Genomic DNA, 56,240 nt, shown 5'->3' with positions numbered 1-56,240 from the left:
CCGACGCCGATCGTGAACGCGTCGCCACCACCGTCCAGACCGCCGGTGCCGAAGGCCGGCTCACCCTCGACGAGGTCGAAGAACGCCTCAGCCGCGTCTACTCCGCGCGGTTCACCGACGAACTCGCCGCGCTCACCACCGACCTGCCGCGGCCCGCGCCGCCGTCGCCCGGCTTCCCGCTGACCCGGGAGGCGCTGCGGCGCCATCCCGCGCTGCGCGTCCACCTCGCCGTCGTGGTCGCGATCGCCGTGCTGGTGGTCGTCCGGTGGGCGGTGCTGGGCGCCGGGTTCTTCTGGCCGGCGTTCCCGGTGTTCTGGCTCGGGATGAGCCTCTTGGTCCACGCCCGGGTGCGCTCGGTCCGGCAGCGGCCCCGTGCCGCTGTGCCATACTGACCGCATGCGGCACCACGCGAAGCGATTTTTCTACGGGACCCGGACTCCGGCTCCCGTGATCGCGTAGTGCCCGAACCGCCATCACGCCAGCCCCGGAGTCCACGGACCCGGGGCTGTCGCCGTCCCTGGGGCCGAATCCGGGCTTCAAGGAAGAGGTCCCGATGAACGCACACGCGACGAACGCCGACGGCCAGCCCGCCGAGCACACTCCCGCGGGCGACGACATCGCGTCGCTCCGGGAGGAGATCGACTGGCTGGACAAGGAGATCCTGCGGCTGGTCAAACGCCGGGTCGAGGTGTCCAAGACGATCGGGGCCGCGCGGATGGCCGCCGGCGGCACGCGCATCGTCTACAACCGCGAGATGGACGTGCTCGCGCGCTACCGCGAACTCGGCCCCGACGGCCGGCAGCTGGCCATGGCGCTGCTGAACCTGGGCCGCGGGCGGCTCGGCCGGTAACGGTTACCCGAATTCGGGGACTTCCCCGAGGCACCGGGGGCCCCGGTGCGGGCAGACTGGGGTCATGGACTGGCTCGTTAACCTCATCGCCGTCATCGTCGCGCTCGCGAGCGTGCTGGCCGCGCTGGGCCATGTGGGGTATCTGGCGTTGCTCAACAACGCGGCGGGTAAGCGGGCCGGGGGCGCTCCGGTGGCGCAGTACGTCAAGAGCAGGTGGGCCGTTGCCGGCGGTACCACCGCGGCTTCGCTCTTCGCCTGGTTGCTCACGGCCGGGGGACCGACGCTGGACATCTTCGCGATCATCGTCGCCGCGGGTAGCGGCGTGGTGGCGACGAAGGCGCTGCAATCCACGCGCGACCGTTACCGCACGGGAGGCTGAAACTCCTGATCAGGGCCGATGGCGCTGGGTGAAACTTCACAGCGTCACCATCGCCCGTTCGGTCGCGCCCGACCGAGTGAAACCTCTGCAACTTGCAGGTTTGGGGGCGACTTTCTCCGCCGGATGCTCCTAGGGTTGACGGCGTGAGGACCCTTGCGTCTGGGTCGGGCGATGCCCGCGGGACGCGCGGGGGCACTGGCCCCGCGCGCCTCCAGTCGCGTGCGCGTGCATTTGCGCAGGATTCCGAACAGGATTCCGCGCGTGAGGGTGCTCCGATCGGGTCGTCTCGCCGCCGGATGGCGTCAGGACCGCACCGCCGGGTGGTCGAGCCCACATGAGCCAAGGCACGGAGTTCCACGGGCACGCCGCGGCGGCCGCGCATCCCGGGCGGCACCGGCGCGGCGGCGCGGAGAGCTGGACGCCCCCGCTGCCCCAGCACCGCCCGGTGCGCCACCACGCGGCCGGAGCGGCGCCCGAGCCGGGCTCGCTTCCGTTGCGGCGACAGGGGTCTGGTGAGGCGCCGGAGGGTGGCTCGTATTCCTTGCGGTACCGCGGGGTGGCCGACGCGGCGGACGGTGGCTCGCCTCCCGTGCGGTACCGGGGGGCGGCCGAGGCGCCGGGAGACTCCTGTTTCTGGCCGCACTACACGCCGGCCGAGCCGCCCGAAGGTGGCTCCCACCCCCGGTGGCACCGCGGAGCGGCCGAACCGCCGGAAGACTCCGGTTTCTGGCCGCATTACGCGCCCGCCGAGCCGCCCGGAGGTGGCTTCCTTCCCTTGCCGCACTACCCCTCGGCCGGATCGCCGGAGGGCGGCAGCCGCCCTTTCCCGCGCCGCGCCACCGAACCCGCGCCGGCCGATCCGCCGGTGTCCGGGTCTCTGCCGCTTCCGCAGCCGTCGCTGCCGCAACCGCGGGACCGGCGGCCCTCGTCGCCGCTCTTTCCGGCCGCGCACGGCAGTCTCCCGCTCGACGCCTTCGAAGACGACGACCTCGATCCCGGCCCGGACGAGGCGCCGGCCGCCGAAAGCCGTGCCGACCTGGCCGCCCGGCGCACCCGCGTCTCGCTGGTCGCGCCCGAGCCGCGGGGTGCGGACTTCGACGATGACGACGTCCGCATCTACTCCGCCCCTCCCCTCGACGGCCTGGGCGGCTTCACGATCGGGTCCGTTCCCGCGTCGGTGACGCCGCCGAAGACGTGGCGGAAGGCCGCCTGGTTCGCCACCGGTGCGTCCGGTGCCGTGGTCGTCGGCCTGCTCTGCGCCGGCTCCTTCCTGGTCGGGAAGCCGCCGATGGACCAGGCCGTGCAGGGCGCGTGGCCCGGCTACCAGGGCGTGCCGACGATCGCCGACCCCACCGGCGAGCACCGGCCGCCGACGCAGGGCGGCTCCGCGCCGGAGCCGGAATCCGCGTCGCGGCCGGAAACCACCTCCGGGAAGGCCCAGAGCGGCGGTGGCGCCGGGCCGGTCGACGGCGTGGCTCCCCCGCCCGCCCGCGGCACCGCCACCCCCGCCTCCCCGGCGAAGCCCGGCCCGGCCGAGCCGGGCGCGACCCCGCGGAAGCCGCCGGTCACGCCCGCCCAGCGCGAAACCCCGGTCAAGCCGCCGTGGTGGTACTCCTTCCCGCCGGACGCCCAGACCATGGGGGACAACTCGGAGAAGTTCTTCAACACCGTCACCACCGACCCGTCCGCGGCGTCGTCGGTGACCACCGGCCACCTGCACGACCAGGGGCCGCAGGCGCTCGCCGACCGGTACGCCGGGATCGCCTACTTCGAGGTCAAGAAGGTCAGCATCGACCAGCAGCGCGGCGTCACGGTCAACACCGTCGAAGTCACCCACACCGACGGGACCAAGACCGTCGAGGAGCGCACCTTGACCTTCGGCGACGGCGACAAGATCACGGCTGACGGTCAGTAGCGGATCCTGCACGTGCGGTTCGCCCGTTCTGATGCACGTGCGGTGCGCCGAGCGGTTATGCCTGGTCCGGGTGGGTGACATAAGCTGCCGCTCGTCGTGTGGCGACGGCATTCCGGCGACAGAGCCTGGTGGTCGCCGTCCGCACAGGGTTACCTGACGACAGCGAATCCGGAAACCGGCCACGAGTCGGCCGACCGGACCAACGGAAACCCGGCCGAACGGCCGAGTGACCGTCCCCGGAACCCAGAGCGAGGACTTTCGTGCTTGATCGGCAGCGCACACGGCGTGAGTCACCTCACGCCGTCCGCGTCGAGGACGTCATCCCGGCCGAGATCCTGGACGGCGTCGCCGACGCCCGCAGCGCGAGCCGCAAGATCCAGGCCGTCAAGGACTTCTACGCCAAGATCGCCCGTGACTCGGCGGGCGCGCTGGCGCTCCTGAGCCCGGCACTGGTCGAGGGGACGGCCGGCGAGCTGGTCCGCACCTGGAGCGCGATGGACGCCATCGACGTCCAGGAGGCCGACACGCAGATCAAGCCGGACGGCTCGATCCTCGCTGTCGCGACGCTGCACCGGCCGGACGGTGCCCTGGTGCGCGTGACCCAGCTGTTCCGGGTCGCCGACAGCGGCGGGCTGATCACCGAAGCCGAGCTCGTCTCGGCCCAGTACATGTAGCCCACGGCGACCACCCCTTCACCCCTGGTTCAAGTGCCCGTGCCGAATTCGTGTGCGCAGAGTGAGCGCCTAGCCTTGTCACGGACCGGTCTCGGAAAAGCCGGTTCAGAGCCCACGACATGTGCATACGCTCCAACGAAGCGGCGTGCTCGTGGCCGCGTCACCAGGCACCGATCCGCCCGTCCTGGTGAAGCCGGAGCCCAAAGGGAGGTCGCGTGAGCGACGAGGGTCGTCTGGTCGCCGATCGATACCGCATCGTCGGCCGGATCGGCACGGGCGCGATGGGGGCCGTCTGGCAGGCGCACGACGAGGTCCTGGGCCGCACCGTGGCCATCAAGCAGCTCCTGCTCCAGCCGCACCTGGACGAGCACGACGCCGAGGACGCCCGCCAGCGGACGATGCGCGAGGGCCGGATCGCGGCCCGGCTGCACCACCCCAACGCGATCTCCGTCTTCGACGTCGTCACCGACGACAACGGCCAGCCGTGCCTGATCATGGAGTACCTCAACTCCACCAGCCTGGCCGCCGTGCTGCAGGAGCGCCGCACGCTGCCGCCGACCGAGGTCGCGCGCATCGGCGCCCAGGTCGCCGCGGCACTGCGCGAGGCGCACGCGGTCGGGATCGTGCACCGCGACATCAAGCCGGGCAACATCCTCCTCGGCGCCAACGGCACCGTGAAGATCACCGACTTCGGCATCTCGCGGGCCAAGGACGACGTCACGGTCACCAAGACCGGGATGATCGCCGGCACTCCCGCCTACCTGGCCCCCGAGGTCGCCATCGGCGGCGAGCCGGGGCCGGAGTCCGACGTCTTCTCGCTCGGCTCCACGCTCTACGCGGCGTGCGAGGGCCAGCCGCCGTTCGGGCTGTCCGAGAACACGCTGAGCCTGCTGCACGCGGTCGCCGCCGGGCAGATCAACCCGCCGCGCCAGTCCGGGCCACTGGCCAGCGTGCTGGCCGTGCTGCTGCACCCGGAAATCGAGCACCGGCCGACCGCCGAGGAGTGCGAGGAACTGCTCGCCGCCGTCGCCCGTGGCGAGACGCCGCTCGGCGGCCCGGCCGACGAGACCATGATGGCGCCGTCCGCCGGCGTCCTCGGCGCGGCCGCCGTCGCCGACCCGAACGCGACGCAGATGTTCGACGAGATCCCCGCGGGTCACTCGGGCACGCTGCTCGCCGGCGGCGGGGCGCCGACGCAGGCCGTGCCGTACTACGACGATGACGACTACCCGGAGGGCACCGGCTACCCGGAGGACGACTACGACGGGTACGGCCACTACCCCGAGGACGACCACCACGCGGCCGGGGGCGTGCCGCCCGGGCTGGCCGCGACCCGCGCCGTGCCGGTGCCGCCGCACGAGCAGGGGTACGAGGACGACTACGACGATTACGACGACGATCCCGAGCCGCCCCCGGCCCGGTCCCGGCCCCAGCTGAGCCCGGTCGACGACGACGAGGGCAAGCCGGGCGCGTGGAAGCGCCCGGCGATCATCGGCGGCATCGTGGTCGTGGGCCTGGTCGCGCTCGTCGTCTGGCTGCTGAGCCCGAACAACCCGGAGGCCCCGGCCGCGCCGGTGCCCAGCAGCAAGCCGTCGCCCGTCGCGACGTCGCAGTCGGAGCCGTCCACGACCCAGGACTCGTTCACCCCGGTGGAGGTGCCCCCTCCCGCGTCGGAGACGACCTCGTCGACGAAGCGCGCGACGACCTCGCGGGCGACCGAAACGCCGGTGACCACGACGCCGAAGACGACTCCGAAGACGACCACACCTACGGAGTCGACTCCGGAAACGACGCCTACCACGCCGGTGACGTCCACACCACCCCCCACGTCGTGACCCGAGGTAAGTCTTGAGTTCTGAAGGCACCATCGTCGGCGGCCGGTTCCGGCTGGACCAGCCGATCGGCCGCGGCCGCGCGGGCATCGTGTGGCTCGCGTTCGACACGCGGCTGTTCCGCACCGTCGCGATGAAGCGGATGTACCTGCCGGTCGGCGCGGGTGAGCGCGCCGAGCAAGCGCGGGCCGCCGCCATGCAGGAAGGCAAGGACGCGGCCCGGATCGAGCACCCGTGCGCGATCAAGGTGTTCGACGTGCTGCCGGACGGCCAGGACGTCTGGCTGGTGATGGAGTACATCCCGTCGCGCAGCATGGCGACGTTCCTCGCCGAGCACGGCCGGCTCACCCCCGACCAGGCGGCACTGCTGGGCATCCAGCTCGGGAACGCGCTGGCGGCCATCCACGGGGCCGGCTTCGTGCACCGCACCCTCGAGCCGGGCACGGTGCTGCTGGCCGACGACGGCGGCGTCAAGCTCACCGACATCGGCATCAGCGGCGGCGGGCCGAGCCCGGCGTACGTGGCGCCCGAGGTCGCCCGCGGGCTGCCGGGCACGCCGGCGTCGGACGTCTTCTCCCTCGGCGCGACGCTCTACACGTCCGTGGAGGGCGTGCCGCCGTTCGGGGACGACGGCCAGTCGTCCGAACGCCCGCCGCAGAACTCGGGCGTCCTGACCGAGGCGCTGCGCAAGATGCTGCGCGCGGACCCGACCACCCGGCCGACGATGGCGGACACCGTCCACTCGCTGAAGGCGATCACCGAAGGCCGCGAGACGGCGTTCATCCCGCCGACCGCGCCGGCGATGCCGACCATGCCCGTCGGCTGGCCGGCAACGCAGGGCGCCCCGCAGATGCCGCCCCAGGGGCCGCCGATGGCGCCGTCGGGCCCGCAGTTCCAGCCGCAGTACCCGATGACGCCGCCGCCCGGCTACGCGCAGGGAGCGACGCAGCAGATCCCGCCGGTCCCGCCGGCTTCGCAGATGACGCAGTACGCGCCGCCGCCCGCTGCCGCGGCGCAGCAGGCCGAGGCCTGGAACCTGCCGGTGTCGAAGAAGACGCTGGTCACCGTGGCCGCGATCCTCGCCGCGGTGCTGGTCGGCATCCTCGTCACGGAGCTGTTCTTCGTCTAGGCCACCTTGGCGGTCGCCGCGCGCATGGCTTCCAGCAGCGTGCGGACGGCCGGGTGGCCCCAGGCGCGCGACGCGACGGCGGCGTGGATGGCGCGGAAGGGTTCCGGGTTGCGGATCCGGCGGACGACGACGCCGGGGTGCTGCGCACCGAGCCCCAGCTCCGGGATCAGGCCGACGCCGATGCCGGCCGCCACGAACCCCTGCGCCGTCTGGTAGTCCTCGGATTCGACGACGACGTTCGGGGTGAACCCGGCGGACGCGCACGCGCTGTCCAGGATGTCTCGGCAGATGCCGGGCAGGCCGTCGACGCCGACCCAGGCTTCCTCGGCGAAGTCCGTCAGGTCGAGCACGCGCTTGCGGGCCAGCGGGTGGGTCTTCGGCAGCACGGCCCGGTACGGGTCGTCCAGCAGGTGCACCAGCTCGACCCCCTTGGCGGGCGGCGTCCGGCGCGGGAAGACGGTGATGGCGACGTCGGCGTGGCCCGCCTCGACGTCGACCATCGGGTCGTCCGGCTCGACGAGCTTGAGGTCGAGGCGCACGCCGGGGTGCTCGCGGCGGACCGCGGCGATGGCGGGCGGGACCAGCGACGCACCGGCCGTGGCGAAGTAGCGGATGGTGACGCGGCCGGTGCGGCCCTCCTTGAGCTCGGTCAGCGCCGCCTCGGCCTTGGCGAGCTCGGTGCTGAGCGTCTCGGCGTGTTCGCACAGCAGCGCACCCGCCGCCGTCGGCCGGACGCCCCGCCCGACGCGTTCGAGCAGTTCGGTGCCGGCCTCGCGCTCCAGCGTGGACAGCTGCTGGCTGATCGCGGACGGCGTGTAGCCCAGGTTGCGGGCCGCGGCGGTGATCGACCCGCTGGTGATGACGGCACGGAGGACCTGCATGCGGCGGACGTCCAGCATGCCCTCGATCGTACAGATCAGCTTAAGTGTTCATGCAGTTAATTTCGCTTGTCCTTACGTCTGGTCCGGGTGAAGCTGACCTCGGCTGTCGAAGGAGGACTGGGGTGGGCGAGACGAAGACCCTGCTCAGGATCGGTGCGCTGGCGCTGATGTGGGGTTCGAGCTTCTTTTGGATCAAGCTGGGGCTGGGGATGTTCTCGCCGGTTCAGCTGGTATTGGCGCGGCTGCTGCTCGGCGCCGCCATGCTGCTGGTGCTGTGCCGCCTGCAGCGGGCCCGGCTCCCGCGCGACCGCCGGACGTGGGGGCACCTGGCGGTGGCGGCGTTCTTCCACAACGCGCTGCCGTTCCTGCTGTTCGCGATCGGCGAGACGACGGTCGACTCGGGCATCACCGGCGTCCTCAACTCGACGACGCCGCTGTGGGTGCTGCTCGCCGCGCCGCTGATGGGGACGTCGTCCCGGATGACGGGGGTGCGGCTGGCCGGCCTGGTCGCGGGCCTCGGCGGGATCCTGCTGATCTTCGCGCCGTGGCAGGCGTCGGGCCTGCTGAGCTGGGGTGCGCTGGGCTGCCTCGCGGCGGCGGCGAGCTACGGCTTCGCGTTCGTCTACGAGGGCAAGTACCTGTCGGACCCGTCGGTGTCGCCGTACGCGACTTCGGCCGGCCAGATGGTGCTGGCCAGCGGAATGCTGGTCCTGGCGCTGCCGGCGGGTGGGTTCGCGCCGGTGCACGTTTCCGCAGGACCGCTGCTGGCGGTGCTGGTGCTGGGCATCGGGTCGACGGGGATCGCCTTCGCCCTGAACTACCAGCTGCTGGCCAGCGAGGGCGCGGTGGCGGCGTCAGTGGTCGGGTACCTGCTGCCGGTGGTTTCGGTACTGCTCGGCGCGGTGTTCCTCGGCGAGCAGCTGCACCTGCGGGTGATCGCGGGCATGGTGATCGTGCTCGGCGGGGTGGCGCTGACGCGGCTCCCGAAGCGCGCGCCGACGGCGGCACCGGTCATGGAACGGGTCTAGACGAGCCGGCGGTCGGAGGCCCAGCGGGAGAGCTCGTAGCGGTTCGAAAGCTGGGTCTTCCGCAGGACGCTCGACACGTGCGTCTCCACCGTCTTCACCGAGATGAACAGCTCCGACGCGATCTCCTTGTACGCGTACCCGCGCGCCAGCAGCCGCAGGACGTCCCGCTCGCGAGGCGTCAGCAGGTCCAGCTCGGGGTCGTTGATCGGCGCCGAACCCGGGCGGTCGGCGAACGCGTCGAGGACGAAGCCGGCCAGCCGCGGCGAGAACACCGCGTCGCCGTCGGACACGCGGACCACCGCGCGGACCAGTTCCTTCGACGAGATCGTCTTCGTCACGTAGCCGCGGGCGCCCGCGCGGATGACCGCGATGACGTCCTCCGCCGCGTCCGAGACCGACAGCGCCAGGAACACCACGTCCGGCAGCTCCGGGCGGACGCGGCGCAGCACTTCGGCGCCGCCGCCGTCGGGCATGTGGACGTCGAGCAGCACGACCTGGGGCTTCGTGCGGGCGATACCGGCCACCGCTTCGGCGACCGACCCGGCCTCGCCGACCACGCGGACCTCGTCGGTGATCGAGTCGAGCTCGGTACGCACCCCGGCGCGGAACAGCGCGTGGTCATCGACGAGGAACACCTTGACCGGTTCACGCTGGTTGTCCGTCACGTCGTCGAGCATAGCCGCCTCACGCCGCTCCCTTTCCCGCTTTCACCGGCATGGCGAGCTGCACTTCGGTGCCCTCGCCCGGCGCCGTCCGGACCTTGCACGTGCCGCCGTGCCTGCTCATCCGGCCACGGATCGAGTCGGCGAGGCCGTGGCGGTCGTCCGGGACGAGGTCGGGGTCGAAGCCCTTGCCGCGGTCGCGGACGAACACCGTCACCGACGTCGGCTCGACCTCGGCGTACACGCTGACCTCGTCGACGCCGGCGTGCTTGGCCGCGTTGACGATGGCTTCCCGCGCGGCCTGGACGAGCGCCACCAGCGATTCGTCCAGTTCGGCGTCGCCGACGACGACCTGGCCGACCGAGATCGCGAAGGTGTCCTCGACCTCGCCGCACGCCGTCGCGAGCGCTTCGGACAGCTGGCCGGTCGCCGCTTCCTCGACGTTCTCGGCGGGCTTGCCGTAGCCGTTGGGGCCGTAGAGCCAGCCGCGCAGCTCGCGCTCCTGGCTGCGGGCCAGCCGCGCGACCTCGCGGGGCTGTTCACTCTGCTTCTGGATCAGCGCGAGGGTCTGCAGCACCGAGTCGTGCAGGTGGGCGGCGATCTCGGCGCGTTCGTCGGTGCGGATGCGGGCCTTGCGCTCGTCGGAGAGGTCCCGGACCAGCCGCAGCCAGAACGGCACAGTCAGCACCGCGACCCCGATCAGGGTGGCGATGACGGCGATGAGCGCGAACTGGACCTGGTCGAGGCTGCCGCTGCGGAGCACGACGACGCCGATGCCGGTGATCACCAGCGCGACGCCGGCGACGATCCGGATGGCGGCCGACCAGCCGCCCCCGCCGAGGAACGCCCCGGCGAAGCCGTCCTTCGCGCCGACCTTCCAGCGGCGACGCTGCGACTCGTCGGCCTCGCGCCAGACGACCGCGGCACCGATCATGGCGACGGCCAGTGGCACCGCGACCCAGCCGCTGATGAACCCGGTGAGCGTCCCGCTGGCGACGGCGAGGCCGACGCCCAGCGCGATCAGCCCGAACGCCTGCTGGCGTTCCTTCGGGGTCGGCGCGTCCGCGGCTTCTTCGGACTGCTGCTGGACGAACACCCAGAGGAGGCCGTAGGCGAGCAGCCCGGCGCCGTTGAGCGCGGCGAGCAGCGCGAAGGCCGTCCGCACCCAGACGACCGGCACGCCGAGGTGATCGGCGAGCCCCCCGGCGACGCCGGCGATGGCCCGCCCCGACCGGCGCCGGAACATCTTGGGCGCGGCCGGTTCCGTGGTGGCGATCGCCTGCTCGGCGGTGACGTGGTCGAGGGACTCCTGCACGCCGTCCATGGTCACACGCTCCGGAGTGCGGTTCCATCGGGGAAACCCCTGATCCGGTGGAAGACTGCCGATCATGCCTGCATCGCTGGACGGCCGCGTCGCGCTGGTCACCGGAGTCAGCCGCCGAGCGGGGATCGGCCACGCGATCGCCGGAGGGCCGGGCGAGCTCGGCGCCACCGTCTTCCGCCACCACTACGCACCGCACGACCGGGAACAGCCGTGGGGCGCGGATCCCGCCCGGCCCGCGGGGCTGGAGCTGGAGCTGGCGGCGCGGTGAACGCGGTCAACCCCGGCCCGGTCGACACCGGCTACGCGCCCCCGGACGTGCACGAGGCGATGCGGCGCCGGTTCCCGCGAGGCCGGTGGGGCACGCCGGAAGAAGCGGCGAAGCTGGTGGGCTTCCTGGCGACGGACGACGCGGACTGGATCACCGGCCAGACGATCAGCTCCGAAGGCGGCTTCCGCCGCTGAGCGCGACCCCCGTCTCCCCTCGGGGAAACCTCAGGGACCATCCCGGATGTCCCGCCGCCGCCGGTGTCGCATGCTTCTCGGTATGAGTGGTGCGAGCGAAACCCGGTCGCCGAAGCCGGGTGCCCTGAACGGCTTCGAGGAGACCGTCAAGGACTTCTGGGTCAGCCGGCCCCGGCGGCCGCACTCCGGGCGGAAGCTGGCCGGGGTGGCCGCCGCCATCGGGCGGCGGTACGGGGTCGATCCCGTCGTCGTGCGGATCGCCTTGGTGGTCACGACGATCTTCGGCGGCTTCGGCGTTCCCTTCTACCTGCTGGGCTGGTTGTTCCTGCCCGGCGAGAGCGACGAGGTCTCCGGCTTCGAAAGCCTCATCGGGCGCGGCCGGTCGTCGGTGTCGCCCGCGTTCGCCGTCGTGCTCATGGTCCTCACCGTCGTCAGCGCCGGGGGCTTCCTCAGCGGCTCGTGGTTCGACGGCGGCGGGCTGATCAGCTTCGCCCTCATCGCCACCGCGCTCTACCTGCTGCACCGCAGCCGCGGCCACGAGAACCGCCCCGCGCCGGTCGCCGCACGGACGTCGTACCCGGCCTTCACCGAAAACGGAGCCTTCACCATGACCGACACCGCCGAGGCGCCGTCGCCGGCGCGGGGCTGGGATCCCCTGGCCGCCGACCCGGCCGGCTGGGACCTGCCCGACGCCCCGCCCGCCCCGGAGCCGCCGCCCGTCACGCCACCGCAGCCGTCGTACCGGGCGCCGCGGCGGCGGCACCGGTCGAAGGCCGGCTCGGTGACGTTCGCGCTCGCCGTGCTGACCGCCGGGGCCGGGGTGCTGGCCGGCCTCGACGGCGCCGGCTGGTTCTCCGCGCAGCACATCATCGGCCTGGTGCTCGGCGTGGTCGGGATCGGCCTGGTCACCGGCGCCTTCACCGGTGGCGGGCGCGGCCTGATCGGCCTGGCGATCCCGCTGTCGATCGCCGGGATGGTGCTGACCACGGCGCCGTTCCACGACCTCAACGTCCGTGGCGGCGTCGGCGACTCCGGCGAGACACCGCAGTCGGTGGCCGCCGTGAAGCCGCTCTACCAGCACGCCGCGGGCGAGTACGAAATCAACCTGGCCGGGGTGCCGGCCGGCGCGCCGTACACGACGACCGTGTCCAACGGCGCGGGCGACACCACGGTCATCGTGCCGGAGACCGCCGACGTCACCTTCGACTGCCGCACCGGGGCCGGCGAGGTCTCGTGCTTCGATCACCGGAGCGAGGGCGTCAGCCAGGACGCCGTGACCGGGACGGACACCGGCAGCGACGGCGTCGGCGGCCAGCAGATCACCCTGAAGGTGTCGAACAGCTTGGGCAATGTGGAGGTGCGACGTGGCTGAGCAGAACCCTTACGCCTACGACGAGACGACCGGCACCGAGCCCGCTCCGCGCGGGGGCCTCAACGTCTTCACCCTGATCGTCGGCGTCGCGACGCTGCTGGTGTCGGCGTACGTCCTCTCCGACGGCGCCAGCTGGCTGCCGCCGTTCGACTTCCGCTGGGTGATCGCCGGCGGCGCGGTGTTCGTGGGGCTGCTGCTGCTCGGCGCGTCGTTCGGCGGCAAGCGGCGGCGCTGACCCACCGAAATCCCTCGAGGCCCCGGATCCCACGCCGGGGCCTCGAGCCCTGTTCAGGGCGAGGTCATTCCCACTCGATGGTGCCCGGCGGCTTGGACGTCACGTCCAGTACCACCCGGTTGACCTCCGCGACCTCGTTGGTGATGCGCGTGGAAATCCGCTCGAGGACGTCGTAGGGCAGGCGCGTCCAGTCCGCGGTCATCGCATCCTCCGACGACACCGGCCGCAGCACCACCGGGTGCCCGTAGGTCCGGCCGTCGCCCTGGACGCCGACGCTGCGGACGTCGGCGAGCAGCACCACCGGGCACTGCCAGATGGTGCGGTCCAGCCCGGCCGCCGTCAGCTCCTCACGCGCGATCAGGTCCGCCGCACGCAAGGTGTCGAGGCGCTCCTGGTCGACCGCGCCGATGATCCGGATGCCCAGACCGGGGCCGGGGAACGGCTGGCGCTGCACGATCGTCTCCGGCAGCCCCAGCTCCAGGCCGACCCGGCGGACCTCGTCCTTGAACAGCAGCCGCAGCGGCTCGACCAGCTCGAACTGCAGGTCGTCCGGCAGGCCGCCGACGTTGTGGTGGCTCTTGATGTTGGCCGTGCCCTCGCCGCCACCGGACTCGACGACGTCCGGGTACAGCGTGCCCTGGACCAGGAACTTGTAGTCGCCCTGGGCCTTCAGGTCGCGCTCGGCCTGCTCGAACACGCGGATGAACTCGCGGCCGATGATCTTGCGCTTCTGCTCCGGGTCGGTGACGCCGGCCAGCGCGTCGAGGAAGCGCTGCCGGGCGTCGATGGTGACCAGGTTGACCCCGGTGGCGGAGACGAAGTCCTGCTCGACCTGGGTGCGCTCGCCCGCCCGCAGCAGGCCGTGGTCGACGAACACGCACGTCAGCCGGTCGCCGATGGCGCGCTGGACCAGCGCGGCCGCGACGGCGGAGTCGACCCCGCCGGACAGGCCGCAGATCGCGCGGCCGTCGCCGATCTGGTCGCTGATCCGCTGGACCTGCTCCTCGACGATCGACGACGTCGTCCACTGCGGCTCGATGCCGGCGATGTCGCGCAGGAACCGGCGCAGCACCTCCTGGCCGTGCGGCGAGTGCGCGACCTCCGGGTGGTACTGGACGCCGGCGAAGCGACGCTCGACGTCCTCGAAGCCGGCGACCTCGGCGCCGTCCGAAGACGCCGTGACGACCGAGCCCTCCGGGGCCTTGGTGACGCTGTCGTTGTGGCTCATCCAGGCGGGCTGGTGCGCGGGCAGGCCGGAGTGCAGGACCCCGCCGTCCCCGGTCACGCGGACCTCGGTGCGGCCGAACTCGCGGACACCGGTCGGCTCGACGACCCCGCCGAGCGCACTGGCCAGCAGCTGGTGGCCGTAGCAGATGCCGAACATCGGCACGCCCGCTTCGGTGAGCTTCGGGTCCATGCCCGGGGCCCCTTCGGCGTACACGCTCGAAGGGCCGCCGGAGAGGATGATGGCCGCGGGGTTCTTCGCGAGGATCTCTTCGGTGGACGCGCTGTGCGGGACGACCTCCGAGTAGATCTGTGCCTCGCGGACGCGCCGGGCGATCAGCTGCGCGTACTGCGCCCCGAAGTCCACGACGAGAACCGGACCGGTGGGACTGGGCACCTGGCGACCTCCTGCGACGGTGGGATAGGCCTCCATCGTCCCAGGTGGGCCGGGTCACCCGGATTCAGGGCCGGTCCTGTCCTCGATCGGGCCTACGGTGCCCGGTATGGCTGTGAACTGGACGAAGGAACTGACCGACCAGCTCGACTTCCACTGGAACTTCCTGGTGCACCGGAAGCTCGAAGGGCTCACCGACGACGAGTACTTCTGGCAGCCGGTCGCGGGCTGCTGGACCGTGCGGCCGAGGAAGTCGGACGACGAACCCGGCACCGGCCCGTTCACCATCGACTTCGCCTTCCCGGAGCCGACGCCGCCGCCGGTCACGACGATCGCCTGGCGGCTCGGCCACATCCTCGTCGGCGTGCTGGGCGCGCGGATCGGGGCGCACTTCGGCGGCGCGCCGATCGGCTACGAGACCTACCCCTACCCCGGGACCGCCGTCGAGGCGCTCGCCGAGCTCGACAAGCTCTACGCGCAGTGGGTCGAAGGGGTGAAGTCGCTCGACGAAGAGGCCTTGGCCCGGCCGTGCGGACCGGCCGAGGGCCCGTACGCGGAGTACCCGATGGCCACCCTGGTGCTGCACATCCACCGCGAGCTGATCCACCACTGCGCCGAAGTCCTACTCCTGCGCGACCTCTACCGGAGCCGGTAGCAGCGCGAAGCCCAGCGCGAGCCCCAGCAGCAGCGGCAGGCCGTGGTTGTCGTGCGCCAGCGTGTCCACCACGGCCAGCACCGGCGCGGCGAAGGCGATGACCCGGAACTGCACCGGCAGCACCACGCCGTAGCGGCGCGAAGCCACCATGACGACCGCCGCCAGGCCGCCGATCAGGCCCACCACGCACATCGAGTTGCCCGCGCCGACCGGGTTGAGCCAGACGTAGCTCATGAACTGGCCGAAGAGGCCGCAGCCGAAGTACAGCAGCAGCCACCGCGCGCGGCCGAACACGCGCTCGGCGACCGCGCCGAAGAACGCCAGCCAGAGCAGGTTGGACGTCAGGCCGAAGGTCCAGCCGTCCTGGAAGAACATGCCGGTCACCAGGCGGTACCACGCGCCGGCGTCGATGCGGGCCGCGTCGCGGACGACCGCGTCGTACAGTGGCGGGTGCACCAGCTGGGCGATCCCGCACGCCAGGGTCACCGCGAACACCGCGGCCGTGAGGATCGGGCGGCGCGGTCCGGTGGCGAGCGCCCCGAACGGGTGGCGAGCTGCGGCGCGAGCGGTCATGACCGAAAATCTAGGGGCGCCGCGGCCGCCGCACCCCCGCCGTTTGTCACGAGAACCACAGCCAGGAATGCCGTCTCCTCGCCGCCGGTCTTACTTAGGGAAGCTAACGAAAGGACTTGCATGCGAGCGACAGTCATCTACGGCGCCGGCGACGTGCGGGTGGAGACCGTGCCCGACCCGAAGCTGGTGGAGCCGACCGACGTCATCCTGCGGGTCGTCCGGTCCTGCATCTGCGGCAGCGACCTCTGGCCGTACGCCGACATGGCGCCGAGCGAGCACGGCCGCCGCATCGGGCACGAGTTCCTCGGGATCGTCGAGGAGACCGGCGCGGACGTCACCACCGTCACCAAGGGCGACCTCGTCATCGCGCCCTTCGTCTACTCCGACAACACCTGCCGGTTCTGCCGCGAAGGCCTGCAGACCTCCTGCGTGCACGGTGGGTTCTGGGGCGCGAAGGGCGTCGACGGCGGCCAGGGCGAAGCCGTGCGCGTGCCGCAGGCCGACGGGACGCTCGTCAAGGTCCCGCACACCGAGGACGACGGGCTGCTCGCGTCGCTCCTCACGCTCTCGGACGTCTTCCCGACCGGCCACCACGCCGCGACGAAGGCGCGGGTGACCGCGGGCCAGAACGTCACCGTGATCGGCGACGGCGCTGTGGGACTCTCCGCGGTCCTCGCCGCGAAGCGCCTCGGCGCCGAGCGGATCGTCCTCATGGGACGCCACCAGGCGCGGACCGACCTCGGCCGCGAGTTCGGCGCGACCGACGTCGTCGCCGAGCGCGGTGAGGAAGGTATCGCGAAGGTGCGTGAGCTGACCGGCGGCGACGGCACCCACGCCGTCCTCGAATGCGTCGGCACGAAGCCCGCCTTCGAGATGGCCGTCGGGGTCGTGCGGGCGGGCGGCGCGGTCAGCCGCGTCGGCGTCCCGCAGTACGAGGAGGGCCCGATCGGCCCGGCGCTGTTCCGGCGGAACATCACCGTCACCGGCGGGGTCGCCCCGGCGCGGCACTACATCCCCGAGCTGCTGCCCGACGTCCTCGAGGGCAAGTACCAGCCCGGCAAGGTCTTCGACCGCACGATCGGCGTCGAGGAAATCCCCGGCGGCTACCGCGCGATGGCCGACCGCGAAGCGCTGAAGGTGCTCATCCGGCCGTGACCCGTCCGGGTGGGGGTCCGCCGGTCGCACCCCCACCCCGATTATGTTGGTACGCATGGACATGATCACCCCCGAGCCGCGCCCCGCCTGGATCGCCGGGCGCCCGGAGCCGGGCGCCACCACCCTCGTCGTGCACCACCCGTACGACGGCAGCGAGGTCGCCACGGTCGCCGTGCCCGGGCCGGACCAGGTCGAACGCGCGGTGGCCGCCGCGGCGGCGGTCGCCAAGGAGTTCCGGCGCAGCCCCGCGCACCTGCGCGCGGGCGCGCTCGACCACGTCTCCCGCGTGCTCGCCGCGCGGGCCGAGGAGATCGCCGAGGTGATCACCGCCGAAAACGGCAAGCCGCTCAAGTGGGCCGAAGCCGAGGTCAAGCGCGCGGTGTCGGTGTTCCGCATCGCCGCCGAGGAGGCCCGCCGCTTCACCGGTGAGGTCCAGCGCCTCGACACCGACCCGGCCGGCGAGGCCCGGCTGGCGCTGACCCGCCGCGTCCCGCGCGGGCCGGTGCTCGGCATCGCGCCGTTCAACTTCCCGCTCAACCTGGTGGCGCACAAGGTCGCGCCGTCGCTGGCGATCGGCGCGCCGATCATCGTCAAGCCCGCGCCGCGGACGCCGTTGTCGGCGCTGATCCTCGGGGAAATCCTGGCCGAGACGGACCTGCCGGAAGGCGCGTTCTCCGTGCTGCCACTGGGAAACGAGCAGACGCAGGCGCTCGTCGCCGACCCGCGGCTGCCGGTCGTGTCGTTCACCGGGTCCGGCCCGGTCGGCTGGTCGCTCAAGGACGCCGCGCCGCGCAAGCACGTCGTGCTCGAGCTCGGCGGCAACGCGGCGGCCGTCGTGCTGCGCGACTGGCCCGACCCCGAGGGCGCCGCGCACCGGATCGCCACCTTCGGCAACTACCAGGCCGGCCAGTCCTGCATCGCGGTGCAGCGGGTGATCGTGGACGCCGCCGTGGCCGACGAGTTCGTGCCCGCGCTGGTGGAAGCGGTCGAGGCCCAGCGGACCGGCGACCCGTACGACCGCAACACCGACGTCGGGCCGGTGGTCGACGAAGCCGCCGCCGAGCGGATCGTCGCGTGGATCGGCGAGGCTGTCGAAGCGGGCGCGAAGGTGCTCACCGGCGGCACCCGCGACGGCGCGACCGTCGCCCCGACACTGCTCGCCGACGTCCCGCCGGACACCAAGGCGTGGAACGAGGAGATCTTCGGCCCGGTCCTCGCGGTGTCTGTTGTGGACGGAGTGGACGAGGCCTTCCGCTCGGTCAACGATTCGGCGTACGGCCTGCAGGCCGGCGTCTTCACCACCGACGTCCAGCTGGCGTTCCACGCGTCGGCCGAGCTGGAGGTCGGTGGCGTGATCATCGGCGACGTCCCGTCCTACCGCGCCGACCAGATGCCCTACGGCGGCGTGAAGGGCTCCGGCGTCGGCCGCGAAGGCGTGCTCGCGGCGATGCACGATCTGACGGAGGAACGCGTCACCGTCTTCACCGGCATCGACCTCTAGTCCATCCATGCCCCCGCCACCACCCTCAACGGAGGAGCTTCGCTCCGCTGATCAACTAACGACGCCCTGCCCGAACCGGAAGACGTTGTTGGGGTCGTACTTGTTCGCGACGTCCTGCAGGCGTTTGGCGTTGTCGCCGTAGTAGGCGGCCTTCCAGTCGGGCAGGGCCGGGTCGATGTAGTTGACGTACCCGCCGTCCGCACCGGCCGCGGCGAGTCCCGCGACGACGTCACCGACCGCCTGCGCGACCTTCGTCCGGGTCTTCGTCGTCGCCTGCGCGTAGACCTGGACGCTGGCCAGCGCGTCGCGGTGCCAGAACGCGGTGGCGTTCTTGGCCGGCCCGGCCACCGCGCCGCCGAGACCGTCGATGAGCAGGTCCATGCCCGCCCGGCCGTCGGCGACCGCGACGACCTTCGCGGCGTCGACCGGGGCGGTGATCATCCGCGAGGAGGCGACGAACGACTGGCGGTTCGAGCTGCCCTCGAAGTACTTCATGGCGCCGAGGTAGTCCAGGGTCTTCACCACGCGCTGCGTCGGCCGGGCGCCGGCGTTGGTGGTCAGGTTGTTCAGCAGCGTGTTGAGCCCGGCGGCGCCTCCGACGTAGCAGCCGCCGACGCGGCACTGCACCGGCGACCCGCCCGAGAGCACCAGGTTCGCCCAGAGCTCCGGCGGCATCGCGGCGATCCACTGCTGCCACGCGGCGAGCACGCCGCTCGCGGACCCGTCCGGGAAGCGCAGCGAGAACACCGTCAGCGCTTCCGGCGCCGGATCGGTGTCGAAGGTGAACTCGGTGACGATGCCGAAGTTGCCGCCGCCCCCGCCGCGCAGCGCCCAGAACAGGTCCGGTTCGGAACTCGCGGACGCGGTGAGCGTCCGGCCGTCGGCGGTGACGATCTGGGCGGAACTCAGGTGGTCGCAGGTCAAGCCGTACTTGCGGGCGAGCACGCCGATGCCGCCGCCGAGGGTCAGCCCGGCGATCCCGACCGTGGGGCAGGTCCCGGCGGGCAGCGCGCGCCCGGCCCTGGCCAGCGCGGCGTAGACGTCCGTCAGCTTCGCACCGGCGCCGATCACGGCCTTGCCGCCCTGGACGTCGATCTTGTTCAGCGCGGCCACGTCGATGACCAGCCCGCCCACCGGCACCGAGTAGCCGGCGTAGCTGTGGCCGCCGCTGCGCGCGGCGATCGCGACACGTCCGGCGGCCGCCTGCAGGCAGGCCTGGACGTCCTTGGCGCTCGACACGGTCGCGACGGCGACCGGGTTGTTGCCGTCGAACAGCTGGTTGAAGCCGTGCTTGGCGGTGTCGTAGCTTTCGGAGCCCGGACGCAGCAGGCCGCCGGTCAGCCGGGGGCGCAGCTCGTCCCAGTTCGGCGGCCCGGTGGGCAGCCGGGTGGCCGTCGGGGTCGACGTCGGGTCCACCGGGGCCGTCGAGGCGACCGGGGCCGCGGGGTTCTCCGGCCCGCACGCGGCGGCGACGGCGCCGGCGGCCGAGACGCCCGCGATCCGCAGGAACGTCCGGCGGCGGACGCCGGGCCGCCCCTGGTCGTGCTCACTGTCCACAGCGGACTCCTCGGGGCCGGGACGCCCAGTGTAGAGCGGGCGCAAGGCGCTCACCGGGCGGAGCGGGCCGGTCACGCCCAGGCGGGGAGCCGGGGGACGTCGCCGTCGAGGGCGGCGCCGTCGGAACGCCCGCTGAGCCAGGCCAGCAGCTCCCCGGCCGACCCGCGGACGGTCGTCTTCGGAGCGGAGCCCATCGTCCACGCGAATCCGTCGGTGGCCAGGTGCAGGGCCGGCAGGTGGGCGCCGCGCGAGGTGACGGCGTGCTGGACGACGTCCTCGGTGAGCGGGCCGAGCAGCGCGAGCACGCGGTCGAGGTCGTAGCCGCGGTCGAGGTCGGCGAGGTGGATGGTCAGTTCCGACAGCCGCATCCGCGCCACGACGGCCCCGGTGACGGGCGCGCCCTGCCGGTTGCGGGCCTCGCGCGCCCAGGCGTCGTCCGGCATCGCGGCGGCGTACTGCTCGAACCGCCCGGCCGACGCGACGAAGTCCGCGAGCAGGTCGGCGGCCGGGCGCTGGGCGCCGGCTTCGATGTCCCGCTCGCGGGCCTCGGCACTGGGGTACATCTGCGTCTCGACGCCGGTGTTCGCCCAGACCAGCAGGTTCTGCAGGCCGTCGGCGTTGCGGGCGACGTGCGTGAGGACGTGGGCGCGCGACCAGCCGGGCAACGCGCTGGGGGCGCGCAGCTCGGGTTCGCCGAGGCCGCCGATGGCCCGCGCCCATTCGTCGTCGAGCTTCCGGATGCCGTCGAGCAGTGCGTGTGCCTTCTCGGATGCCGTCACGGCCCCGAGTCTAGGAGGAACGACGCAGGGCGGCGGGGGCTTCGGCCGGGACGGCCGGGTTCTTCGGCGCGATCGGCTCCAGCCGCGCGTAGGGCACGTCCTGCGCCGGGCGCAGGTCCTCCTCGCCCTTGTTCGGCCAGAAGGAGAACGCACGCTCGGCCTGGGCGGTGATCGTCAGCGACGGGTTCACGCCGAGGTTGGCGGTGATCGCGGCGCCGTCCACCACCGACAGGCCCGGGTAGCCGAACACGCGGTGGTACGGGTCGATCACGCCCTCGTCGGCCGTCGCGCCGATCGGGACGCCGCCGATGAAGTGCGCCGTCAGCGGGATGTCGAAGATCTCGCCCCAGGTGCCGCCCGCCATGCCGCCGATGTGCTCGGCCGTGCGCTCGTTGGCCTCGTGACCGGCCGGGATGAAGCTCGGGTTCGGTTCGCCGTGGCCCTGCTTGGACGTGTACTTGCGGCGGCCGGACAGCCCGCGCTTGGTGTAGGTGGTGATCGAGTTGTCCAGGCTCTGCATCACCAGCAGGATCACCGTGCGCTCGCTCCAGCGGTAGCCGTTGAGCAGCTTCGCGGCCTGGACCGGGTGCTTGAGCATGAACGTGACGGCCTGCCGCCAGCGCGGCACCGGCGAGGCGCCGTCGGTCGCGATCGTCTGCAGCAGGCTCATCGCGTTGCTGCCCTTGCCGTAGCGGACCGGCTCGATGTGGGTGTTTTCGTCCGGGTGGATCGACGAGGTGATCGCGACGCCGCGGCTGAAGTTCCGGCTCTCGTCGACGTCGGTCCGGGCCGCGCCGATGATGGCCTCGGAGTTCGTGCGGGTCAGCTCGCCGAGCCGCCGCGAGAGCTGCGGCAGCCGTCCGGTGTCCTTCATCCGGTGCAGCAGGTTCTGGGTGCCCCAGGTCCCCGCGGCGAAGACGACCTTTTCGGCCGTGATCGTCGTGCGGAACTTCTTCGAGGTCGTCCCGGTCTTCTTGAGCGAGATCTCGTAGCCGCCGTCGATCGGCGTCACGGCGGTCACCGTGGTGAGCGGGATGACCTGCGCGCCGTCCTGCTCGGCGAGGTAGAGGTAGTTCTTGACCAGCGTGTTCTTCGCGCCGACGCGGCAGCCGGTCATGCAGGAGCCGCATTCGGTGCAGCCGGTGCGGGCCGGGCCGGCGCCGCCGAAGTACGGATCGGCGGCGCGCTCGCCCGGCTTGCCGAAGTAGACGCCGACCGGCGTCGGGTGGAACGAATCGGCGACCCCCATGTCCTTCGCGACCTCGCGCATCACGACGTCCGACGGGGTGATCGTCGGGTTCGTGACGACGCCGAGCATGCGGCTCGCCTGGTCGTAGTGCGGGGCGAGCTCGGACTCCCAGTCGGTGATGTGCGCCCACTGCCGGTCGCGGTAGAACGGCCGGAGCGGCCGGTACAGCGTGTTCGCGTAGACGAGCGAGCCGCCGCCGACACCGGCGCCCGCCAGCACCATGACGTCGTTGAGCATGTGGATGCGCTGGATGCCGTAGCAGCCGACCTGCGGTGCCCAGAGGTAGCGCTTGAGGTCCCACGACGTCTTCGCGAACTCGTCGTCGGCGAACCGGCGGCCCGCCTCGACGACGGCGACCCGGTAGCCCTTCTCGGTGAGCCGCAGCGCCGCAACGCTGCCGCCGAACCCCGACCCCACCACGACGACGTCGTAGTCGGGGCCACCCGCGCTGGTGGTGGTGTTACTGGCAGTCACACCTGGAGCGTAACTCCGGCCCGGCGTTCTGACCAGAGGTAAGTTACCGGCCAGTTACGCTTGTCCGACGACAATAGTGGGTAATCTCAACAGTGGTCGATGTCCACGTCGGCGAATCACCGCCGGGCGGGACACAAGGGCGGGAGACACCACGATGAGCCCACGAACGCTCACCGGTTGGCGCAAGTCGAGCCACAGCCACTTCGAAGAGAACGCCTGCGTCGAGATCGGCACCGGCCCCGGCATCGTCGGGGTCCGGGACACCAAGCAAGCGGTGCCCCGGCCGGTCCTCGTCTACTCCGCGGCCGCTTTCGCCGCGTTCCTCGGCCACCTCACCGGCGGACGGTGAGGCCCACCCGCTGGAACTCCTTGAGGTCCGAGTAGCCCGTCTTCGCCATCGCCCGGCGAAGGGCCCCGAACAGGTTCACCACGCCCTCTGCGTCCGACGACGGCCCGAACAGCAGGGTCTTGAGGTCCACGGCGTAGTCGGGGCCGGCCGCCACGCGCGAACGCGGCAATGACGGGTGCGCCGCGGCCGCCGTCCAGTACAGGCCCTGACCGGGCGCGTCGGAGGCGGCGGCCAGCGGGGAGCCGAGCATGACGGCGTCCGCGCCGCACGCGATGGCCTTGGCGATGTCGCCCGACACCGTCATGCCACCGTCGGCGAGCACGTGCACGTACCGGCCGCCCGTCTCGTCGAGGTAGTCGCGGCGGGCGGCCGCGGCGTCGATGATCGCGGTGGCCATCGGGACGCCGATGCCGAGCACGCGGTCGGTGCTCGTCACGCCCGGCGTGTAGCCGTGGCCCACGATGACCCCGGCCGCGCCGGTGCGCATGAGGTGCATCGCGGTGCGGTAGTCGCTGACGCCGCCGGCGATGACCGGGACGTCGAGGCGGCCGATGAACTCCTTGAGGTTCAGCGGCTCGGCGTCGCGCTGGACGTGCTCGGCGGAGATGATCGTGCCCTGCACGACGAGGATTTCGACGCCGGCCGCGATCAGGTCCGGGGTCAGCTCGGCGGCGTGCTGCGGGCTGACCCGGGCAGCGACCGTGACGCCGGACTCGCGGACGGTCTTGATCGCCTCGGTCAGCAGGTCGAGCCGGATCGGCGCGGCGTGCAGCTCCTGCAGCACGCGGCCGACCGCGGTCGGGTCCTCGAGGTCCTCGGCCGCGCGGACCAGCTGGAAGATGGCGTCCTCGACGTTCGCGTGCCGCGCCCAGAGCCCTTCGGCGTTGAGCACGCCCAGACCGCCGAGCTCGCCGACGGCGACCGCGGTGCCGGGCGAGACGATCGCGTCGGTCGGGTGCGTGACGAGCGGCAGGTCGAAGCGGTAGGCGTCGATCTGCCAGGACGTGGACACCACCGAGGACGAGCGAGTGCGCCGCGACGGCACGATCTCGACGTCGTCGAGGTCATACGCCCGCCGCGCGGTGCGGCCCATCCCGATCTCGACCAGGTCCCGCACGTGAAGCCTCCTCCGCCGACGACAATCTGCCGTGCCCCATTGTCGCCAGTCCGCGTGGGTGACCTGCGCACGGGGGTCTACACCCGCACGAACACGACGACCGGCGCCAGCAGCGCACCCAGCGCCAGGGCCAGCCAGGTCGCCACCGGCGGGTAGACGTTCAGCCGGACCGCGCCGAAGTACACCGCGCCCAGGGCGAGCAAGGCCGTGGAGATCAGCAGGACCGGCCGCACCACGCCGGAGCGCAGGTCGACCACGCCGCCGCCCGCGCGCAGGTACGCGATGCTGCCGTCCGCCGTCGACACGTCGAGCGTCACCGGCTGGCCCGACGGCAGGTCCAGGCCAGGGTCCACCGCGGTGACGCGGTAGTGCCGGTCGCCGGCGTCGACCGCGATGGTGTGGCTCACCGCGTCCTCGTTGCCGCCGACCGGGAGCTCGCCGCGCGCGTGGGACACCACGTGGCCCTCCACGCGGTACGTCGGTGCGTCGCGCCCGGCCAGCACCTGGCACATCAGGCACACCACACCGCCGAGCAGCAGCGACACGAGGGCGACGGCCGTGAAGAACACCTTGCGCAGCACGCGGGTGAGCCGGTCGGCCGTCATGTGTCCTAGTGCACACCACCATGGCCACGCAAGGCGATAGACCGATTACCGTAAGCACGCTAGGTCACGGTGACTCAGCGAGAAGCCCGCACTTCGGACCGGGTCCGGAGTGCGGGCCGCCTGCTTGCAGTAGCGGAAAAGATCGCCCTGGCTAGCGGGTCGTGTAGTTCGGCGCCTCGACCGTCATCGTGATGTCGTGCGGGTGGCTCTCCTTGAGCCCGGCCGCGGTGATCCGGACCAGCTGCGCTTCCTGGAGCTGCGCGATCGTCTCGGCACCCGCGTAGCCCATCCCGGCGCGCAGACCGCCGATCAGCTGGTGCACGACGTTCGACAGCGGCCCGCGGAACGGGATCCGGCCCTCGATGCCCTCGGGGACCAGCTTGTCCTCGTTGAGCACGTCGTCCTGGGCGTAGCGGTCCTTCGAGTAGGACTTGCCCTGGCCGCGGGACTGCATCGCGCCCAGCGAGCCCATGCCGCGGTAGACCTTGAACTGCTTGCCGCCGACCAGGATCAAGTCGCCCGGCGACTCGGCGGTGCCGGCCAGCAGGCTGCCCAGCATCACCGTGGACGCGCCGGCCGCGATGGCCTTCGCGATGTCGCCGGAGTACTGGATGCCGCCGTCGCCGATCACCGGGATGCCCGCCGGCCGGGCGGCCTGGTCGGCTTCGTAGATCGCCGAGATCTGCGGCACGCCGACGCCCGCCACGATCCGGGTGGTGCAGATGGAGCCGGGGCCGACGCCGACCTTGATGCCGTCCGCACCCGCGTCGACCAGCGCCTGCGCGCCGGCCCGGGTCGCGACGTTGCCGCCGACGATGTCGACCGACTCGCCCAGCTCCTTCTTCAGCAGCGAGACCGTGTCGACGACCGCGCGGGAGTGCCCGTGCGCGGTGTCGACCATCAGCACGTCGACGCCCGCTTCGGCGAGCGTCATCGCGCGCTTGTGCCCGTCGACGCCCACGCCGACCGCGGCACCGACGATGAGCCTGCCGTCCGGGTCCTTCGTCGCCTTCGGGTACTGCTCGGTCTTCACGAAGTCCTTGACCGTGATCAGCCCGCGCAGCTTGCCCGCGCCGTCGACGATCGGCAGCTTCTCGATCTTGTGCCGGCGCAGCAGGCCGAGCGCGGCGTCCGCGGACACGCCGACCTGGGCGGTGACCAGCGGCGCCTTTGTCATGACCTCGGACACCGGGCGGCTGTGGTCGACCTCGAACCGCATGTCCCGGTTGGTGATGATGCCCACCAGCGTCCCGGCCGCGTCGGTCACCGGCACGCCGGAGATGCGGAACTTCGCGCACAGGGCGTCGACCTCGGCCAGCGTCGCGTCCGGCGCGCAGGTGACCGGGTCGGTGACCATGCCGGCCTCGGACCGCTTGACGACCTCGACCGCGGCGGCCTGCTCGTCGATCGGCAGGTTGCGCTGGAGCACGCCGATGCCGCCCTGGCGGGCCATGGCGATGGCCATCCGCGCCTCGGTGACGGTGTCCATCGCGGCGGACACCAGCGGGACGCCGAGGGTGATGTTCCGGGTCAGCCGGGAACGCGTGTCGACGGAGCTCGGCACGACGTCCGATTCGGCCGGCAGCAGCAGCACGTCGTCGAAGGTCAGGCCGAGCATGGCGAACTTGGCCGGAACGGGGGCGGTGGTGCCGTCGCTGGTCATGCGGGTGAAGGGCCTTCCTGGCGCGGGATGAGCGGGGGTCGCCGGTCTTCGATTCAAGATCAGCGGCAACCCGGAGCCTTCCCCTCATGATATCCGCCGCCCGGCGCCCGCCCCGGGCGGTGGGCGGGCCGGCCGGGCCGCCCGGTACCGTGCAGGCCGTGGCGCACGATGTCCTGCCTCCAGACCCGTTCGCGGACGACCCGGATGACCCGGCCCGCGCATTCGGAGACCCCGAGGACCGGCTGGACGAGCCGATCAGCGACTCCGAACGCACCGAACTACTGGCCGATCTCTCGGATCTGGCCGTCTACCAGGCTCTCCTCGAACCCCGTGGGGTCCGCGGGATCGTCGTCGACTGCGGTGAGTGCGACGAACCGCACTACCACGACTGGCACCTCCTGCGGGCGAGCCTCGAGCAGCTGCTGGCCGACGGGCGGATGCGCCCGCACGAGCCGGCCTACGACCCGAACCCCGGCGACTACGTCAGCTGGGACTACTGCCGCGGCTTCGCCGACGGTGTGACGGCCAACGAAAGCGCCTACTGAGCGCGCTTCCTCCGGACAGAGAAAAGCCCTGGTGAGCTTCCTCACCAGGGCTTTTCTGTGTCCGTCCTACGGCGTTTCGCTGACGCCCTGCGGCTGACCGCCGGCGGACTCGCTGCGTGGGGTGCCCGGGTCGTTGCCGGTGGCGCCGGTGGTGGTCGGCGGCGGCGGGGTCGTGGTCGGCGGCGGGGGCGTTGTGGTCGGCGGCGGGGGTGTCGGCGTCGGCGTCACGCTGCCCGGCAGGCTCGTGGTGCCGCTGCCGCTGCCCGGGAGGGACGACGCCGACCCGGCCGGCGGCACCTGGCTCGTCGGCGCGCCGGGCGAAACCGGCGGGATCGAGGTCTGGATCGGGCCCTGGACCGGCGCTTCGGGGTTCTGGAGCTGGGCGGCGAGCTGCCGGTGCTGCTCCATCAGCTGGTCACGGTTCTCCTCGTCGGTGACCTGCGACAGGGCGGCCTGGGCGTCCTGGAGGGCCTGGCGGGCGGCGTCGAGGTTGCCGCCGGCGATGGCGAGGTTGGCCTTCTCGAGGTCGAGCTTCGCTGTCGCGGCCGCCTCGACGGAACGGGTGTGGTCGGAGTAGAGGACCTTGGCGAGGCCCCACAGCGTGTCGCCGGGTTGCGCGGAGCGCGCGGCCAGCCCGGTGCCGGTGAAGGCGATCGCCAGCACGGCGGCGGCGACGGCGACCGGGACGAGCAGCCTGCGGCGGCGTCCGCTCGAAGCGTGCCGCTTCGCGAGAGCGGCGGTGCTGACGGTGCGCACGGCGGTGTCGACGTCGACGAGCTCGGCCAGCGGCTCGCTGTCGATGTCTCTTCGCCACGCGACCAGCAACGCGTTGAGCTCCTGGTCGCCGAGACCGTCGGCCAGCGCCGGGTCGGACCCGCCGAGCGCGTCGAGCAGGGCGTCATCGGCCTGCACGGCCGACAGGTCGGCGGCGAACTCCGCCTCCGACGCGGTCAGGCCACTGCCGAAGACGTCGTCCGGCTCGAATCTCTTCTCGTGACCGGTCCCTCCCAGGAGTACCGCCCCGCTCTCGTCGGGATCGAAATCAGTGCGAGTGGCCGTGGCCCGCGCCTGCGGGCTCCTCGTCGGCCGGCTTCTCGACCACGGACGACTCCGTGGTCAGCACCAGCCGGGCGATGGAGGCGGCGTTCGCCACCGCGGACCGGGTCACCTTGACCGGGTCGACGATGCCGGCGGCCAGCAGGTCGGTCAGCTCGCCGGTGGCGGCGTTGAAGCCCTGCCCCCAGCCCTGCTCCTGCACCTTGTTGACGATGACCGCGCCCTCGTGGCCCGCGTTGGTCGCGATCCAGAACAGCGGCGCCGTCAGCGCGTCCTTGACGATCCGGACACCGGTCGCTTCGTCGCCGGAGAGGCCGAGGCCGCCCTCGAGCTCCTTGACCGCGTGCACCAGCGCCGAACCGCCGCCGGGCAGGATGCCCTCTTCGACGGCCGCCTTGGTCGCGGCCACGGCGTCCTCGATGCGGTGCTTGCGCTCGTTCAGCTCGGTCTCGGTGGCCGCGCCGACCTTGATCACCGCGACACCGCCGCCGAGCTTCGCGAGCCGCTCCTGCAGCTTCTCGCGGTCCCAGTCGGAGTCGGTCGTCTCGATCTCCTTGCGGATCTGCGCGATCCGCCCGGAGATGGCGTCCTTGGTGCCGTCGCCGTCGACGATCGTGGTGTCGTCCTTGGTGACGACGATGCGGCGGGCCTTGCCCAGCGCGCCGAGGTCGACGTCGGACAGCTTGCGGCCGATCTCCGCGGAGATCACCTCGCCGCCGGTGACGACCGCGAGGTCGTCCAGGAACGCCTTGCGGCGGTCACCGAAGAACGGCGCCTTGACGGCGACCGCGGTGATCGTCTTGCGCAGCGAGTTCACCACGAGGGTGGACAGCGCCTCGCCGTCGACGTCCTCGGCGATGATCAGCAGCGGCTTCTTGGCCTCGACGACCTTCTCGAGCACCGGCAGCAGCTCGGCCAGCGACGAGATCTTCTCGCGGACGAGCAGGATGTAGGCGTCCTCGAGGATCGCCTTCTGCTCCTCCGGGTTGGTCGCGAAGTGCGCCGAGAGGAAGCCCTTGTCGAACTGGACGCCCTCGGTGATCACCAGCTCGGTCGCCAGGGTCGACGACTCCTCGATGGTGATGACGCCGTCTTCGCCGACCTTCTCGACGGCTTCGCCGAGCAGGGCGCCGATGTTGGCGTCACGCGAGGTCACGGTGCCGACCTGGGCGATGTTCTCGCGGCCCTTGACCGGCGTGGCCTTGGCCTTGAGGATCTCGATGACCTTCTCCGCGGCGGCTTCGATGCCGCGGCCGATCGCCGAGGGGTTGGCGCCGGCGGCGACGTTGCGCAGGCCGACCTTCACCAGCGACTGCGCGAGCACGGTCGCGGTCGTGGTGCCGTCACCCGCGACGTCGTTGGTCTTGGTGGCGACGCTCTTGGCGAGCTGGGCGCCGAGGTTCTCGAACGGGTCGTCGAGCTCGATCTCACGGGCGACGGTCACGCCGTCGAGGGTGATGGTCGGCCCGCCGAACTTCTTGTCGAGCACGACGTGGCGACCGCGCGGGCCGAGAGTGACCTTGACCGCGTCGGCGAGCTTGTTCACCCCGCGCTCGAGTGCGCGACGAGCGTCCTCGTCGAATTTGATCTGCTTGGGCATAGCGTTTTCCGCTTACCTTCCGGTGGTCTTGAACGCACGAACGCCCCGCTCCCCGGCGTTGTGCGGGGCCCGGGGCGTCATGCGCTGCGAGCGGACGTCAGTTGATGACGGCCAGCACGTCGCGGGCGGACAGGATGAGGTAGTCCTCGCCGTTGTACTTGACCTCGGTGCCGCCGTACTTGGAGTAGATGACGACGTCGCCGACGTTCACGTCCAGCGGGACACGGTTGCCCTTGTCGTCGATCCGGCCCGGGCCCACGGCCAGAACCTTGCCCTCCTGGGGCTTCTCCTTGGCGGTGTCGGGGATGACGAGGCCGGAAGCGGTCGTCTCCTCGGCCTCACTCGTCTGGACAACGATCTTGTCCTCGAGCGGCTTGATGTTCACGCTCACCGGGTTGACCTCCACGGTCGTCGAAAGCGTTGGCAGGATGTGGTTACGGCTCTACCACCCCCGCCGTCGCGGGTGCCGGGGCTGTCGGGCCGTGCGATTAGCACTCTAGCCACGTGAGTGCCAGTCGTGCAAGGAGGGTCCACCCGGCGTGCCGAAATACCTCGCGACCTCGCCTGACCGGCCATTATGCGCCCCGGTCAGGAACAGCAGCCCTCGGGCTCGGCGGACTCCGCGCCCGGCGTGCAGCAGGTGGCCGCGAGCGCGGCGCTGTCCGTCCCGAACGTCGGCGAATCGGCCTTCACGGTGTAGACCTCCCACGGCTCCTGGCCCGGTCCGTGCACCCACACCTTGTCCTGCACCGCGTAGCAGCAGGTCGTGTCGTCCTCGGTCAGCGTCTCCAGGCCTTCGCCGGTGAGCCGACGGCCGGCCTCGCCGACCTGGTCGGCCGACTCGACCTCCACGCCGAGGTGGTCCATGACCGTCGCCTGGCCCGGCTCGCCCTCCAGGAGCACGAGCTTGAGCGCCGGTTCGGTGATCGCGAAGTTGGCGTACCCGGGACGGCGCTTGGCCGGCTCCGCGCCGAACAGCTTCGAGTAGAAGTCGATGGAACCTTCGAGGTCGCCGACCCGGAGCGCGAGCTGTACCCGTGACATCGGAATCTCCTTGAATAGATGTTCATCTAAGCAGTGACGGGACTTAGATTGTCTTCTACTTAGAAGTCTGTCAAGATAGACGCATGCCGAAACAGCTGCCGATCGTGGACACCTGCTGCTCGCCGCTTGCCCGTGAGCCCTTGACCGAGGTGCAGGCCGTCGAGCTGGCGAAGCTGTTCAAGGCGATGGCCGACCCGGTCCGCCTGCGGCTGCTGTCGCTGATCGCTTCCCACGCCGGGGGCGAGGCGTGCGTGTGCGACCTGACCGACGCCTTCGACCTGACCGGCCCCACCATCTCCCACCACCTCAAGGTGCTGCGCGAATCCGGGCTGATCACCGGCGAACGGCGAGGAACCTGGGTCTACTACCGCGTCCACCCCGAGGTCCTGGCCCGGCTTTCGGCCGTGCTGGTCCCCGGCGACGCGGTCGTCCCGGCATGACGGACGAGGTCGCCGGCAGGCTCTCCACGCTGGACCGGTTCCTGCCCGGGTGGATCGCCGCCGCCATGGTCGCCGGGCTGCTCGCCGGCCGCTGGGTGCCCGGGCTGGACACCGCGCTGTCCGCCGTGCAGGTGGACGGGATCTCGCTGCCGATCGCGCTCGGGCTGCTGGTGATGATGTACCCGGTCCTGGCGAAGGTCCGCTACGACCGGCTCGGCAGCGTCACCCGCGACCGCCGGCTGCTGTGGCCGTCGCTGGTGCTGAACTGGCTCGCCGGCCCGGCCCTGATGTTCGCGCTGGCCTGGCTGCTCCTGCCCGACCTGCCGGAGTACCGGACCGGGCTGATCATCGTCGGCCTCGCCCGCTGCATCGCCATGGTCGTCATCTGGAACGACCTCGCCTGCGGCGACCGCGAGGCCGCCGCCGTGCTCGTCGCCCTGAACTCGGTGTTCCAGGTGCTCGCGTTCGGCCTGCTCGGCTGGTTCTACCTGACCGTCCTCCCCGGCTGGCTCGGCCTCCCCCAAGCCGGCCTCGCCGTCTCCGGCTGGCAGATCGCGAAAAACGTGCTGATCTTCCTCGGCATCCCGCTCCTGGCCGGCTACCTCACCCGCCGGCTCGGCGAGCGAGCCAGGGGGCGCACCTGGTACGAGACGCGGTTCCTGCCGAAGATCGGCCCGGCCGCCCTCTACGGGCTGCTGTTCACCATCGTGATCCTCTTCGCCCTGCAAGGAGACCGGATCACCGCGCGGCCGCTGGACGTCGTCCGCATCGCCGTGCCGCTGCTGGTCTACTTCGGACTGATGTGGGCCGGGTCGTACGCGTTCGGCAAGGCGGCGGGCCTGTCGTACGAGCGCACCACGACGCTGGCGTTCACCGCGGCGGGCAACAACTTCGAACTCGCCATCGCCGTGGCCATCGCCACGTTCGGCGCGACCAGCGGCCAGGCGCTGGCGGGGGTCGTCGGCCCGCTGATCGAGGTCCCGGTGCTCGTCGCGCTCGTGTACGTGTCCCTGGCGCTGCGCCGCCGCTTCACCCCCGCTCCCGTGGAGGTCACCCCGTGAACACCCCCGAAGTGCTGTTCGTCTGCGTCCACAACGCCGGCCGCTCACAGATGGCGGCCGCCCTGCTGGACCACCACGCCGCCGGCCGCGTCACGGTCCGCTCCGCCGGATCGGCGCCGGCGAGCGAGGTGAACCCGGCGGTGGTCGCGGTCATGGCGGAACTCGGGATCGACGTCTCCCGAGAGTTCCCCAAGCGCCTGACGACGGACGCGGTCGAGGCGGCCGACGTCGTGATCACCATGGGCTGCGGCGACGCCTGCCCGATCTTCCCGGGCAAGCGCTACCTCGACTGGCAGCTCGACGACCCCGCCGGCCTCCCGGCAGAGCAGATCCGCCCCATCCGCGACGAGATCGACCACCGCGTCCGCACCCTGCTGGCCGAACTGGTCCCCAGCGCATCTTGAGCGAACCCCCTTCCATCGTCTATCGTCGATAAACGATGAAAAGGGGACGCCCATGCTGGACCGCGCAACGGCCGAGACCTACGCCGGCTGGTTCCGGGCCCTGGCCGACCCGACCCGGGTCCAGATCCTCAACCTGCTGGCGGCGACCGGAACCCCGATGACGGTCGGTCAGATAGTCGAGCGGGTCGACGTCGGCCAGTCCACGGTCTCGGCGCACCTGAAGATCCTCACCGAAGCCCGGTTCGTGTTGGCCGAACCCCGCGGCACGGCCCGCCTCTACCAGGTCAACCAGCGCTGCGTGTCCTGCTTCCCCACGGCGGCCGACGTGGTCATGGGCCGCGGAGTCCTGCCGTTCGCGGCGGTGACGTGCGAGACAACCCGATGAACCCCGACGCAATCCGCGACCGCTACGCAGCAGCGGCCCGCCGAGCCCTGGCAGGCGAGGAAACGGGCCTGCTAAACGGAGACGGCGAGGCCGAGCGAATCGGCGCGGTCCACTACGCGGGCGAAGAGGTCCCACCGGAGGTGGCGGCAACCAGCTTGGGGTGCGGCAATCCCCTGGCGGTGGCGGATCTCCACCCGGGCGAAACGGTGCTCGACCTGGGCTCGGGCGGCGGCCTGGACGTCTTGCTTTCGGCACGTCGAGTAGGCCCGACCGGCCGCGCAATCGGCCTGGACATGACGGACGAGATGCTGACGCTGGCCCGCCGTCACGCAGAGCAGGCAGGAGTGACGAACGCGGAGTTCATCAAGGGCACGATCGAGCAGATCCCCCTCCCGGACGCGTCGGTGGACGTAGTGATCTCCAACTGCGTAATAGCCCTCTCCCCCAACAAAAGGGCGGTGTTCGCGGAAATAGCCCGAGTCCTCCGCCCAGGAGGCCGACTGGGCATAACGGACATCCTGGCCGCAGAAACCCTCACCGACGCAGAGCGAGAGCAAGCGACCCGCACCGAAGCGATCGAGTGCCTGGCCACCGCACTGACCGCCGGCCAATACAAGAACCTCCTGCGAGAAGCCGGCTTCACGGCGATCAGGGTCAACCCAACCCACGAGGTGGCCAGCAAACTCCGCGCGGCAACGATCAACGCAACAACACCGCCCTGAACCTCCCCGCCCCTCGTCCCAGCCGCAGTCAGCACCGGAGAGCCGGGGTCAAGGGTGAGCGAAGCTCATCGCGAAGCGACGCCGAAGGCGCCCTTGAGGGCGACTCTCCGGTGTTGAACAATCGAGGACGAGGAGCGGGAACCAAGGCAGAACGGGCACCCCCTTACCCCCCAAGTGAGTTTCTGGTTAAGTTCTGACCACCGGCACCAGCACCTTGGGGGTCCATGCCCATGTCCCACCCCATCCCGAGAACGGCGGCCATCCTCGCCACCGCAACCCTCCTGACCACGCTGACCGCAGCTCCAGCCCAAGCCCAACCCGACCCCACAACCCAACGCCAACGCGACTTCACCGCCGCGGCAAACGAGTTCAAAGTCCCCGAGAACGTCCTCCTCGGCGTCGCCTACCTGGAGTCCCGCTGGGACACGAACGCCGGCACGCCCAGCACGTCCGCCGGCTACGGCCCGATGCACCTCACGGACCTGCGCGAAGCCGGAGCGGCAACCAGCCACCACGACGAGGGCACCGAAGACGCAAGAGGCGACGACGCCCGCCCGGCCACGCACCCCCAGGCCAGGCCCACCGCCCCGCCGCCCACCCTGCAGACCGTCGACGAAGCCGCACACCTGCTCGGAACCGACGCAAAAACGCTGCGAACCGACGCCACCCAGAACATCCGCGGCGGCGCCGCCCTCCTCGCGAAGTACCACACCGGCCAAAGCGACTGGTACAACGCGGTAGCCCGCTACAGCGGCTCAGCCGACCAGTCCGCCGCGCAAACCTTCGCCGACGAAGTCTTCGACACCATCAAAGCCGGCACCGCCCGGACAACCGACGACGGCCAGCAGGTCACCCTGAGCCCGACCCCGGACCTGGTCGTCCCCCAGCACGCGGACAAGACGCCGGCCGGCGTCGAATGCCCGCGCAGGGTGACGTGCGAGTCGGTGCCGGCCCCGTACCAGCCGCTGCCGAAGGACGACTACGGCAACCACGACCTCGCGAACCGCCCCGAGAGCCAGAAGATCGACCACATCGTCATCCACGACACCGAGGGCTACTGGGCCAACGTCCTCGACCTCGTCCAGGACCCGACGTACGTCAGCTGGCACTACACCATCCGCTCGGCCGACGGCCTGATCGCGCAGCACGTGCCGACCAAGGACGTCGCCTGGCACGCCGGCAACTGGTACGTCAACGCGAAGTCGATCGGCATCGAGCACGAGGGCTTCGCCGCGAAGGGCACCTGGTACACCGAGGCCATGTACCGCTCGAGCGCGAAGCTCGTCGGCTACCTCTCGCGCAAGTACGGCATCCCGCTCGACCGGGCGCACATCATCGGCCACGACAACGTGCCGGGCACGACCCCGTTGACGATCCCGGGCATGCACTGGGACCCGGGCCCGTACTGGGACTGGTCGCACTACTTCGACCTGCTCGGCGCACCACTCGGCGGGTTCGGCCTGCCCGGGTCGTCGCTGGTCACCATCGACCCGGACTTCACGAAGAACCAGCCCGCGTTCACCGGCTGCGACGGTTCCGGCACCAGTTGCGTGCCGCGTGGCTCGGAGGCCGTCGTGCTGCACTCGCAGCCGAGTGAGTCGTCGCCGCTGCTGGTCGACACCGGCCTGCACCCGGACGGCAGGGCGTCCACAATGGACGTCTCCGACGTCGGCAGCCGGGTCGCGACCGGGCAGCGGTACGCCGTCGCCGACGTCAAGGACGATTGGACGGCGATCTGGTACCTCGGCCAGAAGGGCTGGTTCCACAACCCGCGCGGCGCCCGGGTCGCGAAGCCCGCGATCGGCTGGGTCGTGACACCGAAACCCGGCCTCGCGACGGTGCCGGTGTACGGCCGCGCCTACCCGGAGCCGGAGGCCTACCCGGCGAACGTGACCGTGCAGGCGATCACGCCGCTGCCGTACACGCTCTCCGCCGGCCAGAAGTACTCGTCGGGCGGCGTCGTCGGCTCGGAGTACTACTGGGCGACCACCTTCGACGTGGCCGACCACGTGGTGGTGAAGGGCAAGCTCAAGTACGTCCAGATCCAGTTCGGGCACCGGATCGCCTTCGTCAAGGCCGACGACGTCCGGATCGTCCCGGCGTTCTGAGCCGGTGGGCGGAGGTCGCGCTCACGCGTCGAGCGCGACCTTCACCCCGGCCGCCTGCTCGGTGTTGCGGCGCGTCTTCGCCCAGCCGTTGCGCCCGCGGACGAGCCGGAACAGCGCGCGCCACGACGTCACGTAGAACGTGTAGATGTAGGCGGCGTAGGCGAAGCCCATCCCCAGCCCGCGCAGGAAGTTCTTGCTGTGCAAGCACTTCAGCTGGTAGATCGGGCCCCAGACGAGGAACGGCAGCAGCCCGAACGAGCCGTAGATGGCGAACAGGATCCAGGCGCCGCCGGTGAACCACGTCCACATCTGCACCGGGTCACCCGCGGTGCCGATCACCAGCAGGACGAACGGGATCGGGTACAGCAGCGAGCCCAGCAGCTGCAGCCACGGCTGGGCCAGGTAGTACATCATCTCCGCCGCGCCGAGCGTGCTGACGTGCGGTGAATCCCAGATCCGGCGCAGGTACCGGGCGCACTGCATGGTGCCCTGGCCCCACCGCGTGCGCTGCACGAGGAACCGCCGCAGGCTGTACAGACCTTCCTGCGACACATGGGCATCCGGGGTGAAGCCGGTGCGCCAGCCCGCGGTGAGCAGGTGGACGCCGAGTTCGAAGTCCTCCAGCAGCGAGCCGCGCCACGGCTGTCCGGCGTCGCCGGCAATCGAGTCCAGCGCGGTGAGGCGGGTGAACTGGCCGTTGCCGCCCATCGAGATCGTGCCGGTGAACCCGCGCGAGGTCTGGATCGCCGCGATGGCCGTGCGGAACTCCAGGTCCTGCAGCTGCGCGAGCTTGAGGCCGAACCAGCGGCCGACCGGGTTGCGCGACAGCGGTGGCGTCTCCACGTTGCCCATCCGGACGTCAAGCTGGACCGCGCCGACCGCCGGATCGCCGAAGAGGTGGTCCGCCGCGCAGACCTCCAGGCAGTTCGGCGACGGGCGGCCGTCGGCGTCGACGACCACCACGACGACGTCGTCCCGGGCGGCGTCCGGACCCATCCAGTCGTTCAGGGCGCGGTAGGCCGCGTTGAGCGCGTCACCCTTGCCGGTCCGGGCCTCGGGACGCACGCGCGGCACCAGGTGCAGGTACGGGTCGTAGCCGCCGTGGCGCCGCCACAGCATCCGGACGACGCGGGCGGTGCGATCCTCCGAGTCGTCGTCGACGACCCAGACGTGCGCCCGGCGGAACGTGGTGCGCAGGTAGCGGGTCGTCTCGCGGATGACCGTCTGCTCGTCGCGGCACGGCACGAAGAAGTGCCACGTGAAGCCGGCCGGGTCGCCGGCCGGGCCGGGCTTGCGGCGCAGGTACGGCACCACGATCACCACGACGTAGACGAGGAACGCCACGCTCATGGTCAGCGCGAACGCCTGGGTGATGGCCAGCAGAACCTGGACGCTCATGCGGTCTTCTTCCGCGTCGAAAGCCAGACGAACAGCACGATCGAGACGGCGCCGCCGAACACGCTCACCATCGAGCCGAGCAGCGTGTGACCCCAGTAGTAGCCCTCGTCGGTGCCGAACCAGTGGACCAGCCCGACGATCGTCAGAATGCGCAGCTGGTTCACCAGCACCACGACGAGCGCCGAAATGCCGAGCGAAAAGAAGAGCCGCCGCGCATTCGACGGCCGGAAGTACACCATGGCCATCGTCACAACGAGCAGCGGGAGCAAAAGGAACGCCGACGAACATTCCGGCGTCATTCTCAACCCGAACGGAGCAGCACTGGTCAACCCAAAGTAAACAGACTCCCGATCGGGCGCGACATAAACACCCGATGTAGTGAACAGATCGAGGATCGCACCGGCGAGCCGCACTTCGAGCTCGCGGTAGAACCGCTCGGCCAGCACCACCACGGCACCCGCCGCGGCCAGCGCGCTCAGCGCCACGACCAGCGGAAACCGTGCCATTCCTGAGTTCGGAGCGCTCGCTACCGCCACGACGTTCCTCTCGGTGTCGATTTCCCGGTCAAGTTCGGAGGCACGGGCGAGCGTAGGACATGTGTGCCACGCGTTTCCACTCGGAGGGATGGAAACGCCGCCCCAATCGGTTGGACCTCAGGCGAACTTGTTACGCCGATCGAGTGACATCGAAACCGACCAGGGGAAATGGCTCAAGCCTTACCCGATCCGGTGATTCGGAAAATTTTGTGTGCTATTCGGCCCGGTCTTCGCGATAGTCGATCCGCGTGCCGAGTTCATGGCAAGCCGGGTCGATCCGCGCCGCCGTCACGCACCCCCGATAAATCCAGCGAATTCGGAGGACCACTTGATGAAGAGCTCCCTCGTGCGCCGTGGCGGGCTGCTCGCCGCGGTCGTGGCGAGCGTCGTGCTCGCCGGCGCGGCCCCCGCTTCGGCAGCCCCCGGCGACGGATCCGCGTACGGCGTCAAGGTCGACGTCAAGCTGCTCGGCCAGAACGCGGTGAAGGCGGGTCCGTTCGCGGCCGCGAACACCGCGGGCCCGACGAGCAGCAGCCTGGCGAAGGTCGACCTCCCCGGCATCCTCACCGCCGGCGCGATCAACACCGAAGCCAAGCAAGACGAAAATTCCGGTGCGGTGACGGCGAAGGCGAGCACCGCCGACGTCGCACTCCCGCTGCTGAAGACGGCGCTCGGCAACGTCGGCATCAAGCTCGTCGAGGCCGTGTGCACCGCGACGCAGAAGGGCGTCGAAGGCAGCACGAAGCTGGTCGGCGCGAACCTCGGCAGCGTCGGCGCGGTCGACGCCACCCCGGCCGCGAACACGCAGATCAAGGTCGGCCTCGGCGGGCTCAACGTCGCGACGATCATCCTGAACGAGCAGGTCAAGAACAAAGACGGCAGCCTCACGGTCAACGCCGTCCACGTGCGACTGCTCGGCGAAGGGCTCAAGGCACTCGGCTCGGGTGACGTGATCGTGTCGTCGGCGACCTGCGGCCCGGCCGCGCCGCCGATGCCGCTGGCCTCGGGGGCGGGCCTGTGGATCGGGCTCGGCCTGCTCGGCGCCGTCGCCGTGCCGGTCGGCACCCGCATCCTCCGCCGCCGTTCCGCGCAGGCCTGAGCGAGGTCCGGATGTACAAGATGCCGGGCGCGGGCGTCGGCGTGGCCGGGGGCGGGATCGGCACCCTCGCGGCCACCGGCGCCGACATCGGCTGGTGGCTGGCCCTCGGCGTGCTCCTGGTCCTGCTCGGGACCGGCGCGCTGATCGCCGTCCACCGCCGCAACCGCCGTCTTTCCCAGGCGCGGGACTGAGACGGCGACCAAGGGCCGCCGGCGTGTGCCCCTCGCACGCCGGCGGCCCCCATTGATGGAAATGACACTGCCCCGCCCACCCGGGGCCGGGGGTGGAAATTTGCTGGACACTGGACGATGTGGAGAAGGGCGGCACGGGGTGGACGTGATGTTGCTGGCCGGGACGCGGCCGGAAGCCGTCAAGCTCGCGCCGCTGGCACTGGCGCTGGCCGCGCACCCGGTGCTGCGCCCGGTCGTCGTGCACAGCGGCCAGCACCCGGGCATGGTCGAGCAGGCCTTGGAGCCGTTCGGGCTGGCCGTGGACGTGTGGCTCGACGTGCCACCGCGGGTGACCGGCGGCCAGGCCGAGCTGGTCGCGGGCCTGTTGCCCGCACTCGACGAGGTGCTGCGCCGCCACACCCCGGCGGCACTGGTGGTCCAGGGCGACACGACGACGACGCTCGCCGGCGCGCTGGCGGCGTTCTGGCTGGGCATCCAGGTGGTCCACCTGGAGGCAGGACTGCGCACCCGCGACCTGGCGGCCCCGTTCCCGGAGGAGGGCGCCCGGCAGATGGTGTCCCGCATCGCGGCGCTGCACCTGGCCCCAACGCTCGGCGCGGCGGCGGCCCTGCGCTCGGAAGGCGTTGCGCGGCAGCAGATCGCGGTCACGGGCAACACGGTGGTCGACGCGGTCCTGGACATCGCGGCCCGCGACCTACCGGCCCGCGACACGGCGCTGGCATTGCTGGAGATGGGACTCGCCGAAGCCGGCGAGCGGCTGGTGCTGGTCACCTCCCACCGGCGAGAGTCCTGGGGCGAGCCCCTGGAGCGGACGCTGGCGGCGGTACAGCTGATCGTGGCCGAGCACCCGGACGTCCAGGTACTGTTCCCGGCGCACCCGAACCCCCAGGTCCGCGCCCAGGTGGAGGCGGCACTGGCCGGCCTCCCCCGGGTGACGGTGACGGACCCGCTGGAGTACCCGGACCTGGTCCGCGCGTTGCGCCTGGCATCGCTGGTGCTGACGGATTCGGGCGGCATCCAGGAGGAGGCCCCGACGTTCGGCACCCCAGTGGTGGTGCTGCGCGACGTGACCGAGCGCATGGAGGTCGTGGCGGCCGGCTGCGCATGGCTGGCGGGCACGGACACCGAGCGCATAGCGGACACGGCGGCAAGGTTGCTGAGCGGCGAACTGCGCCCGGCCCAGGTCGGGAACCCTTACGGCGAAGGCAATGCGGCAATCCTGGCGGTAGCAGCAATCGAGGAACTGCTGGGCGTACGGGCCCCAACCCCCACCCCGGCAACGGCATCCTGACGCGCGCACAGCAATCGCGGCAACCTCACCAACCGCAACACGGCGCCCACACCCCCGCAACCCCGATCCGAAGCCAAAACCCGGCCGTAGTCACGATCAGGCTTCGGGGTGGCGGAAAATCTACAACGACACCACATTCACCGGCAAAGCCGGGTTAGCACTGAACTCCAGCGGAGCAGTCGGACGCTTGGCAGCCACCACATGAGCACCCAAGGCTGCAATCATCGCACCATTATCAGTACACAGCCGCGGCCGAGGAACCCGCAGCTCAATACCCGCAACCGCACAGCGTTCGGCCGCGAGTTCCTTCAACCGAGAATTCGCGGCCACACCACCGGAAATCACCATCGTGCCGATCCCCTGCTCCTTCGCGGCACGAATCGCCTTCGCGGTCAGCACATCCGCAACGGCCTCCTGGAACGACGCCGCAACATCGTCCACCGGAATCTCCTCGCCACGCCGCGCAGCGCCCTCGACCCAACGAGCAACCGAAGTCTTCAACCCCGAGAAGGAAAAATCAAACGCAGCATCCCGCGGCCCCGTCATCCCCCGAGGGAACGCAATCGCCGCCGGGTTCCCCTTCTTGGCCGCGTTGTCGATCGGCGGACCACCCGGGTACGGCAGCCCGAGCACGCGCGCAACCTTGTCGTACGCCTCACCGGCCGCATCATCCACAGTGGACCCCAGCTCGGTGATCGACGACGCGATGTCGTCAACGCGCAGCAGCTGCGTGTGCCCACCGGAAACCAGCAACGCCAGGCACGGCGCCGGCAACGGCCCGTGCTGCAGCGTGTCGACAGCGATGTGCCCGGCCAGGTGGTTGACGCCGTACAAAGGCACGTCCAACGCCGTCGCATACGCCTTGGCCGCGGAGACACCGACGAGCAGCGCACCGGCCAGCCCCGGGCCGGCCGTCACCGCAATAGCGTCCACATCGGACAGCGAAAGACCAGCCGTGGCGAAGGCCCGCTGAGTCGTCGGGACCATCGCCTCCAGATGCGCACGACTGGCAACCTCAGGCACCACCCCGCCGAACCGGGCGTGCTGCTCGACACTGGAGGCGACCTCGTCGGCCAGCAGCTCGACCGTGCCGTCGTCGTGCAGCCGGACCAGCCCGACGCCGGTCTCGTCGCACGAGCTCTCGATACCCATGATGATGCGTGCCATCAGCCCGCCACCCCGTCTCGCGTCCGCGCCGGGCGGACCATCGTGTACGCGTCGGCGCCGGAGGGCTGGTAGTAGCGCTTCCGGATGCCGAGCCGTTCGAAGCCGTGGCGCTCGTACAGGGCGAGCGCGGTGGTGTTGTCCGTGCGGACCTCGAGGAAGACCGGCGCCTCGAACTCGTCGGCCCGCGTCAGCAGCGCCTGCAGCAGCGCCTTGCCGATGCCCTGGCCCTGGTGCTCGGGCGCGACGCCGATGGTGTGCACGGTCGCCTCGTACTCGCCGCGGCGGCGGCCGACGACGGCCAGCCCGGCGTAGCCGAGCAGCTCATCGCCCTCGTCCGGGCGGGCGGCGAGGTAGAAGTTGCCCGCGTCCAGTTCGGAGTGGAAGGCGCGGGCGCTCCACGGGTCGTCGCCGGGGAACAGGATCTTCTCGATCTCCACGCACCGGGCGATGTCCATGCGGCGCAGCGGCTCGAGTCTCACGAAGCGGTCACCCGTTTCGGCGCCGCGGGTTCGGCGGCGTCGGGGCGGCGCAGGTACAACGGCGTCAGCGGGGCCGGCGGCTCCGAAGTGAGCAAGGCGCTCCGAGCGACCTTCACCAGCCCGGCGGGCGACGGGAAGCGCGGCTCGACCGGCCGGACGTCGAGCACTTCGGCGTACAGCAGGGCGCCGTCCCCGGCCGCCACCTTGACGTCGGTCTCGAGGCCGGCGGGACGCTGGACGTGCGGGCCGTCGGTGCGCCGCCCGGCGGCGTCGTAGGCCGCCCAGTAGACCTCGCGACGACGGGCGTCGGTGAGCACGAGGAAAGCGTTGTCCCCCGGGGCGACGTCGGCGGCCAGTGCGTCGAGGCTGCAGACCGGGTACACCGGGATGCCGAGGGCGTGGCCGAGCGCGGCGGCGGTGGCCAGGCCGGCACGCAGGCCGGTGAACGGCCCGGGGCCGACGCCGGCGACGATCGCGTCGAGGTCCTTGAAGGTCACCCCGGCGGCCTCGGCGGCGGCCAGCGCGTGCGGCGTGATCAGCTCTCCGTGGGCGCGGGGGTCGACCGTGACGCGCTCACCGCGCGTCTCGACCAAGCCGCCGTCCAGCGCGACGACGCCCGCGGTCACCGCCGGGGTCGAGGTATCGATCGCCAGTACCAACACGGTGTCCCAGCCTACGACCAGCGTCTTCGGCTGGTTGCTGCAGGGGACGGATCAGCACGGTAACGTGCGGAAGGAGTCCGACACTGGGAGGTCCCCGCGGTGCCCGACCCCTTGTTTCCCACGCTCGTCGCCGGTGCCGCGAAGGAAGCCTTGCGCTTCGGCGACCACGTCCTGACCTACGACGAGCTGGCCGCCGTCGCCGGCGGTCTCGCCCGCGAGCTGCCACCCGGCCGGGTGGCGGTGTGGGCGACGCCGACCGTCCACACGAGTGTCGCGGTCGTCGCCGCGCTGCTCGCCGGGGTGCCGGCGGTGCCGCTCAACCCGAAGATCGGCGAGCGCGAGCTCGCCCACATCCTCGCCGACAGCGAACCCGCCCTCGTCCTGGCCGAGCCCGGCGCCGACCTGCCCGCCGGGCTCGCCGCCCTGCCGCACCGGGACATCTCCCTGAGCGGGGGGAAAGCGCTGGTCGCGGACGAGCCCGACCCGGAAAGCCCGGCGCTGATCGTCTACACCTCGGGCACCACCGGGCCGCCGAAGGGCGTCGTGCTCCCCCGCCGCGCGCTCGCGACCACACTGGACGCCCTGGAGGACGCCTGGGGCTGGACGGCCGACGACGTCCTGGTGCACGCGCTTCCCCTGTTCCACGTGCACGGCCTGATCCTCGGCATCCTCGGCCCGCTGCGCCGCGGCGGTTCGGTGCGCCACCTCGGCCGGTTCTCGACCGAAGGCGTCGCGCGGGAGCTGGCGGCCGGCGCGACGATGCTGTTCGGCGTCCCGACGATGTACCACCGGATCGCCGGCGAGGTCGGCTCCGACGCCGCGCTCGCCGACGCGCTCAAGCGGGCCCGGCTGCTGGTCTCCGGGTCGGCGGCGCTGCCGGTGTGCGACCACCAGCTGATCACCGCGGCGACCGGCCAGCAGGTCGTCGAGCGCTACGGCATGACCGAGACGCTGATGAACACCAGCGTCCGCGCGGACGGCGAGCACAAGCCCGGCACGGTCGGCGTCCCGCTGCGAGGTGTCGAACTGCGGCTGGTCGGCGACGCCGGCGAAGTGGTCGAAGACGTCGAGACGGTCGGCGAGATCCAGGTCCGCGGGCCGAACCTGTTCACCGAGTACCTCAACCGCCCGGACGCGACCGCGGCCGCGTTCGACGGCGGCTGGTTCCGCACCGGCGACATGGCCACCCGCGACACCGACGGGTACGTGAAGATCGTCGGCCGCAAGGCGACCGACCTGATCAAGAGCGGCGGCTACAAGATCGGCGCGGGTGAGATCGAGAACGCGCTGCTCGAGCACCCCGGCGTCGCCGAGGCGGCCGTCACCGGCGAGCCGGACGACGACCTCGGCGAGCGCATCGTCGCCTGGATCGTGCCGTCCGGCGAGCCACCGGCCGCCGACGAGCTCGCCGACCACGTCGCGAAACTGCTCGCACCGCACAAGCGCCCGCGGGTCGTCCGATACCTGGACGCGTTGCCGCGCAACGACATGGGCAAGGTCATGAAGCGGGCGCTCGGTGCCTAGGCTGCCGGCGCGGGAGATCCTCGGCGCGATCGGAAGCGGTTTCACGGAGTTCCCGACCCCGCTGCGCGAGGAGCCCGCCGACGGCCCGATCGGCTGGCCGGGCTACCGGGAAGCGCGTTCCGCCGCGGAAGAGCGCACGGGTGAGAAGGAATCGGTCCTCTGCGGGACGGCGAAGATCGGCGACGTCGAAGCCGTGCTGATCGCCTTCGAGTTCGGGTTCCTCGGCGGATCGCTCGGGCAGCGCACCGGCGACCGGATCGAAGCGGCGTTCGCGCACGCCCGCGACGTGCGGCTGCCGGTGGTGTCGCTGATCGCGACCGGCGGCAGCCGCATGCAGCAGGGCATGCGCGCGTTGATGCAGCTGCAGCGGGTGGCGCGGGCGTCGGCGTTGACGCGTTCGGTGGGCATCCCCCAGCTCTCGGTGCTGCGCGACCCGACGACCGGCGGCGGCTGGGCGACGCTCGGCGCGGGCGCCGACGTCATCCTCGCGCTGCCGGAAGCCCAGGTCGGGTTCGCGGGCTCGCGGGTGCGCCCGCCCGGCTCGCCCGAGGCGTACACCGCGGAGGCGCATTTCGGCTGGGGTCAGGTCGACGCCGTCGTGGCGCCGGAGGAACTCGGCACGGCGCTGGAACGGTGGCTGCGGCTGCTGACCGCGCATTCGTCGGCCGCGGCTCCGCCGCCTTCCGCGCTGCGAGCCGCTTCGGTGCCTGCCACGGGCTGGGAAGCGGTTCAGGCCGCGCGGTCACCATCGCGGGCCCGGGCGGCGGAGTACCTCGACAGTTACTTCGACTGGCGGCAGGACATCAGCGGCGACCGCGTCGGCGGCGCGGATCCCGGTGTCGCGTGCGGCTTCGGCTGGCGCGACGGGCGGACGGTCGCGTACGCGGCTCAGTGCGGCACGCCGACGTTGCCGTCGGGGTTCCGGACGGCGGCCCGGCTGGTGCGGCTGGCTTCCCGCCTGGGCATCCCGGTGCTGACGCTGGTCGACACCCCGGGCGCGGCGAACGACGCGGCGGCGGAGCAGGCGGGCGCGGGCGGCGCGATCGCGGAGATGTTCGAGGCGGTGGCGACGGCCTCGGTCCCGGTGACGACGCTGGTGATCGGCGAAGGCGGCTCGGGCGGTGCACTGGCGTTCGCCGCGGCGGGTTCGACCTGGGTGGCCCCGGACGCGTACTTCTCGGTGACGTCCCCGGAAGCCGCGGCGGCGATCCTCAAGCGTCCGGCCGAGGAGGTGCCGGACATCGCCAACCGGCTGCACCTGCGACCGCAGGACCTCGTGGACCTGGGCGTCGCGCGGGCGGTGGTGAGTCCGGCTCGATGATCGACGTCCGGTGAGCAGGGTGCAGTCGACGAGGATTGTGCCGCCGGCGGGTCCATCCGTGGTTGGATCTTGCGATGGGGTATCAATTCAACAGGCGAGCGGCGTTCGGTTTGGGGACCGCCGTCGCCGCCGGAAGCATTCTGGCCGGCTCTCCCGCGTACGCGCAGGAAGCAGACATCGAGGCCAGCCCGGCCACACCGGACCGGGCCAGGCAGAAGGTGAAGCGCGTCTACGACACCGCGGCCGCTGAGGCAGGCGGCATCTGGAACTCCTACATCAGCGTGGCCGACCAGGTGGCCGTCGACGTGGCGCCCGACGAGATCGTCGAGGCGTACAGCGTCAACAAGGTGGCCGTCGCGGTCACCTTGATGGACAAGATCGACCGTGGCCTGCTCACCCTGGACCAGCAGGTCCAGGTGCCGGCGAGCATCGTCGTGCCGGGTGGCGACGGCATCATCATCCTGGACAAGGCGTACCCGAGCGCGTTCACGCTGGGCCACGTCCTGTCGCTGTTCCTCACGGTTTCGGACGACACGTGCGTCCGGCTGGTGGGGCTCGTGGTTCCGGCGGCCGAGATCAACCAGATCCTGGTGGCCAAGGGCTTCCCCAAGACCCAGGTCACGCCGGTGGCCAACCCGAACCGCTACTTCCTCGGCCAAACCACTCCGCGCGAGACCCACGACCTGCTGAAGGCGCTGGTCGCGGGCACCTTGCTGAGCCCGGCGTCGACGGATTACCTGCTGTCCCTCCTGCGGTCGCAGGTGGCGTTCACCGACGGTATCCGCCGGGAGATGTCGTCGGTCGATCGGTCGAGGATCGCCACGAAGGCGGGCTGGCTGAACGACGGCCGCAACGAGGCGGGAATCATGTTCGACGCCGCGGGCAAGCCGGTGTTGATCTACTCGATGTTCGCGCACGGCCAGGCGAACCCCGAGGACTTCGGGGCCACGCACCCCGTCCGGCAGGCCAGCGCGAAGATGGGGCCGAAGTTCCTGTGCGCGGTCGACAAGATCGCGGGCGCCGGCGCCAGGACCTTCCGGGCACCGGCCTACCAGCAGTACAACGGCGGCTGAGCGCAGCTGCGGAGGGCTCAACCGCAGTGAATGACTCATTCCTTGCGTCCGACGCCAGGAATGAGTCATTCACTGCGGGAGGTCACGCCTGTGCCAGCTCCGGAGTGCGGTCGGCCCAGGTGCCGTGCGGTTCGAGGGTGATCTCGCGGACGTCGTCCTCGCGGCGGTCCAGGCGGACCACCAGGTAATCCTCCGACAGCCGCTCCGCCGACCCCTCACCCCACTCGACCACGATCGCCGAACGCTCGAGGTCCGTGTCCAGGTCCAGGTCGTCCAGCTGGGACAGGTCGCCGCCCAGGCGGTACGCGTCCACGTGCACCAGGGGGACACCCGCCGAGCCCGCCGGGTGGACGCGGGCCAGCACGAACGTCGGGGAACTCACCCGGCCGCCGACACCGAGGCCGTCCGCGATGCCGCGGGTCAGCGTCGTCTTGCCCGCGCCGAGCGGACCCGCGAGCAGCACCAGGTCACCCGCGCGCAGGGAACGGCCGAGGGACCGCCCGAACTCCATCGTGTCTTCGGGGGTCGGGAACACGAAACTCAACGCTGCCACCACCAGGTTCGCCGGGACGAGGATTCGCCGTCCACACCGGAACAGCGTTGCAGGAGATCGATCAGATGGCTGTTCACCAGCTCGGGCTGCTCGAGCTGGACCATGTGCCCGGCGCCGCGGACGCGCACCAGCTCGGCGTCGGGCAGCTCGGCCGCGATCCGCTCGGCGTGCGCGAACGGCGTGAACCGGTCCGAATCGCCGCCGATGACCAGCACTTGCGCGTGCTTCAGGCCGGCCAGCGCGGCGTAGCGGTTGTGGCTGCCGAGCGTGTCGATGAAGTTGACGAGCCCGCGCACCGGCGTCACTTCCAGCATCTCGAGCATGAAGTCGACGAGCCGCGGGGCGACGTCGCGGCTCCCGAACGCCAGCCGGCGCACGGCCTGGCGCGTCAGCTGGCCGCCCGCCGCGCGGACGAACTCCACCAGCCCCGGCTGCCAGCCGGCGAGCCCGCCGGCGGCGCGCGTCAGCGGGTTGTACTTCGAGAGCAGCGAACGCGGCAACCCGCGTGCGCCGACTTCGCCCGCCGCCGTCGCGATGAAGGCAACACCTTCCACCCGCTCTTCGAACAGCTCAGGGAACTCGGCGGCCAGCTCCATGATCACCATGCCGCCCATCGAATGCCCCATCAGCACGATGGGCCCCTCCGGCACCACGGAACGCAGCACGCAGTCCAGGTCCCGGGCCAGCTGTTCGATGGTCGACGTCTCGGTCGAAGCCGCGCCGGACAGGCCGTGGCTGCGGTGGTCGTAGTACACCTGACGCACGCGAGGCAGCCGAAGCGAGGCGAGGTCACGACGCTGGAAATGCCAGCAGCGCCGCGAAAGCGCGAAGCCGTGGACCCCCACGACGGTCAGTTCCGGTTCACCGCCGTCTTCCGGGTCGATCTCCTCGACCGAAAGCGGCGTGCCGTCCTCGGCCGCGACCGTCGAAGTGCGGTCCGGCTTCAGCTCCCCCAACGGCTCGTCCACGTACGGATCCTCACTGTGCCGCCGCTGCTGCGCGGCGACCGCGATGGCGGCGGCGGTACCGGTGGCCAGGGCCCCGACCCCGCCGGCGATGGCCAGCAATCGTCGTGAAGGTGTCACGGGCGTTCCCCCAGATACCGGCGCCGCACCCGCGGCCGGTACATCGAGGTCACGATCTCGTAGTCGATGGTGCCCAGCTTGTCGGCCCATTCCCGGGCCGTCGGCTCACCGTGCGCGCCGGCGCCGAAGAGGACGACCTCGTCGCCGACGGAAGGCTCGTAGTCACCGCAGTCGACCACCAGCTGGTCCATGCAGACGCGCCCGGCGACCGGCCGCCGCTGCCCGCCGAGGAGTACGTCCATGCGGCCGGACAGCGACCGCGGGACGCCGTCGGCGTACCCGGCCGGGACGAGCGCCAGATTCGTCTCCCGCGAAGCAGTCCAGGTGTGCCCGTAGGACACCGATTCCCCGGCCTCGATCCGCTTGACCAGTGCGACGGCTGACCGGAACGTCATGGCCGGGCGCAGGTCTTCCGGCTGTGGCACCGGGTTCAGCCCGTACATCGCGATGCCGGGCCGGACGATGTCGAAGTGCAGGTCCGGGCGGGTGAGCAGGGCCGCGGAGTTCGCCAGGTGCCGCATCGGGTCGAGCCCGGCGGCGCGGGCGGTGTCGTAGGCCTCGGCGAAGCGCTTGGCCTGCAGGTCGATCGAGGGGTGTTCCGGCTCGTCGGCGCAGGCGAGGTGGGACCAGATCGCGACGACTTCGACCCGCGGTTCGGCGGCCGCCGCTTCGACCAGTTCGGCCCACGCGGCGGGCGGGCAGCCGTTGCGCGAGAGCCCGGTGTCGATTTTGAGGTGCACACGAGCCGGAGTACCCGGTTTCGCCGCGGCCGAGATGCGGCGAAGCTCACCCAGCGAGCTGGCGGCGAGGTCGATGTCGTTTTCGACGCCCGGCGCGAAGTCGACGTCCGGGGTGTCCAGCCAGCTGAACAGGCGGGCCGTGATCCCGGCTTCGCGCAGGGCGAGGGCCTCGCCGAGCGAGCAGGTGCCCAGCCAGGTGGCCCCGGCCTCGACCGCGGCGCGCGCCACCGGCAGCGCGCCGTGGCCGTAGGCGTCGGCTTTGACCACCGCCATCACCTCGGAGCCGGGCGCGCGGGCGCCCAGCAGGGTGAGGTTGTGGCGGATCGCGTCGAGGTCGATGTCGACCCGGGCCCGCGGGAAACTGGGAGTCATGACGCCTCCCAGTTTCCCATGACCCGAGGTCAGGGCAGGCGCAACCCGGACGTGGCCGAGAACACGTGCAGCTCGTCGGGGCGGATCCGCAGGTGCAGGGTGTCGCCCATGGCCGGCGGCGTGCGCGGGTCGACCCGGGCGACGACGTTGGACTTGTTGTCGGCCGCGTCGGTCTCGGCGAGCTTGCCGTAGACGTAGGCGTCCGAGCCGAGCTCCTCGACCAGGTCCACCTTGATCGGCAGGGTGCCGTCACCGGTGGCGACCTCGAGGGCCTCCGGCCGGAAGCCGAGGGTCACGGTGTCCCCGTCGGCCGCGGCGATGGTCTCGCGGGTCAGCGGCACCCGCGCGCCACCGACCTCGGCGCCGTCCGCCGTCAGCTTCGCGGTGACGAGGTTCATCGCCGGGGAACCGATGAAGCCCGCGACGAAAGCGTTTGCGGGCCGGTCGTACAGGGCGCGCGGGGTGTCGCACTGCTGCAGCAGGCCGTCCGACAGCACAGCGACGCGGTCACCCATCGTCATAGCTTCGACCTGGTCGTGCGTGACGTACACCGTCGTGACGCCGAGGCGGCGCTGGAGTGCGGCGATCTGCGTACGCGTCGACACACGCAGCTTGGCGTCGAGGTTCGACAGCGGCTCGTCCATGAGGAAGACCTGCGGCTCGCGGACGATCGCGCGGCCCATCGCGACGCGCTGGCGCTGACCACCGGAGAGCGCCTTCGGCTTGCGGTCGAGGTAGTCCACGATGTCCAGCAGCTTCGCGGCCTCGAGGACCTTCTGCTTGATCTCGGACGCGGGGCGGCCGGCGATCTTCAGCGCGAAGCCCATGTTCTGCGCGACCGTCATGTGCGGGTACAGCGCGTAGTTCTGGAACACCATCGCGATGTCGCGCGAGCGCGGCGGCAGCTGGGTGACGTCGCGGTCGCCGATCCAGACGGCGCCGTCGTCGATGTCCTCGAGGCCGGCCAGCATGCGCAGGCTGGTCGACTTGCCGCAGCCGGACGGGCCGACCAGCACGAGGAACTCGCCGTCGGCGATCTCCAGGTCCAGCGCGTCGACCGCGGGGCGCTCCGAGCCGGCGTAGCGCCGGGTCGCCTTGTCGTAGGTGATGGAAGCCATCGGTCAGTCCTCTCCGAGATTCCGCCGGACCCCGTAAGCCGCTTCGCGGGCTTCGAGGTGGCGCTGCTGGATCCGGTGGCCCTCGGCGCGCTGCGCCTCGGTCGGCTCGTCCAGCTCGAGCCGGAGCTTCTGGTTCTCCTGCCAGGACGGGGGTTCCGCACTGGAGGCCTGCGCCTGCGAAGACAGGGCCCACGCCGCCTGCCGCGCCGCGCCGAGCGCGACGTACTCGGCGACTTCGGGCAGCTGCACGGGCACGCCGAACACCAGCGGCGCGACCGCCCGGACGGCCCGCGACTGCGCGCCCCCGCCGATCAGCAGCACGCGCTGGACGTCGAGGCCGTGCGCGCGCACCGCGTCGAGACCGGCGGCCAGGCCGCAGAGCATGCCTTCGACGGCGCTGCGCGCGAGGTTCGCCGGGGTCATGTTGTCCCTGGTCAGCCCGGACAGCGAGCCGGTGGCGCCGGGCAGGTTCGGGGTGCGCTCGCCGTCCAGGTACGGCAGGAAGGTCAAGCCGCCGGCCCCCGGCTCGGCGGTCAGGGCGAGGCGGTCGAACTCGCTGAGCGTCGCGCCGAGCATCGCGGCCGTCGCGGTGAGGACGCGGGCGGCGTTGAGGGTGCAGGCGAGCGGGAGGAAACGGCCGGTGGCGTCGGCGAACCCGGCGACCTCGCCGCTTACGTCGGCCGCGCCGGTCTCGGCGACGCCGAACACGGTGCCGCTGGTGCCGAGCGAGACGACGGCGTCGCCGGGCTGGAGTTCCAGCCCCAGCGCGGCGGCCATGTTGTCCCCGGTGCCGGCCGAGACGAGCACGCCGTCCGGGGTGTGGCCGGCGGCGTCGGCCGGGCCGAGCACGGTCGGCAGCTCCGGCGTCCGGCCGCCGAAAGCGTGGCTGAGGACGTCGAGGCGGTAGGCGTTGTCCGACGGCGAGAAGTAGCCGGTGCCGGAGGCGTCGCCGCGGTCGGTGACCGGGTCGCCGCCGGTGAGCTTCCAGGTCAGCCAGTCGTGCGGGAGCAGCACGCGCGCCACGCGGTCGGCGAGCTCCGGCTCGTTCTCGGCCAGCCAGCGCAGCTTCGTGACGGTGAAGCTGGCGACCGGCACCGAGCCGACGGACTTCGCCCAGGCCGACGGCCCGCCGAGCTCCTCGATGAGGTCGAGGGCCGCCTGCGCGGAGCGGGTGTCGTTCCAGAGCAGCGCCGGCCGGACCACGTCGTCGTTTTCGTCCAGCGTGACCATGCCGTGCTGCTGCCCGCCGACGCCGATGGCCGTGACGCCGTCGAGCAGGCCGTTCGTGGCTTCCTTGAAGGCGTCCCACCAGGCGGCGGGAGCGACCTCGGTGCCGTCGGGGTGCGACGCGCGGCCGGTCCGGACGATTTCGCCGGTGGCGGCGTCGCACACGACGACCTTGGTCGACTGGGTGGACGAGTCGATGCCGGCGACCAGTTCAGCTGTCATAGGGCTGCCCCTCTGCGACGTGTTCGACGATCTCGATCGCGGTGCCCGCGTTCAACGCGGCCTCGATCTCCTCGGTGGGTGTGGCCTGGCCCGTGATCAGCAGGTCGTAGTCGCCGACGTCGCCGTGCGCGTAGGTGGCGGTGCGGCCGAACTTCGAGTGGTCGACGACGAGGACGGTGTGGTTCGCGACCTTCAGCGCGGCCTTCTTGAGTTCGGCGTAGTCGCGATCGGGGTGGAACAGGCGCCCGACGGCGACGGCGGTGACCGACACGAACGAGACGTCGGCGCGGATGCTGTCGAGCAGGTTGAGCACCTCTGGCCCGGCGCAGGAGTCGTACTCGTGGCTGTACCGGCCGCCGGCGAGGACGACCTCGACCTGGGGCCCCAGCAGCCGGGCGGCGTGCAGCGAGTTGGTGACGACGGTGAGGGCGTCGATCTCGGCGAGCCGCTTGACCAGCGGGAGGAGGGTGGTGGAGTCGTCGACGAAGACGGTCTGGCCGGGCTGCACGTGGTTCGCGGCGGCCTGGCCGAGGGCTTCCTTTTCGCCGTGGTGGAGCGTGTCGCGGAAGCGGGCGGCGCTCTCGATGGTGAGCGCCGGGTAGGCCTCGACCTTGCCGCGCAGCTTGCGCAGGAGCCGGCGTTCGGCCAGGTCGTCGAGGTCGCGGTGCATGGTCATCAGGCTGACCTTGAACTTCGACGTCAGGTCGTCGATCCGGGCCTCGCCCTCCTCGATGACGTGATCGAGGATGTCCTGCCGCCGCTGCTCGACGACGGCATCGGACGGCCGGGTCTTCCGGTCTCCGGATGCTGCTGTGCCGCCGCTCACACGGACTTCTTACCAGATTTATCGCGCGAAGTTAACAGAGAACTCGATATCTCTTCGCACGTCGGTCGCCGGGCCGTCGTCTCCAACCGGACGACACGCGTACCCGAGCGGACGACACGCGTACCCAGCCGGACGACACGACCGCCGGACCGGCCGGGCAGCGTGTCGTCCGTACAGGTACGCGTGTCGTCCGTACAGGTACGCGTGTCGTCAGGTCAGGACGTTAGCGAGCGGATCGACCGGATGGCCTCCGGGATCGCGTGGACCAGGCCCGACGCCGAGGTCGGGGCGTTCTGGGCCGCGATCGCGCCCGCGAGCGAGTGGACGTGGGCGGCGGCCGCCGCGGCCAGCCAGGGGTCCAGGCCCGCCGCCAGGAGGGCGCCGACCAGGCCGGACAGGACGTCACCCGAGCCCGCCGTCGCCAGCCAGGCGCCGCGGGGGGTGTTCACCGCGACCCGGCCGTCCGGGGCCGCGATCACCGTGCAATGCCCCTTCAACAGCACCACCGCGTCGTACTTCTTCGCCGCTTCGCGCGCCGCCGTCACCCGGTCCGCTCCCGGCGCGCGGCCCATCAGGCGCTCGTACTCGCCCGCGTGCGGGGTCAGGACCAGCGGCGTGTCCGGGTCGCGCGCGTCGAGGACCTCCGGGGACTTCGCGATGATCGTCGTCGCGTCGGCGTCGGCGCAGACCGGGACGCCCTGACCCAGGACGTACCGCAGCACGTCGCGCCCGTCGGAGCCGGTGCCGATGCCCGGCCCGACCACCCACGCCTGGACGCGGCCCGCGTCGGCCACCGTGCCGGTGGCAATGACCTCCGGCCACTGCGCGCGGACGGTGTCCGCCGCGTGGCCCGCGTAGCGCACCAGGCCCGAGGTCGCGCGAACCGCCGAGCCTGCGGCCAGCACCGCCGCCCCGGGGTAGGTCGCCGAGCCCGCCGCGACGCCCACCACGCCCTGGCTGTACTTGTCGTCCTCCGGGCCCGGCACCGGCCAGGCCGCGGCGACGTCCACGATGTCGAGGCGCCGCAGCGACGGGTCGGTCAGCTCGAGACCGATGTCGACCAGCACGACCTCGCCGCACCAGGCCGGCGCCAGCACGTGCACCGGCTTGAGGGCGCCGAACGTCACCGTGCGGGCCGCCCGCACCGCCGGGCCGTCGACCGCGCCGGTGTCCGGGTCGACGCCGCTGGGCAGGTCGACCGCGACGATCGGGGCCTCGGCCAGCTCGACGAGCCGGGCCGCTTCGGGCCGCAGCGGGCCGCGGCCGGAGATGCCGACGATCCCGTCGACGACGACGTCCGCCTTCGCGATCCACTGTGGACCGTCCGCGGCGGACACCACCCGCCCGCCGGCGCGCTTCAGCGCTGCGAGTCCCTTTGCGTGCGCCTTCTCGGGCTTGAGCAGGATCGCCGTGACGGCCACCCCGCGGCGGCGCAGGAACGCCCCGGCCCACAGGGCATCACCGCCGTTGTCGCCCGAGCCGACCAGCAGGACGACCCGGCGGCCGGACACGCCGCCGGTGTGGTCGTCGAGGAAGTCCGCGAGCTGCACCGACAAGCCGAACGACGCCCGCCGCATCAGCTCGCCCTCGGGCGTGACGGCGAACGCCCGAGCCTCCGCTTCGCGAATCCGTTCCGTGGTCCAGATTCCCTGCACGGCGACGGCCTCCCTCTTACGCGGTGTTACTCCACGGTGACGGACTTCGCCAGGTTACGCGGCTTGTCGACGTCGTACCCGCGGGCGCGGGCGATCTCCGCGGCCAGCACCTGCAGCGGCACGGTGGACACCAGCGGCTGCAGCAGCGTCGGCACCGCCGGGACCTCGATGAGCTCGTCGGCGAACGGCCGGACCGTCTCGTCGCCCTCTTCGGCGATGACGATGGTGCGGGCGCCGCGCGCCTGGATCTCGCTGATGTTCGACACGAGCTTCGAGTGCAGCACCGCGCGGCCCTTGGGCGAGGGCATCACGACGACGACCGGCAGGCCGTCTTCGATCAGCGCGATCGGGCCGTGCTTGAGCTCGCCGGCGGCGAAGCCTTCGGCGTGCATGTACGCGAGCTCCTTGAGCTTCAGCGCGCCTTCCAGAGCGACCGGGAAGCCGACGTGCCTGCCGAGGAACAGGATCGCCTTCGAGTCGGCGATCCGGCGGCCGAGATCGCGCACCTGCTCCACAGTGGACAGTACCTTCTGGACGGCCGCGGGCATGGCCTCCAGCTCGGCGTACTCGCGCGCGACCTCGTCCGGGTACTTCGTGCCGCGGGCCTGCGCCAGCGCCAGGCCGACCAGGTAGTTGGCCGCGATCTGGGCGAGGAACGCCTTGGTCGAGGCAACGCCGATCTCAGGCCCGGCGTGCGTGTAGAGGACAGCGTCGGACTCGCGCGGGATCTGCGCGCCGTTGGTGTTGCAGACGGCCAGGACGCGTGCCTTCTGCTCGCGCGCGTGCCGGACGGCTTCGAGCGTGTCCGCCGTCTCGCCGGACTGGGACACGGCGACGACCAGCGTGTCGCGGTCCAGCACCGGGTCGCGGTAGCGGAATTCCGAGGCCAGCTCGACCTCGACCGGCAGCCGCGTCCAGTGCTCGATGGCGTACTTGGCGACCAGGCCGGAGTGGTAGGCCGAGCCGCAGGCGACGACGAAGACCTTGTCGACGTCACGCAGGTCCTGGTCCGAGATGCGCTGCTCGTCGAGGATGATCCGGCCGGACTCGAAGTGCCCGCGCAGCGTGTTGGCCAGCGCCTCGGGCTGCTCCTCGATCTCCTTGAGCATGAAGTACTCGTGGCCGCCCTTCTCGGCGGCGGAGAGGTCCCAGTCGACGGTGAACGGCTTGGCCTGGGCGGCGTCGCCGTGGAAGTCCAGGACTTCGTAGCCCTCGCGGGTGATGACGACGAGCTGGTCCTGGCCGAGCTCGACGGCCTCGCGGGTGTGCTCGATGAAGGCGGCGACGTCGGAGGCGACGAAGTGCTCCCCCTCGCCGACCCCGACGACCAGCGGCGAAGACCGGCGGGCGGCCACGATCGTGTCCGGGTGGTCGGCGTGCGTCACGACCAGGGTGAACGCGCCTTCGAGGCGGCGGCAGACGGCGGCGACGCTGGCGGTGAGGTCGCCCTTGGTGTCGCCTTCGGTGTACGCGCGGGCCACCAGGTGGGCGGCGGTCTCGGTGTCGGTGTCGCTGGCCATCTCGACGCCGTCGGCTTCGAGCTCGGTGCGGAGGGCGGCGAAGTTTTCGATGATGCCGTTGTGCACGACGGCAACGCGCTGCGAGGCGTCGCGGTGCGGGTGCGAGTTGCGGTCGACGGGCGCGCCGTGGGTGGCCCAGCGGGTGTGCCCCATGCCGGCGGTGCCGCCGAAGTGCTCGCGGCCGACCTCGTCGAGCCGGCCTTCCAGGTTGGCCAGCCGGCCCGCCTTGCGCTCGACGGTCAGCGCACCGGCGCCGTCGAGGACCGCGACACCGGCGGAGTCGTAACCGCGGTACTCCATGCGCCGGAGCCCGCCGAGGACGACGTCCAGAGCCGGGCGGTGCCCGACATATCCCACGATTCCACACACGCTCATCAGCCTAACGAGGCACATTCAGCGAGCTGACCGGGTCCGTGAACGGGCTCCGACCTGCGGGGACGCGGCCGCGGTGGTTCGAACCACTGCGGTGCACCCAGGCGGGCGGCTCGCGTGCCCGAATGCTCCGCTCGCGCACCGGACGGCCGGCCCGCGTACCTGGGGAGTCGGCTTGGGCGACCGAAACTGTCGGCGGCTGCCGGTAAAGTGGAAAACGGGGGGCGCCCCCGCGGGTGGACGGCCGGGCACTCGCTGACCCACCACCCCGAAGCTGGATTGTGACTACGGACGGTGGTGGCGGGGGAAGGGGGGCAAGCGGGGGGGGTCCCCGCCCCCACCGCCGGGGGGCGCGGTCGGGGCGGGGTTGGGGGGGGGGGGGGGGGGGGGGGGCGGGCAGTGCCGC

57 protein-coding genes (1 of these 57 only partly in view) are annotated in these 56,240 nt (G+C 71.6%); 29 read left to right on the top strand and 28 right to left on the bottom strand.

From position 1 onward, the window contains the following. The 7 genes from ISP_RS04050 to ISP_RS04020 all read left to right on the top strand — a co-directional run. Positions 1–392: the 3' portion of a DUF1707 SHOCT-like domain-containing protein gene (locus ISP_RS04050; protein ID WP_013222710.1), read on the top strand. 34 nt of this gene lie to the left of the window's left edge; the window shows 392 of its 426 coding nt (coding positions 35–426); its start codon lies beyond the left edge, outside the window; the stop codon is at positions 390–392. A gap of 161 nt (positions 393–553) precedes the next feature. Further along, entirely contained in the window at positions 554–850 is a 297-nt protein-coding gene (locus tag ISP_RS04045) for a chorismate mutase (protein WP_013222709.1), read from the top strand. A gap of 64 nt (positions 851–914) precedes the next feature. After that, positions 915–1,229, top strand: coding sequence for a hypothetical protein (locus tag ISP_RS04040; RefSeq protein ID WP_013222708.1), 315 nt, complete (start codon positions 915–917; stop codon positions 1,227–1,229). 334 nt (positions 1,230–1,563) lie between these two features. After that, positions 1,564–3,144, top strand: a complete 1,581-nt coding sequence (locus tag ISP_RS04035; RefSeq protein WP_230468705.1) for a hypothetical protein — start codon at positions 1,564–1,566, stop codon at positions 3,142–3,144. Between the two features lie 260 nt (positions 3,145–3,404). Further along, a complete protein-coding gene (locus tag ISP_RS04030) occupies positions 3,405–3,818 on the top strand; it encodes a hypothetical protein (protein WP_013222706.1) in 414 nt (137 codons plus the stop codon). Between the two features lie 215 nt (positions 3,819–4,033). Then, a complete protein-coding gene (locus tag ISP_RS04025; RefSeq protein WP_013222705.1) occupies positions 4,034–5,653 on the top strand; it encodes a serine/threonine-protein kinase in 1,620 nt (539 codons plus the stop codon). Positions 5,654–5,666: 13 nt separating this feature from the next. Next, positions 5,667–6,779 carry a serine/threonine-protein kinase gene (locus ISP_RS04020; protein WP_013222704.1) on the top strand — a complete coding sequence of 371 codons (1,113 nt, stop codon included), beginning with the start codon at positions 5,667–5,669 and terminating at the stop codon, positions 6,777–6,779. Here ISP_RS04020 and ISP_RS04015 read toward each other — a convergent pair. Then, on the bottom strand, positions 6,776–7,678 hold the full coding sequence (locus ISP_RS04015; protein WP_013222703.1) for a LysR family transcriptional regulator: 903 nt from the start codon (positions 7,676–7,678) through the stop codon (positions 6,776–6,778). The genes ISP_RS04020 and ISP_RS04015 overlap by 4 nt on opposite strands. Positions 7,679–7,782: 104 nt before the next feature. Here ISP_RS04015 and ISP_RS04010 point away from each other — a divergent pair, with 104 nt between their 5' ends. Beyond that, the gene (locus tag ISP_RS04010; RefSeq protein ID WP_013222702.1) at positions 7,783–8,688 is read left to right on the top strand and encodes a DMT family transporter; all 906 of its coding nucleotides are present in this window, start codon (positions 7,783–7,785) and stop codon (positions 8,686–8,688) included. Here ISP_RS04010 and ISP_RS04005 read toward each other — a convergent pair. Together ISP_RS04005 and ISP_RS04000 are read right to left on the bottom strand one after the other, a co-directional pair. After that, a complete protein-coding gene (locus ISP_RS04005; protein WP_013222701.1) occupies positions 8,685–9,365 on the bottom strand; it encodes a response regulator in 681 nt (226 codons plus the stop codon). The genes ISP_RS04010 and ISP_RS04005 overlap by 4 nt on opposite strands. A 7-nt stretch (positions 9,366–9,372) precedes the next feature. Then, positions 9,373–10,680, bottom strand: a complete 1,308-nt coding sequence (locus ISP_RS04000) for an ATP-binding protein (protein ID WP_013222700.1) — start codon at positions 10,678–10,680, stop codon at positions 9,373–9,375. Between the two features lie 58 nt (positions 10,681–10,738). On the opposite strand from ISP_RS04000, the gene ISP_RS03995 reads away from it, so the two are divergent. The 4 genes from ISP_RS03995 to ISP_RS03980 all read left to right on the top strand — a co-directional run bounded on the left by ISP_RS03995 (position 10,739) and on the right by ISP_RS03980 (position 12,743). Next, entirely contained in the window at positions 10,739–10,942 is a 204-nt protein-coding gene (locus tag ISP_RS03995; protein ID WP_013222699.1) for a 3-ketoacyl-ACP reductase, read from the top strand. Then, positions 10,939–11,136: an SDR family oxidoreductase gene (locus ISP_RS03990; protein ID WP_013222698.1), complete on the top strand. Its 198-nt coding sequence runs from the start codon at positions 10,939–10,941 to the stop codon at positions 11,134–11,136. Before ISP_RS03995 ends, ISP_RS03990 begins: the two co-directional genes overlap by 4 nt. Before the next feature lie 82 nt (positions 11,137–11,218). Beyond that, on the top strand, positions 11,219–12,508 hold the full coding sequence (locus tag ISP_RS03985; protein WP_013222697.1) for a PspC domain-containing protein: 1,290 nt from the start codon (positions 11,219–11,221) through the stop codon (positions 12,506–12,508). Further along, positions 12,501–12,743 (top strand): hypothetical protein, encoded by a 243-nt coding sequence (locus tag ISP_RS03980; protein WP_013222696.1) that lies wholly within the window; start codon positions 12,501–12,503, stop codon positions 12,741–12,743. The genes ISP_RS03985 and ISP_RS03980 overlap by 8 nt, the downstream gene beginning before the upstream one ends. Positions 12,744–12,807: 64 nt before the next feature. Here ISP_RS03980 and guaA read toward each other — a convergent pair whose 3' ends face one another. Beyond that, complete coding sequence (gene guaA / locus ISP_RS03975; RefSeq protein ID WP_013222695.1) at positions 12,808–14,364, bottom strand: glutamine-hydrolyzing GMP synthase; 1,557 nt, start codon at positions 14,362–14,364, stop codon at positions 12,808–12,810. A 106-nt stretch (positions 14,365–14,470) separates the two neighbouring features. On the opposite strand from guaA, the gene ISP_RS03970 reads away from it, so the two are divergent. After that, positions 14,471–15,016 (top strand): DinB family protein, encoded by a 546-nt coding sequence (locus ISP_RS03970; protein ID WP_013222694.1) that lies wholly within the window; start codon positions 14,471–14,473, stop codon positions 15,014–15,016. On the opposite strand, the gene ISP_RS03965 is transcribed toward ISP_RS03970, so the two are convergent. Continuing rightward, a complete protein-coding gene (locus ISP_RS03965; RefSeq protein ID WP_013222693.1) occupies positions 14,984–15,589 on the bottom strand; it encodes a rhomboid family intramembrane serine protease in 606 nt (201 codons plus the stop codon). The two genes, ISP_RS03970 and ISP_RS03965, sit on opposite strands and share 33 nt — an antisense overlap. Before the next feature lie 120 nt (positions 15,590–15,709). On the opposite strand from ISP_RS03965, the gene ISP_RS03960 reads away from it, so the two are divergent. Both ISP_RS03960 and ISP_RS03955 read left to right on the top strand, forming a co-directional pair. Continuing rightward, on the top strand, positions 15,710–16,744 hold the full coding sequence (locus ISP_RS03960) for a zinc-dependent alcohol dehydrogenase family protein (RefSeq protein WP_013222692.1): 1,035 nt from the start codon (positions 15,710–15,712) through the stop codon (positions 16,742–16,744). Positions 16,745–16,799: 55 nt separating this feature from the next. Next, positions 16,800–18,245, top strand: coding sequence for an aldehyde dehydrogenase family protein (locus ISP_RS03955; protein ID WP_013222691.1), 1,446 nt, complete (start codon positions 16,800–16,802; stop codon positions 18,243–18,245). A gap of 51 nt (positions 18,246–18,296) precedes the next feature. Here the strand turns inward: ISP_RS03955 and ISP_RS03950 are convergent, their stop codons facing one another. The 3 genes from ISP_RS03950 to ISP_RS03940 form a co-directional block, all read right to left on the bottom strand. Beyond that, the gene (locus ISP_RS03950; RefSeq protein ID WP_013222690.1) at positions 18,297–19,802 is read right to left on the bottom strand and encodes an FAD-binding oxidoreductase; all 1,506 of its coding nucleotides are present in this window, start codon (positions 19,800–19,802) and stop codon (positions 18,297–18,299) included. A gap of 71 nt (positions 19,803–19,873) precedes the next feature. Next, positions 19,874–20,581, bottom strand: a complete 708-nt coding sequence (locus tag ISP_RS03945; protein ID WP_013222689.1) for a maleylpyruvate isomerase family mycothiol-dependent enzyme — start codon at positions 20,579–20,581, stop codon at positions 19,874–19,876. 10 nt (positions 20,582–20,591) lie between these two features. Continuing rightward, the gene (locus tag ISP_RS03940) at positions 20,592–22,304 is read right to left on the bottom strand and encodes a GMC family oxidoreductase (protein ID WP_013222688.1); all 1,713 of its coding nucleotides are present in this window, start codon (positions 22,302–22,304) and stop codon (positions 20,592–20,594) included. A gap of 154 nt (positions 22,305–22,458) precedes the next feature. Here ISP_RS03940 and ISP_RS03935 point away from each other — a divergent pair, with 154 nt between their 5' ends. After that, the gene (locus ISP_RS03935; protein WP_013222687.1) at positions 22,459–22,653 is read left to right on the top strand and encodes a DUF397 domain-containing protein; all 195 of its coding nucleotides are present in this window, start codon (positions 22,459–22,461) and stop codon (positions 22,651–22,653) included. Here ISP_RS03935 and ISP_RS03930 read toward each other — a convergent pair. The 3 genes from ISP_RS03930 to guaB form a co-directional block, all read right to left on the bottom strand. Beyond that, a complete protein-coding gene (locus ISP_RS03930; protein WP_013222686.1) occupies positions 22,637–23,770 on the bottom strand; it encodes a GuaB3 family IMP dehydrogenase-related protein in 1,134 nt (377 codons plus the stop codon). The genes ISP_RS03935 and ISP_RS03930 overlap by 17 nt on opposite strands. 77 nt (positions 23,771–23,847) lie before the next feature. Beyond that, entirely contained in the window at positions 23,848–24,375 is a 528-nt protein-coding gene (locus tag ISP_RS03925; protein ID WP_013222685.1) for a hypothetical protein, read from the bottom strand. 151 nt (positions 24,376–24,526) lie between these two features. Further along, complete coding sequence (gene guaB, locus ISP_RS03920) at positions 24,527–26,038, bottom strand: IMP dehydrogenase (protein WP_013222684.1); 1,512 nt, start codon at positions 26,036–26,038, stop codon at positions 24,527–24,529. Between the two features lie 149 nt (positions 26,039–26,187). Here guaB and ISP_RS03915 point away from each other — a divergent pair, with 149 nt between their 5' ends. Beyond that, positions 26,188–26,583, top strand: a complete 396-nt coding sequence (locus tag ISP_RS03915) for a DUF5319 domain-containing protein (protein WP_003073549.1) — start codon at positions 26,188–26,190, stop codon at positions 26,581–26,583. A 66-nt stretch (positions 26,584–26,649) separates the two neighbouring features. Here the strand turns inward: ISP_RS03915 and ISP_RS03910 are convergent, their stop codons facing one another. The 4 genes from ISP_RS03910 to ISP_RS03895 all read right to left on the bottom strand — a co-directional run bounded on the left by ISP_RS03910 (position 26,650) and on the right by ISP_RS03895 (position 30,283). After that, on the bottom strand, positions 26,650–27,594 hold the full coding sequence (locus tag ISP_RS03910) for an anti-sigma-D factor RsdA (protein WP_265049914.1): 945 nt from the start codon (positions 27,592–27,594) through the stop codon (positions 26,650–26,652). Positions 27,595–27,625: 31 nt separating this feature from the next. Then, the gene (gene groL, locus ISP_RS03905) at positions 27,626–29,239 is read right to left on the bottom strand and encodes a chaperonin GroEL (RefSeq protein WP_013222677.1); all 1,614 of its coding nucleotides are present in this window, start codon (positions 29,237–29,239) and stop codon (positions 27,626–27,628) included. Positions 29,240–29,336: 97 nt separating this feature from the next. Further along, positions 29,337–29,630, bottom strand: coding sequence for a co-chaperone GroES (gene groES, locus ISP_RS03900; RefSeq protein WP_004559922.1), 294 nt, complete (start codon positions 29,628–29,630; stop codon positions 29,337–29,339). Positions 29,631–29,827: 197 nt separating this feature from the next. Further along, the gene (locus tag ISP_RS03895; RefSeq protein WP_013222676.1) at positions 29,828–30,283 is read right to left on the bottom strand and encodes an ArsI/CadI family heavy metal resistance metalloenzyme; all 456 of its coding nucleotides are present in this window, start codon (positions 30,281–30,283) and stop codon (positions 29,828–29,830) included. 83 nt (positions 30,284–30,366) lie between these two features. Between ISP_RS03895 and ISP_RS03890 the strand changes: the two genes are divergently transcribed. The 6 genes from ISP_RS03890 (at position 30,367) to ISP_RS03865 (ending at position 35,403) form a co-directional block, all read left to right on the top strand. Next, positions 30,367–30,723: an ArsR/SmtB family transcription factor gene (locus ISP_RS03890; protein ID WP_013222675.1), complete on the top strand. Its 357-nt coding sequence runs from the start codon at positions 30,367–30,369 to the stop codon at positions 30,721–30,723. Next, entirely contained in the window at positions 30,720–31,784 is a 1,065-nt protein-coding gene (arsB, locus tag ISP_RS03885; protein ID WP_013222674.1) for an ACR3 family arsenite efflux transporter, read from the top strand. The genes ISP_RS03890 and arsB overlap by 4 nt, the downstream gene beginning before the upstream one ends. After that, entirely contained in the window at positions 31,781–32,188 is a 408-nt protein-coding gene (locus ISP_RS03880) for an arsenate reductase ArsC (RefSeq protein ID WP_013222673.1), read from the top strand. Before arsB ends, ISP_RS03880 begins: the two co-directional genes overlap by 4 nt. 52 nt (positions 32,189–32,240) lie before the next feature. Further along, positions 32,241–32,573, top strand: a complete 333-nt coding sequence (locus tag ISP_RS03875; RefSeq protein ID WP_013222672.1) for an ArsR/SmtB family transcription factor — start codon at positions 32,241–32,243, stop codon at positions 32,571–32,573. After that, complete coding sequence (locus tag ISP_RS03870) at positions 32,570–33,295, top strand: methyltransferase domain-containing protein (RefSeq protein WP_013222671.1); 726 nt, start codon at positions 32,570–32,572, stop codon at positions 33,293–33,295. Before ISP_RS03875 ends, ISP_RS03870 begins: the two co-directional genes overlap by 4 nt. Positions 33,296–33,525: 230 nt before the next feature. Next, positions 33,526–35,403, top strand: coding sequence for an N-acetylmuramoyl-L-alanine amidase (locus tag ISP_RS03865; protein WP_013222670.1), 1,878 nt, complete (start codon positions 33,526–33,528; stop codon positions 35,401–35,403). 21 nt (positions 35,404–35,424) lie between these two features. On the opposite strand, the gene ISP_RS03860 is transcribed toward ISP_RS03865, so the two are convergent. After that, entirely contained in the window at positions 35,425–36,801 is a 1,377-nt protein-coding gene (locus tag ISP_RS03860; protein WP_013222669.1) for a glycosyltransferase, read from the bottom strand. After that, positions 36,798–37,307: an exosortase P gene (gene xrtP / locus ISP_RS03855; protein ID WP_014466591.1), complete on the bottom strand. Its 510-nt coding sequence runs from the start codon at positions 37,305–37,307 to the stop codon at positions 36,798–36,800. The genes ISP_RS03860 and xrtP overlap by 4 nt, the downstream gene beginning before the upstream one ends. Positions 37,308–37,668: 361 nt before the next feature. Between xrtP and ISP_RS03850 the strand changes: the two genes are divergently transcribed. The 3 genes from ISP_RS03850 (at position 37,669) to wecB (ending at position 39,918) form a co-directional block, all read left to right on the top strand. Next, the gene (locus ISP_RS03850; protein WP_013222667.1) at positions 37,669–38,436 is read left to right on the top strand and encodes a choice-of-anchor P family protein; all 768 of its coding nucleotides are present in this window, start codon (positions 37,669–37,671) and stop codon (positions 38,434–38,436) included. An 11-nt stretch (positions 38,437–38,447) separates the two neighbouring features. Next, positions 38,448–38,627, top strand: coding sequence for an LPXTG cell wall anchor domain-containing protein (locus ISP_RS03845; RefSeq protein ID WP_013222666.1), 180 nt, complete (start codon positions 38,448–38,450; stop codon positions 38,625–38,627). A gap of 139 nt (positions 38,628–38,766) precedes the next feature. Next, positions 38,767–39,918, top strand: coding sequence for a non-hydrolyzing UDP-N-acetylglucosamine 2-epimerase (gene wecB, locus ISP_RS03840; protein WP_013222665.1), 1,152 nt, complete (start codon positions 38,767–38,769; stop codon positions 39,916–39,918). Positions 39,919–40,038: 120 nt separating this feature from the next. Here the strand turns inward: wecB and tsaD are convergent, their stop codons facing one another. The 3 genes from tsaD to tsaB are packed head-to-tail and all read right to left on the bottom strand — an operon-like array spanning position 40,039 to position 42,226. After that, a complete protein-coding gene (gene tsaD, locus ISP_RS03835; protein WP_013222664.1) occupies positions 40,039–41,085 on the bottom strand; it encodes a tRNA (adenosine(37)-N6)-threonylcarbamoyltransferase complex transferase subunit TsaD in 1,047 nt (348 codons plus the stop codon). Continuing rightward, positions 41,085–41,564: a ribosomal protein S18-alanine N-acetyltransferase gene (gene rimI, locus ISP_RS03830; RefSeq protein ID WP_013222663.1), complete on the bottom strand. Its 480-nt coding sequence runs from the start codon at positions 41,562–41,564 to the stop codon at positions 41,085–41,087. The genes tsaD and rimI overlap by 1 nt, the downstream gene beginning before the upstream one ends. Further along, complete coding sequence (gene tsaB / locus ISP_RS03825; RefSeq protein ID WP_013222662.1) at positions 41,561–42,226, bottom strand: tRNA (adenosine(37)-N6)-threonylcarbamoyltransferase complex dimerization subunit type 1 TsaB; 666 nt, start codon at positions 42,224–42,226, stop codon at positions 41,561–41,563. Before tsaB ends, rimI begins: the two co-directional genes overlap by 4 nt. A 99-nt stretch (positions 42,227–42,325) precedes the next feature. On the opposite strand from tsaB, the gene ISP_RS03820 reads away from it, so the two are divergent. The 3 genes from ISP_RS03820 (at position 42,326) to ISP_RS03810 (ending at position 46,144) form a co-directional block, all read left to right on the top strand. Beyond that, entirely contained in the window at positions 42,326–43,750 is a 1,425-nt protein-coding gene (locus tag ISP_RS03820) for an acyl-CoA synthetase (protein WP_013222661.1), read from the top strand. Further along, positions 43,743–45,071 carry a carboxyl transferase domain-containing protein gene (locus ISP_RS03815; protein WP_013222660.1) on the top strand — a complete coding sequence of 443 codons (1,329 nt, stop codon included), beginning with the start codon at positions 43,743–43,745 and terminating at the stop codon, positions 45,069–45,071. Before ISP_RS03820 ends, ISP_RS03815 begins: the two co-directional genes overlap by 8 nt. 110 nt (positions 45,072–45,181) lie before the next feature. Further along, the gene (locus ISP_RS03810) at positions 45,182–46,144 is read left to right on the top strand and encodes a serine hydrolase (protein WP_013222659.1); all 963 of its coding nucleotides are present in this window, start codon (positions 45,182–45,184) and stop codon (positions 46,142–46,144) included. An 82-nt stretch (positions 46,145–46,226) separates the two neighbouring features. Here the strand turns inward: ISP_RS03810 and tsaE are convergent, their stop codons facing one another. The 8 genes from tsaE to glmS all read right to left on the bottom strand — a co-directional run bounded on the left by tsaE (position 46,227) and on the right by glmS (position 55,831). Then, positions 46,227–46,688 carry a tRNA (adenosine(37)-N6)-threonylcarbamoyltransferase complex ATPase subunit type 1 TsaE gene (tsaE, locus tag ISP_RS03805; RefSeq protein ID WP_014466589.1) on the bottom strand — a complete coding sequence of 154 codons (462 nt, stop codon included), beginning with the start codon at positions 46,686–46,688 and terminating at the stop codon, positions 46,227–46,229. Continuing rightward, positions 46,685–47,782 carry an alpha/beta fold hydrolase gene (locus ISP_RS03800; protein ID WP_034285971.1) on the bottom strand — a complete coding sequence of 366 codons (1,098 nt, stop codon included), beginning with the start codon at positions 47,780–47,782 and terminating at the stop codon, positions 46,685–46,687. Before ISP_RS03800 ends, tsaE begins: the two co-directional genes overlap by 4 nt. Then, the gene (alr, locus tag ISP_RS03795) at positions 47,779–48,894 is read right to left on the bottom strand and encodes an alanine racemase (RefSeq protein ID WP_013222656.1); all 1,116 of its coding nucleotides are present in this window, start codon (positions 48,892–48,894) and stop codon (positions 47,779–47,781) included. The genes ISP_RS03800 and alr overlap by 4 nt, the downstream gene beginning before the upstream one ends. A 29-nt stretch (positions 48,895–48,923) precedes the next feature. Next, a complete protein-coding gene (locus tag ISP_RS03790; protein WP_013222655.1) occupies positions 48,924–50,012 on the bottom strand; it encodes an ABC transporter ATP-binding protein in 1,089 nt (362 codons plus the stop codon). Between the two features lie 3 nt (positions 50,013–50,015). Beyond that, positions 50,016–51,461: a xylulokinase gene (gene xylB / locus ISP_RS03785; protein WP_013222654.1), complete on the bottom strand. Its 1,446-nt coding sequence runs from the start codon at positions 51,459–51,461 to the stop codon at positions 50,016–50,018. Beyond that, complete coding sequence (locus ISP_RS03780) at positions 51,451–52,287, bottom strand: DeoR/GlpR family DNA-binding transcription regulator (protein ID WP_013222653.1); 837 nt, start codon at positions 52,285–52,287, stop codon at positions 51,451–51,453. Before ISP_RS03780 ends, xylB begins: the two co-directional genes overlap by 11 nt. Positions 52,288–52,502: 215 nt before the next feature. Then, complete coding sequence (locus ISP_RS03775) at positions 52,503–53,942, bottom strand: bifunctional ADP-dependent NAD(P)H-hydrate dehydratase/NAD(P)H-hydrate epimerase (protein ID WP_013222652.1); 1,440 nt, start codon at positions 53,940–53,942, stop codon at positions 52,503–52,505. Between the two features lie 26 nt (positions 53,943–53,968). Further along, positions 53,969–55,831, bottom strand: coding sequence for a glutamine--fructose-6-phosphate transaminase (isomerizing) (gene glmS, locus ISP_RS03770; protein ID WP_014466588.1), 1,863 nt, complete (start codon positions 55,829–55,831; stop codon positions 53,969–53,971). Between the last annotated feature and the right edge of the window lie 409 nt (positions 55,832–56,240).

The sequence above is a fragment of the Amycolatopsis mediterranei genome, assembly GCF_026017845.1.
GTDB classification, from domain to species: domain Bacteria; phylum Actinomycetota; class Actinomycetes; order Mycobacteriales; family Pseudonocardiaceae; genus Amycolatopsis; species Amycolatopsis mediterranei.
The sequence above is the reverse complement of the archived record's forward strand: the minus strand, read 5'-3'. Positions and strand labels throughout refer to the sequence as shown.

What these genes read in the sequence shown, in the direction of transcription:
- ISP_RS04045 (WP_013222709.1), top strand. Translation starts at nt 554, where the DNA reads ATGAACGCACACGCGACGAACGCCGACGGCCAGCCCGCCGAGCACACT.
- ISP_RS04040 (WP_013222708.1), top strand. Translation starts at nt 915, where the DNA reads ATGGACTGGCTCGTTAACCTCATCGCCGTCATCGTCGCGCTCGCGAGC.
- ISP_RS04035 (WP_230468705.1), top strand. Translation starts at nt 1,564, where the DNA reads ATGAGCCAAGGCACGGAGTTCCACGGGCACGCCGCGGCGGCCGCGCAT.
- ISP_RS04015 (WP_013222703.1), bottom strand. Translation starts at nt 7,678, where the DNA reads ATGCTGGACGTCCGCCGCATGCAGGTCCTCCGTGCCGTCATCACCAGC.
- ISP_RS04005 (WP_013222701.1), bottom strand. Translation starts at nt 9,365, where the DNA reads ATGCTCGACGACGTGACGGACAACCAGCGTGAACCGGTCAAGGTGTTC.
- ISP_RS03995 (WP_013222699.1), top strand. Translation starts at nt 10,739, where the DNA reads ATGCCTGCATCGCTGGACGGCCGCGTCGCGCTGGTCACCGGAGTCAGC.
- ISP_RS03985 (WP_013222697.1), top strand. Translation starts at nt 11,219, where the DNA reads ATGAGTGGTGCGAGCGAAACCCGGTCGCCGAAGCCGGGTGCCCTGAAC.
- ISP_RS03970 (WP_013222694.1), top strand. Translation starts at nt 14,471, where the DNA reads ATGGCTGTGAACTGGACGAAGGAACTGACCGACCAGCTCGACTTCCAC.
- ISP_RS03965 (WP_013222693.1), bottom strand. Translation starts at nt 15,589, where the DNA reads ATGACCGCTCGCGCCGCAGCTCGCCACCCGTTCGGGGCGCTCGCCACC.
- ISP_RS03960 (WP_013222692.1), top strand. Translation starts at nt 15,710, where the DNA reads ATGCGAGCGACAGTCATCTACGGCGCCGGCGACGTGCGGGTGGAGACC.
- ISP_RS03955 (WP_013222691.1), top strand. Translation starts at nt 16,800, where the DNA reads ATGGACATGATCACCCCCGAGCCGCGCCCCGCCTGGATCGCCGGGCGC.
- ISP_RS03935 (WP_013222687.1), top strand. Translation starts at nt 22,459, where the DNA reads ATGAGCCCACGAACGCTCACCGGTTGGCGCAAGTCGAGCCACAGCCAC.
- ISP_RS03925 (WP_013222685.1), bottom strand. Translation starts at nt 24,375, where the DNA reads ATGACGGCCGACCGGCTCACCCGCGTGCTGCGCAAGGTGTTCTTCACG.
- guaB (WP_013222684.1), bottom strand. Translation starts at nt 26,038, where the DNA reads ATGACCAGCGACGGCACCACCGCCCCCGTTCCGGCCAAGTTCGCCATG.
- groL (WP_013222677.1), bottom strand. Translation starts at nt 29,239, where the DNA reads ATGCCCAAGCAGATCAAATTCGACGAGGACGCTCGTCGCGCACTCGAG.
- ISP_RS03895 (WP_013222676.1), bottom strand. Translation starts at nt 30,283, where the DNA reads ATGTCACGGGTACAGCTCGCGCTCCGGGTCGGCGACCTCGAAGGTTCC.
- ISP_RS03890 (WP_013222675.1), top strand. Translation starts at nt 30,367, where the DNA reads ATGCCGAAACAGCTGCCGATCGTGGACACCTGCTGCTCGCCGCTTGCC.
- arsB (WP_013222674.1), top strand. Translation starts at nt 30,720, where the DNA reads ATGACGGACGAGGTCGCCGGCAGGCTCTCCACGCTGGACCGGTTCCTG.
- ISP_RS03875 (WP_013222672.1), top strand. Translation starts at nt 32,241, where the DNA reads ATGCTGGACCGCGCAACGGCCGAGACCTACGCCGGCTGGTTCCGGGCC.
- ISP_RS03870 (WP_013222671.1), top strand. Translation starts at nt 32,570, where the DNA reads ATGAACCCCGACGCAATCCGCGACCGCTACGCAGCAGCGGCCCGCCGA.
- ISP_RS03865 (WP_013222670.1), top strand. Translation starts at nt 33,526, where the DNA reads ATGTCCCACCCCATCCCGAGAACGGCGGCCATCCTCGCCACCGCAACC.
- ISP_RS03860 (WP_013222669.1), bottom strand. Translation starts at nt 36,801, where the DNA reads ATGAGCGTCCAGGTTCTGCTGGCCATCACCCAGGCGTTCGCGCTGACC.
- xrtP (WP_014466591.1), bottom strand. Translation starts at nt 37,307, where the DNA reads ATGGCACGGTTTCCGCTGGTCGTGGCGCTGAGCGCGCTGGCCGCGGCG.
- ISP_RS03850 (WP_013222667.1), top strand. Translation starts at nt 37,669, where the DNA reads ATGAAGAGCTCCCTCGTGCGCCGTGGCGGGCTGCTCGCCGCGGTCGTG.
- ISP_RS03845 (WP_013222666.1), top strand. Translation starts at nt 38,448, where the DNA reads ATGTACAAGATGCCGGGCGCGGGCGTCGGCGTGGCCGGGGGCGGGATC.
- tsaD (WP_013222664.1), bottom strand. Translation starts at nt 41,085, where the DNA reads ATGGCACGCATCATCATGGGTATCGAGAGCTCGTGCGACGAGACCGGC.
- alr (WP_013222656.1), bottom strand. Translation starts at nt 48,894, where the DNA reads ATGACTCCCAGTTTCCCGCGGGCCCGGGTCGACATCGACCTCGACGCG.
- ISP_RS03790 (WP_013222655.1), bottom strand. Translation starts at nt 50,012, where the DNA reads ATGGCTTCCATCACCTACGACAAGGCGACCCGGCGCTACGCCGGCTCG.
- xylB (WP_013222654.1), bottom strand. Translation starts at nt 51,461, where the DNA reads ATGACAGCTGAACTGGTCGCCGGCATCGACTCGTCCACCCAGTCGACC.